46 protein-coding genes (2 of these 46 cut by a window edge) are annotated in these 57,671 nt (G+C 45.5%); 10 read left to right on the top strand and 36 right to left on the bottom strand.

Going from position 1 to position 57,671, the window contains the following annotated elements; genetic code table 11:
• Positions 1-825, bottom strand: the 5' portion of a protein-coding gene (locus R2J37_RS09925; RefSeq protein WP_230105904.1) for a sugar phosphate isomerase/epimerase family protein. 15 nt of this gene lie to the left of the window's left edge; the window shows 825 of its 840 coding nt (coding positions 1-825); the start codon lies at positions 823-825; its stop codon lies beyond the left edge, outside the window.
• A 188-nt stretch (positions 826-1,013) separates the two neighbouring features.
• Between R2J37_RS09925 and R2J37_RS09930 the strand changes: the two genes are divergently transcribed.
• The gene (locus tag R2J37_RS09930) at positions 1,014-1,913 is read left to right on the top strand and encodes a LysR family transcriptional regulator (protein ID WP_316264816.1); all 900 of its coding nucleotides are present in this window, start codon (positions 1,014-1,016) and stop codon (positions 1,911-1,913) included.
• Between the two features lie 162 nt (positions 1,914-2,075).
• Here the strand turns inward: R2J37_RS09930 and R2J37_RS09935 are convergent, their stop codons facing one another.
• Genes R2J37_RS09935 through R2J37_RS09950 form a run of 4 tightly spaced genes read right to left on the bottom strand, consistent with a single transcriptional unit; the run spans position 2,076 to position 6,430 of the window.
• Entirely contained in the window at positions 2,076-3,086 is a 1,011-nt protein-coding gene (locus tag R2J37_RS09935) for an NAD(P)H-dependent glycerol-3-phosphate dehydrogenase (protein WP_316264817.1), read from the bottom strand.
• 46 nt (positions 3,087-3,132) lie between these two features.
• Entirely contained in the window at positions 3,133-3,774 is a 642-nt protein-coding gene (gene plsY, locus R2J37_RS09940; RefSeq protein WP_316264818.1) for a glycerol-3-phosphate 1-O-acyltransferase PlsY, read from the bottom strand.
• Between the two features lie 3 nt (positions 3,775-3,777).
• Positions 3,778-5,106, bottom strand: coding sequence for a ribosome biogenesis GTPase Der (gene der / locus R2J37_RS09945; protein ID WP_230105900.1), 1,329 nt, complete (start codon positions 5,104-5,106; stop codon positions 3,778-3,780).
• 10 nt (positions 5,107-5,116) lie between these two features.
• A complete protein-coding gene (locus R2J37_RS09950) occupies positions 5,117-6,430 on the bottom strand; it encodes a DUF512 domain-containing protein (RefSeq protein WP_331490059.1) in 1,314 nt (437 codons plus the stop codon).
• Between the two features lie 132 nt (positions 6,431-6,562).
• On the opposite strand from R2J37_RS09950, the gene R2J37_RS09955 reads away from it, so the two are divergent.
• On the top strand, positions 6,563-7,753 hold the full coding sequence (locus R2J37_RS09955) for a ribose-phosphate pyrophosphokinase (RefSeq protein WP_256193527.1): 1,191 nt from the start codon (positions 6,563-6,565) through the stop codon (positions 7,751-7,753).
• A gap of 80 nt (positions 7,754-7,833) precedes the next feature.
• On the opposite strand, the gene R2J37_RS09960 is transcribed toward R2J37_RS09955, so the two are convergent.
• The 12 genes from R2J37_RS09960 to R2J37_RS10010 all read right to left on the bottom strand — a co-directional run bounded on the left by R2J37_RS09960 (position 7,834) and on the right by R2J37_RS10010 (position 22,657).
• Complete coding sequence (locus R2J37_RS09960; RefSeq protein ID WP_316264819.1) at positions 7,834-9,303, bottom strand: polysaccharide deacetylase family protein; 1,470 nt, start codon at positions 9,301-9,303, stop codon at positions 7,834-7,836.
• 203 nt (positions 9,304-9,506) lie between these two features.
• Positions 9,507-9,617: a DUF5655 domain-containing protein gene (locus tag R2J37_RS15215; RefSeq protein WP_256193611.1), complete on the bottom strand. Its 111-nt coding sequence runs from the start codon at positions 9,615-9,617 to the stop codon at positions 9,507-9,509.
• Entirely contained in the window at positions 9,565-9,708 is a 144-nt protein-coding gene (locus R2J37_RS09965; RefSeq protein ID WP_256193616.1) for a hypothetical protein, read from the bottom strand. Before R2J37_RS09965 ends, R2J37_RS15215 begins: the two co-directional genes overlap by 53 nt.
• A gap of 27 nt (positions 9,709-9,735) precedes the next feature.
• The gene (locus R2J37_RS09970) at positions 9,736-10,899 is read right to left on the bottom strand and encodes a phosphoglycerate dehydrogenase (RefSeq protein WP_316264820.1); all 1,164 of its coding nucleotides are present in this window, start codon (positions 10,897-10,899) and stop codon (positions 9,736-9,738) included.
• A gap of 2 nt (positions 10,900-10,901) precedes the next feature.
• On the bottom strand, positions 10,902-11,984 hold the full coding sequence (gene serC / locus R2J37_RS09975; RefSeq protein ID WP_316264821.1) for a 3-phosphoserine/phosphohydroxythreonine transaminase: 1,083 nt from the start codon (positions 11,982-11,984) through the stop codon (positions 10,902-10,904).
• A 30-nt stretch (positions 11,985-12,014) separates the two neighbouring features.
• Positions 12,015-13,682, bottom strand: a complete 1,668-nt coding sequence (gene ilvB, locus R2J37_RS09980) for a biosynthetic-type acetolactate synthase large subunit (RefSeq protein WP_230105893.1) — start codon at positions 13,680-13,682, stop codon at positions 12,015-12,017.
• 25 nt (positions 13,683-13,707) lie between these two features.
• Complete coding sequence (gene ilvD, locus R2J37_RS09985) at positions 13,708-15,378, bottom strand: dihydroxy-acid dehydratase (RefSeq protein ID WP_316264822.1); 1,671 nt, start codon at positions 15,376-15,378, stop codon at positions 13,708-13,710.
• Between the two features lie 108 nt (positions 15,379-15,486).
• A complete protein-coding gene (gene leuB, locus R2J37_RS09990; RefSeq protein ID WP_230105891.1) occupies positions 15,487-16,569 on the bottom strand; it encodes a 3-isopropylmalate dehydrogenase in 1,083 nt (360 codons plus the stop codon).
• 261 nt (positions 16,570-16,830) lie between these two features.
• Positions 16,831-19,002 (bottom strand): glucosaminidase domain-containing protein, encoded by a 2,172-nt coding sequence (locus R2J37_RS09995; RefSeq protein WP_316264823.1) that lies wholly within the window; start codon positions 19,000-19,002, stop codon positions 16,831-16,833.
• Between the two features lie 304 nt (positions 19,003-19,306).
• On the bottom strand, positions 19,307-19,615 hold the full coding sequence (gene yajC / locus R2J37_RS10000) for a preprotein translocase subunit YajC (RefSeq protein WP_230105889.1): 309 nt from the start codon (positions 19,613-19,615) through the stop codon (positions 19,307-19,309).
• Positions 19,616-19,706: 91 nt separating this feature from the next.
• Positions 19,707-20,840 carry a tRNA guanosine(34) transglycosylase Tgt gene (tgt, locus tag R2J37_RS10005; protein ID WP_230105888.1) on the bottom strand — a complete coding sequence of 378 codons (1,134 nt, stop codon included), beginning with the start codon at positions 20,838-20,840 and terminating at the stop codon, positions 19,707-19,709.
• A 14-nt stretch (positions 20,841-20,854) separates the two neighbouring features.
• The gene (locus R2J37_RS10010) at positions 20,855-22,657 is read right to left on the bottom strand and encodes a L,D-transpeptidase family protein (protein ID WP_316264824.1); all 1,803 of its coding nucleotides are present in this window, start codon (positions 22,655-22,657) and stop codon (positions 20,855-20,857) included.
• 146 nt (positions 22,658-22,803) lie between these two features.
• On the opposite strand from R2J37_RS10010, the gene aroC reads away from it, so the two are divergent.
• Positions 22,804-23,928: a chorismate synthase gene (aroC, locus tag R2J37_RS10015; protein WP_316264825.1), complete on the top strand. Its 1,125-nt coding sequence runs from the start codon at positions 22,804-22,806 to the stop codon at positions 23,926-23,928.
• An 11-nt stretch (positions 23,929-23,939) separates the two neighbouring features.
• Here aroC and R2J37_RS10020 read toward each other — a convergent pair whose 3' ends face one another.
• From R2J37_RS10020 to R2J37_RS10060, 9 genes are all read right to left on the bottom strand, one after another.
• The gene (locus R2J37_RS10020; RefSeq protein ID WP_316264826.1) at positions 23,940-25,607 is read right to left on the bottom strand and encodes a nucleoside kinase; all 1,668 of its coding nucleotides are present in this window, start codon (positions 25,605-25,607) and stop codon (positions 23,940-23,942) included.
• Positions 25,608-25,624: 17 nt separating this feature from the next.
• Positions 25,625-26,404 carry a Nif3-like dinuclear metal center hexameric protein gene (locus R2J37_RS10025; protein ID WP_316264827.1) on the bottom strand — a complete coding sequence of 260 codons (780 nt, stop codon included), beginning with the start codon at positions 26,402-26,404 and terminating at the stop codon, positions 25,625-25,627.
• 15 nt (positions 26,405-26,419) lie between these two features.
• The gene (locus R2J37_RS10030) at positions 26,420-27,118 is read right to left on the bottom strand and encodes a tRNA (adenine(22)-N(1))-methyltransferase (RefSeq protein ID WP_316264828.1); all 699 of its coding nucleotides are present in this window, start codon (positions 27,116-27,118) and stop codon (positions 26,420-26,422) included.
• Positions 27,119-27,131: 13 nt separating this feature from the next.
• A complete protein-coding gene (gene rpoD / locus R2J37_RS10035) occupies positions 27,132-28,244 on the bottom strand; it encodes an RNA polymerase sigma factor RpoD (protein ID WP_230105882.1) in 1,113 nt (370 codons plus the stop codon).
• A gap of 39 nt (positions 28,245-28,283) precedes the next feature.
• Complete coding sequence (gene dnaG, locus R2J37_RS10040) at positions 28,284-30,056, bottom strand: DNA primase (protein WP_230105881.1); 1,773 nt, start codon at positions 30,054-30,056, stop codon at positions 28,284-28,286.
• Positions 30,057-30,142: 86 nt separating this feature from the next.
• Complete coding sequence (locus R2J37_RS10045) at positions 30,143-31,150, bottom strand: deoxyguanosinetriphosphate triphosphohydrolase (protein WP_230107608.1); 1,008 nt, start codon at positions 31,148-31,150, stop codon at positions 30,143-30,145.
• Positions 31,150-32,676, bottom strand: a complete 1,527-nt coding sequence (gene pap / locus R2J37_RS10050; protein ID WP_230105880.1) for a polyphosphate:AMP phosphotransferase — start codon at positions 32,674-32,676, stop codon at positions 31,150-31,152. Before pap ends, R2J37_RS10045 begins: the two co-directional genes overlap by 1 nt.
• A gap of 157 nt (positions 32,677-32,833) precedes the next feature.
• Complete coding sequence (locus R2J37_RS10055) at positions 32,834-35,353, bottom strand: chemotaxis protein CheB (protein ID WP_316264830.1); 2,520 nt, start codon at positions 35,351-35,353, stop codon at positions 32,834-32,836.
• 19 nt (positions 35,354-35,372) lie between these two features.
• Positions 35,373-38,891, bottom strand: coding sequence for a bifunctional diguanylate cyclase/phosphodiesterase (locus R2J37_RS10060; protein ID WP_316264831.1), 3,519 nt, complete (start codon positions 38,889-38,891; stop codon positions 35,373-35,375).
• 277 nt (positions 38,892-39,168) lie between these two features.
• Between R2J37_RS10060 and R2J37_RS10065 the strand changes: the two genes are divergently transcribed.
• Entirely contained in the window at positions 39,169-39,699 is a 531-nt protein-coding gene (locus R2J37_RS10065) for a nuclear transport factor 2 family protein (RefSeq protein WP_230105877.1), read from the top strand.
• 47 nt (positions 39,700-39,746) lie between these two features.
• On the opposite strand, the gene R2J37_RS10070 is transcribed toward R2J37_RS10065, so the two are convergent.
• The 10 genes from R2J37_RS10070 to R2J37_RS10115 all read right to left on the bottom strand — a co-directional run bounded on the left by R2J37_RS10070 (position 39,747) and on the right by R2J37_RS10115 (position 50,086).
• Positions 39,747-40,814 (bottom strand): sugar-transfer associated ATP-grasp domain-containing protein, encoded by a 1,068-nt coding sequence (locus R2J37_RS10070; RefSeq protein WP_230105876.1) that lies wholly within the window; start codon positions 40,812-40,814, stop codon positions 39,747-39,749.
• Between the two features lie 2 nt (positions 40,815-40,816).
• A complete protein-coding gene (locus tag R2J37_RS10075) occupies positions 40,817-41,800 on the bottom strand; it encodes a sugar-transfer associated ATP-grasp domain-containing protein (RefSeq protein WP_316264832.1) in 984 nt (327 codons plus the stop codon).
• A gap of 11 nt (positions 41,801-41,811) precedes the next feature.
• A complete protein-coding gene (locus R2J37_RS10080) occupies positions 41,812-42,687 on the bottom strand; it encodes an ATP-grasp fold amidoligase family protein (protein ID WP_230105874.1) in 876 nt (291 codons plus the stop codon).
• Positions 42,684-43,565 (bottom strand): glycosyltransferase, encoded by an 882-nt coding sequence (locus R2J37_RS10085; protein WP_230105873.1) that lies wholly within the window; start codon positions 43,563-43,565, stop codon positions 42,684-42,686. Before R2J37_RS10085 ends, R2J37_RS10080 begins: the two co-directional genes overlap by 4 nt.
• Positions 43,562-44,440 (bottom strand): glycosyltransferase family 2 protein, encoded by an 879-nt coding sequence (locus tag R2J37_RS10090; protein ID WP_256195063.1) that lies wholly within the window; start codon positions 44,438-44,440, stop codon positions 43,562-43,564. The genes R2J37_RS10085 and R2J37_RS10090 overlap by 4 nt, the downstream gene beginning before the upstream one ends.
• Before the next feature lie 11 nt (positions 44,441-44,451).
• On the bottom strand, positions 44,452-45,285 hold the full coding sequence (locus R2J37_RS10095; RefSeq protein WP_316264833.1) for a polysaccharide pyruvyl transferase family protein: 834 nt from the start codon (positions 45,283-45,285) through the stop codon (positions 44,452-44,454).
• A gap of 46 nt (positions 45,286-45,331) precedes the next feature.
• On the bottom strand, positions 45,332-46,387 hold the full coding sequence (locus tag R2J37_RS10100) for a sugar-transfer associated ATP-grasp domain-containing protein (RefSeq protein WP_230107607.1): 1,056 nt from the start codon (positions 46,385-46,387) through the stop codon (positions 45,332-45,334).
• A complete protein-coding gene (locus tag R2J37_RS10105) occupies positions 46,371-47,486 on the bottom strand; it encodes a sugar-transfer associated ATP-grasp domain-containing protein (RefSeq protein ID WP_230107606.1) in 1,116 nt (371 codons plus the stop codon). Before R2J37_RS10105 ends, R2J37_RS10100 begins: the two co-directional genes overlap by 17 nt.
• Positions 47,487-47,591: 105 nt before the next feature.
• Positions 47,592-48,140: a nuclear transport factor 2 family protein gene (locus tag R2J37_RS10110; protein WP_230105870.1), complete on the bottom strand. Its 549-nt coding sequence runs from the start codon at positions 48,138-48,140 to the stop codon at positions 47,592-47,594.
• 23 nt (positions 48,141-48,163) lie between these two features.
• The gene (locus tag R2J37_RS10115) at positions 48,164-50,086 is read right to left on the bottom strand and encodes an oxidoreductase (RefSeq protein ID WP_230105869.1); all 1,923 of its coding nucleotides are present in this window, start codon (positions 50,084-50,086) and stop codon (positions 48,164-48,166) included.
• A gap of 452 nt (positions 50,087-50,538) precedes the next feature.
• On the opposite strand from R2J37_RS10115, the gene R2J37_RS10120 reads away from it, so the two are divergent.
• From R2J37_RS10120 to R2J37_RS10145, 6 genes are all read left to right on the top strand, one after another.
• Positions 50,539-52,530, top strand: a complete 1,992-nt coding sequence (locus R2J37_RS10120) for an NAD(P)/FAD-dependent oxidoreductase (RefSeq protein ID WP_230105868.1) — start codon at positions 50,539-50,541, stop codon at positions 52,528-52,530.
• A gap of 222 nt (positions 52,531-52,752) precedes the next feature.
• On the top strand, positions 52,753-54,030 hold the full coding sequence (locus R2J37_RS10125; RefSeq protein WP_316264835.1) for an AraC family transcriptional regulator: 1,278 nt from the start codon (positions 52,753-52,755) through the stop codon (positions 54,028-54,030).
• Positions 54,031-54,035: 5 nt separating this feature from the next.
• On the top strand, positions 54,036-54,626 hold the full coding sequence (locus R2J37_RS10130) for a hypothetical protein (RefSeq protein WP_316264836.1): 591 nt from the start codon (positions 54,036-54,038) through the stop codon (positions 54,624-54,626).
• Between the two features lie 332 nt (positions 54,627-54,958).
• Positions 54,959-55,726, top strand: a complete 768-nt coding sequence (locus R2J37_RS10135; RefSeq protein ID WP_256195051.1) for an SDR family NAD(P)-dependent oxidoreductase — start codon at positions 54,959-54,961, stop codon at positions 55,724-55,726.
• Between the two features lie 122 nt (positions 55,727-55,848).
• Complete coding sequence (gene baiB, locus R2J37_RS10140; RefSeq protein ID WP_230105864.1) at positions 55,849-57,318, top strand: bile acid--CoA ligase BaiB; 1,470 nt, start codon at positions 55,849-55,851, stop codon at positions 57,316-57,318.
• A 4-nt stretch (positions 57,319-57,322) separates the two neighbouring features.
• Positions 57,323-57,671, top strand: the 5' end (the start) of a protein-coding gene (locus tag R2J37_RS10145) for an MFS transporter (protein WP_230105863.1). It continues 926 nt past the right edge of the window; the window shows 349 of its 1,275 coding nt (coding positions 1-349); it begins with the start codon at positions 57,323-57,325; the stop codon falls past the right edge of the window.

Below are 57,671 nucleotides of genomic sequence, written 5' to 3' on the forward strand. Positions count from 1 at the left end.
TTCCGGCCATGCCTCTTTCAATACTTTTTCAGTATTATCGTATGTATAGGCAGCAGCTTCTTTCAGGCCTCTTCCAAGGATTTCATCGGAAATAACTTCCACTCCGATCACCTTCGGATCAATTCCTGCCTCTTTGATCATTTTTACAAATCCTGCTGTGTCCTTAGCACCTGTTCCCGGAGCAAGACGGTCATGCATGGATTCATCCCTTAAAATCGAAGCAGCGTACGGTCTTTCGTATGCATCATTGATCTGGATGGAGATTACCCTTTCAGCCTGCTCTTTTGTCAGAATATCGTACGGCTGGTCTGCTCTTACCCAATGCCATGTATCCAGAATAATGTAGGCATTTTCGGCTCCGGAAGCTTTTACAACTGCCCATGCCTTTTCCAGATTCGGGATACCGCTGTACGGCATCGGCTCTACACCGATAATTCTCTTTCCTGCTCTGTGGCAAAGTTCTTTCAGTTTCTGTGCAGTATGCTCTACAGAATAGTTCTCCATCAGGCCACAGTTAATATGGTTTACTCCAAACAGATCGCACATATGGAAGCACATCTGCTCTTTATATTTCTGCTCATAGGAACGGTTGTCCTCTGCCCACTGTACGATGTATTCTACTTCTGTCACTTTCATTCCGTGTTTGTCAAGGATTGCCAGAATATCCTCATCATAAAGTCCTTCGTTCAGTGCATCCACATATGTCTCTGCACGCAGGCCGATCCCTTCATATCCTGCCTCTTTTGCTGCAATAACACGATCCTCAAATTTGCACTGATCTCCCAGGGTCCATGAGCTGACTGTGATTGGATTTTTCTTTGACATAGTTTCTTCTCCTTCCATTGTTAAAATTGAACATTTTCCTTCTTTTTTTCTGTTCAATCTTGTGATATTTGCTATGATTTAATTATATGCTATTGTTAAATAAAAAACAAATTCGTAATATAATGCAAATTCATAGAATTTGTTTATAGTTTATGCTAAAATAAAAAATCAACAAAGGAGGGTCGCCAATGAATCTATACCATTTACGCTATTTTGTAACACTGGCCCATCTGGAGCATTATACAAAAGCCGCTGAACTCCTCTCCATTACACAGCCAAGCCTAAGCCATGCCATCTCTTCTCTGGAAAAGGAACTGGGGGTCCGTCTCTTTGAAAAGGAAGGCAGAAATGTCGTTCTTACCAAATGCGGGCGTGCTTTTCTGGAAGATGTGGAGCAGTCCCTGGCGCTTTTGGACTCCAGCGTCAACAAACTGCAGCTGACCGGCAGCGGGGAAGGTCAGATCGATGTGGCGGTGCTGAGGGTATTAAGCACAGACCTCGTTCCCCGGCTCGTACGCGGATATCTGGATCAGCATCCCGGTCGGAATATTGATTTCCGTTTTCACAATTCCACCGGGCTTACCCCGGACATGATCGAAGGTCTGAAGACCCGGAAATATGATATTGCCTTTTGTTCCAAAATGGGAAATGAACCTTCCATCGAGTTTATCCCGGTGGCAAAGCAGGATCTGGTACTGATCGTGCCGAACCAGCATCCTCTAAGTACCAGAAATGAAATTGATCTTGCAGACACACTGCCTTATCCTCATGTTGGGTTTTCAAAAAGAAGCGGCATAAGGCCTACCATTGATAAACTTTTCCTTGAATGCGGCGGAATGCCGCAGATGGCATATGAAGTGGAAGAAGATCAGGCCGTGGCCGGACTGGTTGCCGCCGGATTTGGTATTGCAGTTGTGCCGCACATGCCTATTCTGGCTTATATGCCTGTACAGATCATCCGGATTGCCCGCCCTACCTGGGAGCGTATTTTCTATATGTGCACACTGAAGGATGTGTATCAGGCGCCGGTCATCAATGAGTTTAAAAGGTATGTACGACAAAAGGCCAAAATATTGCTAAAAACTTAACAGGGGACGTAACAAAGTTTAAAAGTGTTACGTGTCAAATTAACATTCCATAGAAAAATCAGCGTATCGCTACGTGATACGCTGATTTTTCTTACTTTTTATGCATGTTTCTGTACACTTTTTTCTTTCTTCGTTAAACTTTTTGCATTCGTGATGTCAACATCAATCCCAGGATTTTGCAGTATGCTCTGCTTTTCCTTTCCGCATCATCAGGTCATATACTGCCTCTTTTGCATTTTTCCCTTCAAAGAGGATCGCATTGACCTGCTCAATAATGGGCATGTCCACTTCGTATTTTTTGCCGAGAGCTACAGCTGCTTTGGTAGAATACACTCCTTCTACCACCATTTTCACCTCGTCCATTGCTTCCTGCATAGTCTTGCCCTGTCCGATCAGATAACCGGCTTTACGATTACGGCTGTGAACACTGGCGCATGTTACAATAAGATCACCGATTCCGGTCAGTCCCATAAAACTTTCTTTTGTGCCGCCCATCTTCACGCCCAGCTTTGCAATTTCATGGATTCCTCTTGTAATAAGAGCTGCCTTTGTATTATCTCCATAACCAAGGCCGTCAGCCATGCCTGCCGCCAGCGCAATGACATTTTTCAGGGATCCTCCAAGCTCAATTCCCAGGATATCCGGGCTTGTATACACACGGAAGACCTCATTCATAAACATCTTCTGCAGGTATTCCGCGGTAGCCTTTGTCTTGGCGCCAACCACAACACTTGTAGGAAGCTGTCTTCCCACTTCCTCTGCATGACTTGGACCGGACAGCACTGCCACATCCGCCTGCGGGATCTCCTCCTCAATCTGGTCGGACAGTGTCATAAGGGTGGCCTCTTCAATTCCCTTTGCCACATTAACGAGTATCTGCCCATCTGCCACATAAGGAGCCATTGTTCTTGCAGTGCTTCTCGTAAATGGAGAGGGAACTGCCAGAACCACAAAATCTTTTCCGACTACAGTTTCTTCTACATTTGTGGTAAACTTCATATCCTCCGGAAGCCTTACGCCCGGAAGCTTGCTTTTGTGCTCCCGCTCTTTTGAAAGCATTTCCACCTCGTCTGCATTGATGGACCACACAGTCACATCATGCCCGTTTTTGTGAAGGAGAAGTGAGAGAGCTGTTCCCCAGCTTCCCGCTCCCATAATCCCTACTTTTGCCATATTATTCCTCCTCTCTATGCATATCCGCAAATTATCCTGCGGAAATTTACCTTCCACCGAAGCTTAATTTATTCTCAGTACCTTCTCTGAGCCTTTGTATGTTGGATCTGTGTTTAAAAAATGCTGAAATCACAACCAGTGCGGCAAGAATGTAGATCTCATACAGATAACTGCCTTGCACACCGAATCCCCCCATCTGTCCATATACAACAACACAGAGGAAATATATGATCACCACTGCCAGAGACCCTACAGATACATATTTTGTCCCTGCGACCATGCCCACAAACACCGCAAGACAGATCAGCATGATCCAGATATTCCAGCTGGTAATAATGATCCCTGCAGTAACGGCAATTCCCTTTCCTCCCTTAAACTTCATATAAAAAGGATAGTTATGCCCAAGCACTGCTCCGATCCCTGCGTACATGGACAGCACAGGGAGAATATCACCGTGGCTTCCGCCGTAGATCAGCCGTACCACCAGCACCGCAAATACGCACTTAAGGCAGTCGCCCAGCAGGGTAATAAGCCCCGCCTTTTTTCCCATTGTCCTTAATGCATTGGTGGTCCCGGCATTCCCGCTTCCTTTTGTGCGGATATCAATATGTTTTGTTTTTCCGTACAAATATCCGGTCTGGAACAATCCAAACACATATCCGATCAACAAACAAATGATTCGTTCCATTTCCTACTGCTCCTTTTCCTTTCGCTGACGAATGAAAAATCTTAAAGAAGTTCCTTTAAACCCAAAGGCCTCCCGTATTTTATTTTCCAAATATCGTGTATATGAAAAATGCATCAGCTCTTTATCATTCACAAAAATTACGAAAGTCGGCGGCTTCACCGATACCTGGGTAATATAGTAAAGCTTCAGCCGTTTTCCCTTGTCTGACGGCGGCTGCTGCATAGCAACTGCCTCCATCATGATCTCATTGAGCACTCCTGTAGCCACGCGGAGTGTCTGGTTCTGAATGACCATATCAATCTTTTCAAACAGTTTCGGCAGCCTCTGCCCGGTCAGTGCAGATACATACATAATCTCCGCATAGGGCATAAAGGAAAGAATCTGACGCACACGGCTTTCATATTCTCTCATCGTCTTGTCGTTCTTTTCAATGGCATCCCACTTGTTGACCACAATGATGATCCCTTTTCCTCTTTCGTGAGCAATTCCCGCGATTTTGGCATCCTGCTCCGTCACACCCTCTGCAGCGTCAATGACAACAAGAACCACATCTGCTCTCTCCACAGCAGTTACCGTACGGATGATACTGTAACGCTCCAGTTCTTCTTTAATCTTGTTCTTTCTCCGGAGCCCTGCAGTATCAATAAACACATATTCTTTGCCGTCGTGAACCACCTCTGTATCAATGGCATCCCTGGTAGTTCCCGCTATATCAGACACGATCACTCTCTGCTCGCCCAGCAGGCGGTTGATGATCGAGGATTTCCCTACATTGGGCTTCCCTACAATGGCTACTCTCGGACGCTCGTCCTCCTCTTCCTCTGCAGAATGTTCCGGAAAATGAGCGATCACCGCATCCAGCATATCTCCAAGTCCCAGCTTGGAGGAAGCGGATATAGGCATGGGATCTCCGATTCCAAGATTATAAAATTCATAGACATCTACTGCAAATTTATCAAAATTATCTACTTTATTTACCACTAACACAACTGGCTTCCCGGAACGCCGGAGCATGTCTGCAACCTTTGCATCCGCGTCGATCAGCCCCTGTCGTACATCGGTCAGGAAAATGATAACGTCTGCCGTATCAATGGCAATCTGCGCCTGCTCCCTCATCTGCGAAAGGATAATATCTTTACTCTCCGGTTCAATTCCACCGGTATCGATCAGTGTAAATTCTCTGTCAAGCCAGGACACTTCTGCATAAATACGATCCCGCGTTACACCTGGCGTATCTTTTACAATGGAGATCATCTCTCCTGCAAGTACATTAAAAAGGGTGGATTTTCCAACGTTTGGCCTTCCTACAATGGCCACCACCGGTTTACTCATGGTCTTCCTCCTATCTTTCTTTCAAAACGGCCTCAATAAAATTCTGCCCGCTTGATTTTACAATATCTATGTCAGATTGTAAAGCTTCTTTCAAATCCTCCAAAGTCATGTCATCCAAAAATACCTCTTCTCCGCTCCGAAACATACTGCATGGAAGAAGAAGAACATTTCCCAGCTCTTTTCCCTTAAGCTGTGCTGCAAGATCCGTCCCTGTGATCAAGCCGGCCACGGTAATCTTCTCCCCGAAAAAGTCGTTTCTGATCTCATAGACATGGATCTTTGTCCCGGAATACTTCCCTTCGATCCGATCCGCCATAGCTCTGATAAAGGGAAATGCAAGCTTTCCGGTGGCAATAGACACTTCTCTTGGCTTCTCATCGCCCGGAAACTCCGCAAACGCCTCCTGAAATTCATTTTCAAGAAGCCTTAACATGCCCACTCCGTTTTCCAGCTGCAGGTATCCGTCGTATCTTTCCTCTTCCGGAAGTTCCTGCCCTGCCAGCAGATACCATTCATCTCCTGCATGGATAAAGTGGATCCCCCACTTCTCATATAACTTTTTCTGCCAGCGGTGTATCACTTCCAGTACCTTGATGGCGTCCTCTTTGCCAAAAGGCTCCAATGGATACAGCCCGTCCCGGAATTTTGTAAGTCCCACCGGAACAACTGACACGCTCTGAAGATAGGGAAGATATTCTGACAGATCACGGATACTTCTCTCCAGCTCTTCTCCGTCGTTGACGCCCTTACACAGAACAATCTGTCCGTTCATACAGATCTGACCTGCATACAGACGCTTTACCTTCTCAAGGGCCTCTCCCGCGAAACGGTTGTGCAGCATTTCGCAGCGAAGAACCGGATTTGTCGTATGAAAGGAAATATTAATCGGTTCCAAATGGTACCGGATGATCCGGTCAATGTCATGATCGCTCATATTGGTAAGCGTAATATAATTTCCCTGCAGGAAAGAAAGGCGCGAGTCGTCATCCTTGAAATAGAGAGTATCTCTCATGCCTTCCGGCATTTGATCAATAAAACAGAAAATGCACTTGTTGCGACAGGAACGATACTCATCCATCAGACCTTTTCCAAAATCAATCCCCAAATCCTCTTCATATTCTTTTTCTATTTCAAGTTCCCACTCTTCGCCATTTCTTTTTTCGATCAGAAGCGTCAGCTCCTCATCGTTAACAAAAAAATGGTAATCAAATACGTCTTCAATTTCCTGACTATTGATAGACAGTAGAAAATCTCCCGGTTCGACACCAAGCTCTTCTGCAATACTGCCCGGCTTTACGTCTTTTATTTCATGCTTATGGCTCATAGAATAAACTCCTATTATTAAATTATCAGCGAAATAAGTATAACATATTCTTCCCGATTTAGTTGACCTTTTTATAGGAAAAATGATATAAATAATAAAGAAAAGAAAAAATATAATACACAGGAGGCACTTATGCCAAATTTAGAACTCTTGGAACAGGCTCTGCCTGTCGCCCCTTTAAAGATTGCCGCTCTGGAAAGCTGCAGAGAAATGGGGCAAAAAGTAAATGATTACATCGTACAGTTTCGTCGGGAAACACTGAAGGAAGACTTAAATTCTCCTTTGTTTTCCAACTATCAGACGGACAACTATCTTATAGAATGTCATTGCCCCCGCTTCGGAAGCGGAGAGGCAAAGGGGCTTCTCAAGGAATCTGTCCGCGGAAAAGATCTCTTCATTATGGTCGATGTCTGCAATTACAGCCTGACCTACAGTGTAAATGGACATCTCAACCACATGTCCCCGGACGATCATTACCAGGATTTGAAGCGTATTATCTCTGCGGCCAATGGAAAAGCACACCGCATCAATGTCATGATGCCTTTCCTCTATGAGAGCCGGCAGCATAAACGTACAAAACGTGAGTCCCTGGACTGCGCACTTGCCCTGGAAGAACTGGTAGATATGGGCGTTTCCAATATCCTCACCTTTGACGCCCACGATCCGCGGGTGCAAAATGCGATCCCTCTTCTGGGATTTGACAACTTCAATCCTCCATATCAGTTCATGAAGGCACTGCTTCGTGCCGAACCGGATCTGCAGGTAGACAAAGAACATCTGATGATCGTAAGCCCCGATGAAGGAGCAATGCACCGGGCAGTCTATTTCTCCAATGTCCTTGGAGTAGATATGGGAATGTTCTACAAACGCCGTGATTACTCTACTATTGTAAATGGAAAGAATCCAATCGTAGCCCATGAATTTCTCGGATCTGATGTAAAAGGCAAAAATCTGATCATTGTGGATGATATGATCTCTTCCGGAGAAAGTATGCTGGATGTGGCAAAACAGCTGAAAGACCGCGGAGCCGGACGAGTATTTGTCTGCACTACCTTTGGTCTTTTCACAAATGGCCTGTCTGCCTTTGATGAATACTATGAAAAAGGCTATATCGACCGCGTGATCACTACAAACCTGACGTATCTGCCGCCTGCGGCTCTGGACAAGCCATATTTTGTAACAGCCGATATGAGCAAATTTATTGCTCTTATCATTGAATCCCTGAATCATGATATTTCCATTGGCTCTGTTCTGGATCCCACACAGAAAATCCATGTTCTTCTTGAAAAGCATCGGGCTGCTCTTGCCGCTGGAATAAAATAACGATATGAAATAAGAAAGACTTCCATGATCTGCTGTAAATCGTTGGAAGTCTTTCTTGTTTTTATCATATAAAATATGCTCTATTTATTGAAATCTGTATAGACGCCTCCGCTTTCCATATGTATCCCTCTTGCCTCTGCCATTTCCGATACAGTTACCAGCTGATAGCCTGCATCCACTAGTTTAGGGATCAAAGTAAGCGCTGCATCTACACTGGAACCATGTATATCATGAAGGAGAACAATGTCACCGTCATCTGCAGTCTGAAGCACATTATTGACCACTGCATTCGCATCCTTCGTTTTCCAGTCCAGCGTGTCAATATTCCACAGGATCATAGGCATTCCCACATTTTTCTTTAGCGCATCATTGATCGCCCCATAAGGCGGACGCATCACTGTCGCTGTCTGCCCGCATGCCTTCTCGATCAGATTATTCGTATCACCGATCTGTGCGCGCATATCTGCATCGCTTAATTTAGGCAGTTCCGGGTGATTATAGGAATGATTGCCCAGCTCGCAGCCTGCCTCTACCATTTTGGAAATGACATCTTCATGGCCGGGAATATTGATGCCCTGCATAAAAAACGTGGCGTGGGCATTATATTTTTCCAAAGCAGCAATCAACTCTGCCGTCCGATCTCCCGGTCCATCATCAAATGTAAGAGCCATCATGGGCTGCTCAGGGTCAACCTTACTTTTTTTAGACTCCAGCGCCCCCTCTTCATCAAAGACACATACAGATGAGCCGATCCTTTGCTTTCCTGTTGCCATCTCACCTTCCTGGTTGAAATAGTAGGTCTTCTCATCCAGTTCCATCCACCCTAGTGCTGCTTTTCCATCTGAAAGAAGATAAGCTTTGCTCTCACCTTTCTTTTTCCACTGATCTTTCTGCATGATACCTTTTTCATCAAAGAAATAGTAACTTGCTCCGATCTGCTTCCATCCGCTGACTTTCCGGCCATCTTCTCCAAAATAGTAAGTTCTTTCCTTTACTGTAACAAAATCATTTTCCACATAAGTACCATCCCAGCGCCGGAACTTCTCTTTGTCCCATTCGCCTACTTTATTCAGAACAGTGAGATCTCCGTCCGTCAGCTTTATGGTTACCTTCCCTTTCCACTTCTTGGCAAGCTGCTGCTCTATCTCTTTGGAAAGCTGTAACTGGATCGGAAATTTTCCTTCCTTTGTCCCGTCTGCTTTGCAGGCAATCTCATAGCCTTTCCCCTGCTTCAGATCCTGCATCAGATCCCAGACTGTATATCCACTTTTTTTGTCCAGTTTCTTTTTATGCATCTTTTTTTCTTTCGCCTCACTGGACACTTTTGTCTGAAACGCCGGCATTTCTTCGCCCTGCTTTATTGAAACTGACTTCGCTTCTACTGTGATCAATATATTTCTACTCTTTAGAGCTGCTACCGTAGTCTGAAAAGCAATGATAAGCAGGATAAGCAAAATAAATGCCCCAATTACTCGTTTGACCGTCTTCTCCCGTTTTAACCTCTGTTTTCTGTCCCGCACAGAATGAGCGGATTCTCTTTGCTTTATCATATGTACCTCATTTCACCGGAGTTTTTCCGCTTCTGTCATCATTTTTCAGATATCTGTCTTATAATTATATTACTTTGATATCTGATACCTTATTTAGAATAACATTGCCCTTCTTATGCTTCAACAAAATATCAGGATTGTAATATTAATTATCTTTCATGTAACATTTGTTTAATATATATTTCGACATATATCTTCCAAAATCATCTTTTACCGTCTGAAAAAAGGCTTGCTTCTTCTATCCATCCCATAAGCTCTTTGTCAATCTGTGAAGGATCCGAAATCAGAACATGGTGCGTCCATCTGCCGGTCAAAAAACTGTAAAACAGTATCCTGCATAGTCTTTCCCCCTTCCGTATCTGCACAGGCAAAGAAAAGACCGGAGTCATCTTCAGCCCTGCTCACGCTGCTTTTGTCTCCGGCCCTTTCTCTTTAATTTACGATCCTTACTCTCAGCACCCCGTCAATCTGCCTTAAATCGTCCGCTACCCGTTCCGGGATTTCCGAATCAATATCGATCATCGTATATGCATATCCGCCCTTGCTTTTATTCGCCATATCGGCAATATTCATATTATCATCTGCCAAAATTCTGGTAAACTGACCGATCATATTCGGCTTATTGTAATGGAGAAGAACAATTCTTTTATTCTCGCCCGGCATTCCCATATCACAGTCCGGGTAATTGACAGAATTGCGGATATTTCCATATTCCAGATAATCCATGATCTGACGGACTGCCATTTTAGCACAATTATCTTCAGATTCCTCAGTGGATGCTCCAAGATGTGGAATAACGATAGCACCTTTTACTCCGGCAATAACAGGAGTCGGGAAGTCTGTCACATAATGACGTACCTGACCGCTTTCCAGGGCATCGATCATATCCTCCTCATTTACCAGGACATCTCTGGCAAAATTCAGGACAATTACTCCCTTCTTCATGAGTCCGAGTGCATTTTTATCGATCATGCCTTTTGTACTGTCCATTGCCGGCACATGGATCGTAATATAATCACAGTTTTTATATAATTCATCTACGGTTTTTGCGTGGTGGATATTCCTGGAAAGTCTCCATGCAGAATCCACGGAAACATAAGGATCAAACCCGTACACATCCATTCCAAGATGAGTTGCCGCATTTGCCACGAGCACTCCAATTGCGCCAAGCCCTATCACGCCAAGCTTTTTCCCTTCCAGCTCACATCCTGCAAAGGCTTTTTTCGCTTTTTCTGCGTCTTTGGCAATATTACCGTCCTCTTCATTTTCCTGCACCCAGTTGATTCCTCCAATGATGTCTCTGGATGCCAGAAGCATTCCGGCAATCACCAGCTCTTTCACACCATTTGCATTTGCGCCGGGTGTATTAAATACAACAATCCCCCTCTCCGCACATTTGTCCAGAGGAATATTGTTTACTCCGGCGCCCGCCCTTGCAATCGCCTTCAACTCCGGACTAAACTCCATGTCATGCATGGCAGCGCTCCTTACAAGGATCGCATCTGCTTTCCCCGGGTCACTGACTGGTACATATTGTTCCGTCATACCTTCCATCCCAGCCTCAGAAATTTGGTTTAAGCAATAATAATGATACATGTCTACAGATTCTCCTTCTCAAATTTCTTCATAAAATCTACCAGTGCCTGAACTCCCTCATATGGCATTGCATTGTAAATGCTGGCTCTCATACCGCCCACACTCCGGTGTCCTTTTAAATTTTCCAGTCCTGCCTCTTTTGCCTCTTTCACAAATTTGGCATCCAGTTCTTCATTACCTGTCACAAACGGTACGTTCATAAGAGAGCGGTCCTTCTTTTCGACTGTCCCCTTAAAAAGACAGCTCTCATCCAGATAATCGTAGAGAAGCTTGGCTTTCTTCTCATTTTTCTTCTTTATTTCTTCCAGACCACCCTGCTTTTTCAGCCACTTGAACACCTTGCCGCAGATATAGATCCCGTAAGCCGGCGGAGTATTGTAAAGAGAACCGGCGTCTGCATGTGTCTTATACTGCATCATGGTCGGCGTACCCGGAAGGACATCTTCTGTGATCAGATCCTCTCTGATAATGACGATCACTACTCCGGCAGGGCCGATATTTTTCTGTACACCGCCATAAATCAAACCGTACTTTGTTACATCCACCGGTTCAGATAAAAAGCAGGAGGATACATCCGCCACAAGCGGTTTCCCTTTCGTGTCGGGAAGCTCACGAAATTTTGTCCCGTAAATAGTATTATTTTCACATATGTATACATAATCGGCATCCGGCGACACGGAAAGATCGGAACAGTCCGGTATATAGGAAAATGTTTTATCCTCAGATGAGGCAATCTTATTAACCCGGCCGTATTTCTGCGCTTCCTGATAAGCCTTTTTTGCCCACTGTCCGGTTACGATATAATCTGCCACTTTGTTTTTCATCAGGTTCATAGGAATCATGGCAAACTGCAAAGATACTCCTCCCTGCAGGAAAAGGACTTTATAGTTTTCCGGAATATGCATCAGCTCCCGTATATCTGTTTCCGCTTCATTTAAAATAGAGGCAAAAGCCTGTGAACGATGACTCATTTCCATCACAGACATTCCGGTTCCTCTGTAATCTGTCATTTCCTCCGCCGCCTCTTTCAGAACTTCTTCCGGCAGCATGGCCGGTCCTGCTGAAAAATTATAGACTCTGCTCATAAGCTTCTCCCTCCATTTTCTTTTCTATTTCTACATATCCGCTTCGTCAAAGGCTTCCCGAATCGGCGCTCCCGGCGCCACCATCGGCCATACTTTCTCGTCTTTATCAATCTGACAGTCAATGACAATGGGTTTTCCGAGAGTCAGCGCTCTTGCAAAGGCCTCCTGAAATTCTTCCCGTGTAGTTACCCGAACGCCTTCTGCTCCCATCGCTTCTGCCAGCTTTACAAAATCCACTGCATCATTAAGAACAGTCTGGGAATATCTTTTTCCATAGAACAAATCCTGCCACTGACGTACCATTCCCAGCACATGATTGTTGATCACTACTTGAATCACCGGAATATTGCTTCTTACCGCTGTGGCAATTTCATTCATGTTCATACGGAAACATCCATCCCCGGCAATATTGACTACTGTCTTATCCGGCATTCCGGTCTTTGCCCCAAGCGCGGCGCCAAGCCCGTATCCCATAGTTCCGAGTCCGCCGGAAGTGAGCAAAGTACGCGGTTTTGTGTACTTATAATACTGTGCCGCCCACATCTGATGCTGACCAACCTCTGTTACAATGATCGCTTCTCCTTTTGTCTGACGGTAGATTTCTTCCACTACAAAAGGACCAGTCAACCCTTCACTTGGATAAACGAGAGGATATTTTTCCTTGTAAGCCATAATCTTTTCTTTCCACTCGCTGTGATCCTGCTGTTCCAAAAGCTCATTAATCCTTTTAAGAGTCACCTTCAGATCACCGATCACTCCTTCTGTGATAAGCACATTTTTGTTCATCTCAGCTGCATCTACATCAAACTGAAGGATTTTGGCATGTTTTGCAAACTCCTTCACATTTCCGGTAACACGATCGCTGAAGCGAGCGCCGGCTACGATCAGAAGGTCACATTCATCCACACCGTAATCTGCTGTTTTTGTTCCATGCATTCCTATCATCCCGGTATAAAGTTCATCTGTTCCGGGAAATGCTCCTTTTCCCATAAGAGAGTCTGTCACAGGAGCATCTACTTTCTTTATAAACTCATACAATTCCTTATGAGCACCAGACAAAATCGCACCGCCGCCCACAAAGACGTAGGGTTTTTTGGACTGACGGATCATTTCCAAAGCTGTTTGGATATCTTCCTCGCACACTTCTTCAGAGGGCATTACCGGCTCGATCACTGCCGGCTCATATTCTGTCACTGTGCTGGTAATATCTTTCGGAATATCGATAAGAACCGGCCCCGGACGCCCCTTTTTTGCGATTACGAAGGCTTTGCGGATGGTATCTGCCAGTTTTGTTACATCCTTCACAATATAGTTATGCTTTGTAATAGGCATAGTAATACCTGCAATATCAATTTCCTGGAAACTGTCTTTTCCAAGTAAGGATACTCCTACATTACAGGTAATTGCAACGATTGGAATAGAGTCCATATATGCTGTCGCAATTCCTGTCACAAGATTCGTTGCGCCCGGCCCGCTGGTGGCAAAGCATACCCCTACTCGCCCTGTTGCTCTGGCATAGCCGTCCGCCGCATGGGCTGCTCCCTGTTCGTGGGATGTAAGAATGTGTCTGATTTCATTACTATGCTTATACAGCTCATCATATACATTCAGGATTGCTCCCCCCGGATAGCCGAATACTGTATCAACACCCTGTTCTTTTAAACATTCAATAACAATTTCTGCACCTGTCAACTGCATTTCATCACTCTTTTCCTACTTTTATTTATTTTTTTGGAATTTCCAATACAGCGCCGCGATTTCCCGAAGTAACCATGGAAGCATATCTTGCCAGATATCCTGTTGTAATCTTAGGTTCACGAGGCTGCCAGTTTTTCTTCCTTTCTTCCAATACTTCATCCGGAACATCCAGTTCGATTTTCAGTCCGGGAATATCGATCTTGATTATATCTCCTTCTTCTACAAAAGCAATGGGGCCGCCCACTGCGGCTTCCGGTGAAACATGTCCGATAGACGCTCCTCTGGATGCACCGCTGAAACGTCCGTCTGTGATCAGAGCTACACTGGATCCAAGTCCCATTCCGGCAATAGCAGAGGTTGGATTGAGCATTTCCGGCATTCCGGGACCTCCCTTGGGCCCTACATAGCGGATCACAACCACATCACCTTCTACAATTTTTCCTCCTTTGATCGCTGCGATCGCATCTTCCTCACAGTCAAAGACTCTTGCAGGCCCTTCGTGAACCAGCATTTCATCTACAACTGCAGACCGTTTTACCACGGTTCCGTCAGGAGCCAGGTTGCCTTTCAAAACTGCAAGGCCGCCCGTTTCGCTGTATGGATTGTCGATTGGCCGGATGACGTTATGATTTTTGTTCACCGCTCCTTTGATGTTTTCGCCAACTGTCTTTCCGGTTACAGTCATACACTCCGTATGGAGAAGTCCTTTTTTATTCAGCTCAGACATGACAGCGTAAACGCCGCCCGCCTCATTGAGATCTTCAATATAAGTATGGCCTGCTGGTGCAAGGTGGCAGAGATTCGGAGTCTTCTCACTGATTCCGTTTGCGAAATCGATCTCGAAATCCATACCGATCTCATGAGCGATCGCCGGCAGATGCAGCATACTGTTGGTGGAGCATCCAAGTGCCATATCTACAGTCAGGGCATTGAGGATTGCCTCCTTCGTCATAATATCTCTTGGACAGATATTTTTTCTTACCAATTCCATGATCTGCATTCCGGCATGTTTTGCAAGACGGATACGCTCGGAATAAACTGCCGGAATCGTTCCGTTTCCTGCAAGTCCCATTCCGAGAACCTCTGTCAGACAGTTCATGCTGTTTGCTGTATACATCCCGGAACAGGATCCGCATGTGGGACATGCCTTGTTTTCCATCTCCAGAAGTCCTTCATCGTCCATCTTTCCTGCCGCATGAGCGCCAACTGCTTCAAACATACTGGAAAGACTTGTTTTTTCGCCATGTACGTGTCCGGCCATCATTGGACCGCCGCTGACAAAAATTGTCGGCACATTGATCCGGGCTGCCGCCATCAGAAGCCCAGGCACATTCTTATCACAATTCGGAACCATAACAAGTCCGTCGAACTGATGGGCCATTGCCATCGCTTCCGTAGAATCTGCAATAAGATCACGGGTCACAAGAGAATATTTCATACCAATGTGTCCCATGGCGATTCCGTCACACACTGCAATGGCCGGAAATACAATAGGGGTTCCCCCTGCCATTGCCACACCCATCTTCACTGCATTCACGATCTTATCCAGATTCATGTGTCCTGGAACAATCTCATTGTAGGAGCTGACAATACCGATCAGTGGACGGTCAAGCTCTTCTTTCGTGTATCCTAACGCATTAAATAACGAACGGTGGGGTGCCTGCTGCACGCCCTTTTTTACATTATCACTTCTCATATTCAATCCTCCGTTGCAATTTGGGACGTAACACTTTTAAACTTTACTACGTCCCAAATTGAAAAATACCCTGTGTAAAACTGCAATATACCCTGTGTAAAACTGTATCTAAATATATGCTGCGATCCGATCTCCCATCTCTTTTGTGCCGATCTGCTTCTTGCCCTCCGACATAATATCTATCGTACGATACCCGTCTTTCAGGACTTTCTCTACTGCCGCTTCAATGGCGTCTGCCTCCTGATCCAGGTCAAAACTGAATCTTAGCATCATAGCAGCGGATAAAATGGTTGCGATCGGATTTGCTATTCCTTTTCCGGCAATATCCGGGGCGGAACCTCCGCTTGGCTCATACAGGCCGAATTTTGTTTCATTCAGACTGGCACTTGCCAGCATTCCAATAGATCCGGTCACCATACTGGCTTCGTCAGAGAGAATATCGCCAAACATATTCTCTGTCAAAATCACATCAAACTGACGCGGATCTTTTACCAGCTGCATCGCACAATTGTCTACCAGCATATGTTCCAACTCAACGTTCGGATACTCTTTTGCCACGTCTTCTACAACTTTTCTCCAAAGTCTGGAAGAATCCAGTACATTCGCCTTATCCACACTTGTTACTTTGCATCGTCTCTTTTCCGCAACGTCAAAAGCACGCTTTGCAATCCTTCTGATCTCATTTTCATTATAGGTGAGAGAATCATAGGCTGTCATAACGCCATCTTCCTCTACGGTTTTCCTTTCTCCAAAATACAGACCTCCGGTCAGCTCACGCATGATCATCATATCAAAACCGCCCTCCGTAATGTCTTCTTTCAAAGGACAGGCTCCTTTCAATTCATCATACAAAACTGCAGGCCGCAGATTGGCAAAAAGATTCAGTGCCTTTCTTATTTTCAAAAGTCCGGCCTCCGGTCTTTTATCCGGCTCAAGCTGATACCAGGGTGAAGTTTTTGCATCTCCCCCTATGGATCCCATTAATACTGCATCGCAGGCTTTTGCTTTTTCTATTGTCTCATCGGTCAGAGGGATTCCGTGCACATCAATAGAGGCGCCTCCCAAAAGAAGCTGTTCATAATGGCAGGTATGTCCATATACATTTCCAACTTTATCTAAAACCTTCATGGCCTCTGTGACAATCTCCGGCCCGATACCATCGCCTTTGATCACTCCAATCTTCAGATCCATACACCTCTTCCTTTCTATACAAATTTCATTATTTTTTAATAATATCTCATTTTATGACTTGTTTCAACCCTTTCACAGTGAATTAACACAAAAAATAGAGTGTCCTCGGTTTTTAATTATTTTATAAAATAGAACTGCCGTTGTAGGAATAGGTGTTCCTTCAACGGCAGTTTTCGATTTTCTTATTCAGTTTTTTCCCTTTCTTTTCTTGATTGCATCCACTTATTCATAAGCTACTTGCTCTATCGGCATGGGTTTTATTTATTTCTTTCGCTTTTTAATAACAACTGTGGCTATGATGATGATCACTGCTGCCGCTGCCAACGCTATCCAAATTCCAACAGAAGAAGTATCTCCTGTTCTTGGTGCTGCCTGACGGACGTTTGAATTCTGCCCTTCCTGACTGGCAGTTTCTGCTTTTTTCGTATCTGTTCCATCATTTGCCTCTGATGGAGCCTCTGTCACACTGCCACTGTTGACATCCGCTGAATCATTTGTCCCAGTTCCATTGCTGGTATCCACTGAATCATTTGTTTCGCTTCCGTCACTGGTATCCGACGAATCATTTGTTCCGCTTCCGTCACTGGTATCCGCTGAATCATTTGTTCCGCTTCCATCGCTGGTATCTGCCGAATCATCTGTTCCGTTACCATCGCTGGTATCTGCCGAATCATCTGTTCCGCTTCCATCGTCGGCAGCAGCCTTAACGGTAATGCTTTGCACCGCTGATACAGTCACTTCTCCGGAAGTATACTGAAGCTGTACTTCTGTATCTGCTGTTGTCAACGCTTCCTGACTGTAGGTAATCTCTCCCGATACATCTGTCTCGGTTCCATCACTCCACACTGCCCTTACACTGATTCCGGAAGGATCAAAAGTTTCCCCTTCCGAGTATTCTGTCTTGGATGGCGCTGCTGCAATATAAATAGACTGGAGAGTCTTTGTCACAGGATCTTCTGCAGATACCGTTCCTGTATTCACAACAGTTACATAGTCTGCGGAAATATAAGCATACATGGAATCAAAACTATATTCTCCTGCTGATGCAACAGATGTTCTGTCCGCATTTAGCACGGCGTCACTCTGAATGCGATAAAATCCATTTGTGCTGTTGCTGTCCAAAATCAAAACAGCATAATTTGCGCTGGTTCCAGTCTGATAAAGGACTGTTGAACTTGTATTGCTCTCCTGTCTTACATTTACTGTATTATGGCTGGATGCAAGCGTATCTTTAATACCGATGGTATAGCTTCCGCAATCCTGACTTCCTGCCGCCTGATCCAAATTGTAGGCAATGTTGGCAGCCTTTTCACCCCAGTACGGATCCGACGCATATTTTACATTAAGCCCGCTTCCTTTATTACCAAGGAATCCTCCTGAATATGTAGAGCTGGACGGATCAAGATAACTCTGCGACATCCATCCGCACGCAAAATCTTCAATACATGCCTGAACACTTGAGAATGTATCTGCGCTCTCACCCGGCGAAGCATCAACGGCATTCAGCCCGAATAGATTGTTTTTTCCGGATGCGATCGAACTGGTTCCCCAGGCGCTTTCATTTCCTGCTATACTCACCATCAGAAGCGCATTTACTCCGTAAGCTTCCTGTGCATTAACAAAATCGCTTCCCGTACCGCTCATTTTGGAACTGCCTGACACTTTTGCGGCGATCATGGTGTTTAAACTGTCTCCGCTGTATAATGTCTGGCTTCGCAGCGGAAGATATTGATAATAATTATAATACGGCTGATCCGGATTCACAGAATGGGAGCGTGTATTATTCTGATAATCTGAGATCATAGTTTCGTAATCGGTATAAAAATAATGACCGTCATAACTGTAATATTTTTGTCCGGAAGTCAAGTAAGAAGGAGCCTCTCCATTATCCAGACGGCTTCTGTACCCAGGTGTAGTCATATCATACACAATACAGTGAAGCAGCCTTCCGTCTTCCACTTCATATCCGCTGACTACTTCAACCGCATCCAGGCTTATAACCTGTACTTCCGATTCATCCACCCAGCCAATAACGCCCGACATCATAAATTTGACTTTGCCATTGCTTGTCCCAAGATAAGCCGCATCTGCGCCATAATCTCCGTTAACATAGCCGGCTTTCCCTGTTCCGTCTTCCGTATAACTGGTTGTCTCATTGCTTTTCGTATTAAAATTGACGATCATCGGCGAACTGCTTCTTGCCCGGGCATTGCTTCCTTCGTCTTCAACCACTCCATCTGAATCGCCGACTTCTGTAATATTTCCGTTTTCATCCATAGCAGTAACGGATTCCTGACTCTGTGAATTTTCATCCTGAAGCTCTGAAGATGTCTGCTCCCCCTCGGCATCTTCCGCATTGCTTTTCATAGCAGGGACTGCGGTCAAAACCATGCACATGAAAAGCATTGGTATCAGCAATTTTCCTTTTTTCATTTACCTTTTACCTCCTTACCCTTTATTAATTATTCATATAAAGCCATTTCTAAAGAATCTTGTGTTTCAGACCACATTTTCTTTGCACAATGGCATCACACTGATACAAAAAAATCATAACATAATTCCGATAATTTTTTCAACTTTTTCACATTTTCTCCATAAAATTTACACATTTTCCTTTTTTATATGTAAAAATGATATTCTTCTTTTCCAAGAAAGAACAAAACGTCCCGTAAACAGAAAAGAACCGGAAATACCGGTTCTTTCATCTCTTAAACAATTTTAATTCTAAACAAATGGATTAATCCTGATTTGCCTTTTCCACCTGTGCAATTGCTGCTTTTTGCATTGGAATACGGCAATTTTTGTTGCTTCCAAACTCAACAATTACGTCATCGTCAGTCAGGTCGATCACTACGCCATAAAATCCGCTGGTAGTCAATACTGTATCTCCTACCTCCATGTCAGCGATCATAGCTGCGAGCCTTTTCTGTTCCTTTTTCTGCGGTCTCATAAGAATAAACCAGAAACCACCGATAATGACAACATATATAAGGATAATCCCGATGGGACTATTCAGGAAGCTTCCGGCTGCTAAAGCATAATTCATAAATAAATTCCTCCTACCATTTCTATCTTATGCACTGTTATTATCATACACAATAATACTGTTTTCATCAAGTACTTTTTGTGTCATCTTTCTATTTCCCCTGACTTAGCATGCCTTCCAGAGTCCTTTTCTTAAACTCCTTATAGGTTCCCTGTTCAATCGCCTCCCGAATCTCTTCCATCAGATGATTGTAGAAATAGAGGTTATGAAGCACGCACAGGCGCATTCCCAACATTTCCTTCGCTTTCAGAAGATGACGGATGTAAGCGCGGGAATAAGATCTGCATGCAGGGCATCCGCATCCCTCCTCGATCGGACGGTCATCCAGCTCATATTTTGCATTAAAAAGATTTCTCTTACCCTGTTTTGTATAAACATGACCATGACGTCCGTTTCTGCTTGGGTAAACGCAATCAAAGAAGTCTACCCCTCTGTCCACGGCTTCCAGGATATTAGCCGGCGTACCGACTCCCATCAGATAAATTGGTTTGTCCTGTGGAAGATGAGGCACGACAGCGTCCAGAATCCGATACATATCCTCGTGAGACTCTCCAACAGCAAGGCCTCCGATCGCATAGCCCGAAAGATCCATCTGCCGGATCTCATCTGCATGCCGGATCCGGATATCCTCATAAATTCCTCCCTGGTTGATACCGAAGAGAAGCTGATGGGGATTGATCGTATCCGACAGGCTGTTCAGCCTCTCCATCTCTTCTTTGCATCTTGCCAGCCATCTCGTTGTTCTTGCCACAGACTGCTCGATATAGTCCTTTTTGGCCACACTGGAAGGACACTCGTCAAAAGCCATAGCAATGGTAGACCCGAGATTTGATTGAATCTGCATACTCTCCTCAGGACCCATAAATATTTTGTGTCCGTCAATATGTGACTGGAAGTATACGCCTTCTTCTTTGATTTTTCTAAGACCTGCAAGGGAAAATACCTGAAACCCTCCGGAATCTGTCAAAATAGGCCTGTCCCAGGACATAAACTTGTGAAGTCCGCCCAACTGTCTGACAATCTTATCTCCTGGCCTCACATGAAGATGATAGGTATTAGATAACTCCACCTGTGTTCCGATCTGTCTTAGATCATCTGTAGAAACAGCTCCCTTGATGGCTGCCACAGTACCTACATTCATAAATACAGGGGTCTCAATGACCCCGTGTACTGTATGGAGCCGCCCTCTGCGGGCCTCTCCGTCTTTCTTTAATAATTCATACATATCCGTATCCTCTTTTAATAGTGGCATACAACCGGAGTACCTGCCTCAATATTGGCATATACCGTCGGAGCTACAGAAGGCGGCAGGTTTACACAGCCGTGGGAACCATGGGATAAATACCAGTCCCCTCCAAAAGTTGGCTGCCAGCTTGCATCATGCAATCCGATCCCTCCATTAAACGGCATCCAGTAGGATACCGGCGACTCCCATTCATAAGTGCCGTCCTCATTCTTAGGTCCCCGCAGGGTCGTATCCTGCTGTTTATATGCAATAGAATAAGTTCCCTGAGGAGTTCCGTTTCCCTGATTGGGATTTCCCGTTACACAGTCCGTCTCCACTACACACTGACCATTAACAAATACCCACACATGCTGGTTTGTCAGATCAATCTCCACATAACTTGTACCAAAATCGTTGCCCTCATGAGAAGCAGCCCGTCTTGCATACTGCGGCTCTCTTGTAACGGTTTCCGCTTTTTCGATATTTGCCGTCAAAGCAGTATACTCTGCCTCCTGGTCAATCTGCCATCCATAGCTTCCGCCTTCCACCTGTGCGGTATTTCCCGAACCGGTTGTAATTGTCCTTGTCTTCCCATAAGTATCGTATTTATTGGCAAGATCCTGAATATAAGCGCGTACTGCATCCTGATCAAAGGTAACATTCATGCTGTCATCTACTGTAACCCACTGTGAGATCACAGACGAATCCACCACCTCTGTATAAGGGCTGAAGTCGTATGTAATGTGGGCCCCAAGATAACTGTTCATTTTATCCTTCGCCGCGATCACTTCCTCGGATTCCGATGTAAAGGCCGGCAGAATATAGCATCCCGCCTCTTCCATATCAAGTGTGCTGACAAAGCCTCCGACTGCTGTTTTCACAGCTTCCGTAAACTTCTCTGTATCAATTTCTGATCCCACCACTTCCGGCTGAATCACAAATTCTGTATTTTCGAATACCGGCCGGGCCGACTCGGATTTCACCTGTTCTTCCGGATCCATACAGGTCAGGTTATTCAATACTTCTGTCAGTTTACTTTCATCGAACTCCACCCCTACCGGTGCTGTAATCTCCGGGTGATCCCAGAGCGCAGTGATCCACAGCAGCGGATTTTGCTCCTTCAAAAGCTTATTCAGCTCATCACCTTTTACGTATTCCAGATCAATATCGGTGCCGTCGATCACTTCTGTTCCGCCGTCAATTTCCTCCAGCGTCAGCTCATAGTCTGCAACCTGACCTTCCATATATTTTTCAACCTGCTCCACGGTTTTAGCTGAAAATTCCGTCCCGTTGATCTTCGTAAAAAAATAGAAATGGCTGTTAAAAAACAGCGCCGCTCCAAGATAGGCAAGAATCAGTACTCCTACAATGATCAGGATGATCCTCACCGCAAGTTTCTTGCGGCGAGGACGTACCAGACGCGGATCTTCCTCGAAATCATCTTCCTCATCCGGAAGTTCTGTTTCTTCCGCATCTGATTCTAAGTTTTCTTCGTCTTCTTCCCTGTCTCTAAAATCACTTTCATCGAAAGATATAACGCCGCTGTCATAATCCATCCAATCTTCCGGATTTTCTTCTGCTTCTTCCGCATCTTCCTCATCCGTCTCTTCTTCTGTTTCTGCAGCCGGTTCCTCCATTTCTCCTTTCCGAAGTTCTTCCTGAAGTTCTTCCAGCGCCTCTTCATCTGTATCATGACTATTTACTTCCTCCTTTAGATCGGAGTTGTTAATTTCATCATATATTTCCTTCATTGTCTCCTGGACAATTTCATCTGAAGAGCGCTCCATGGGGTCTACATTTTTTTCTTTGTCACTCATTTATGAATTACTCCTCTTTTTTAACTCAATATGTAGTCATTATAGTGTTCTGCCAATCTCTTGTCAACAAGCCGTCCGCCCTTTATAATAAAACTTAATAACTTTTAACATTTATTTTAAATATGACAAAGGAGATTTTTGTACCTATGGCTGGCTCTACTTATGGCACTTTATTTACAGTAACAACATGGGGAGAATCCCACGGTTCTGCCCTGGGAGCTGTAGTAGACGGATGTCCTTCCGGACTTTCTCTTTGCGAAAATGATATTCAAAAATATCTGGACCGCCGTCGTCCCGGTCAGGGAAAATTTACTACAGCCCGCCGCGAAAAGGATACCGCCGAAATTTTATCCGGCGTATTTGAAGGCCGGACAACCGGAACTCCCATTTCTATTATAATAAGAAACAACGATCAGATTTCCAGGGATTACGATACACTGAAAAACTGCTTTCGCCCCGGACATGCTGATTTTACCTTTGATCAAAAATACGGTTTCCGAGACTACAGAGGCGGAGGGCGCTCCTCCGGACGTGAAACTATCGGAAGAGTGGCCGCCGGTGCAGTTGCCTGCCGTCTTCTCGAAAGCGTGGGCATCCGCATAACTGCATATACAAAGTCCATTGGGCCCATCTCTGTTCCGGACGGAGAATATGATTTCACTCAAATTTCGGAAAATCCGCTGTATATGCCTTCCAGATCTTTCAGCGAAGAAGCTTCCGCCTATCTGGAATCCTGTATCAAAAACCAGGATTCTTCCGGCGGGATCATCGAATGTCAGATCGAAGGGATTCCGGCAGGAATCGGCGAACCTGTCTTTCACAAACTGGACGCCGCTCTTGCACAGGCAGTCATGTCCATCGGCGCGGTGAAGGGAGTAGAGATCGGAGACGGTTTTCGCTCTGCCCTTGCAAAAGGCAGTGACAACAATGATGCTTTTACTTTTGATGGTTCCCGTATCCGGAAAAGGACCAACCACTCCGGCGGCACCCTGGGCGGCTTAAGCGACGGCAGCACCCTGATCTTCCGCGCCGCCGTCAAACCCACACCATCTATTGCACGCCCGCAGCATACCGTAACCTCAGATGGAAAAGAAATAGAACTTTCCATACACGGCAGACACGATCCTGTCATCGTTCCCCGGGCCGTCGTTGTTGTGGAGGCCATGGCTGCCCTGGCACTTGCTGATCTTCTCATGATCAACATGTCCTCCCGCCTGGAAAATTTTACTGCATTTTATTATCCAAAAGACAGCAAAGAACGCCGGCCTTAAACCGGCGCTCTCTATACTTTAAAGCATCCTCCCCCGATAAATTCCCTAAGAAGGGAATTAGCCGGAACAATCTCGCTCCCGATTCCCACAAAATAATCCAGAAATTTCAGAAGTCTTTTGGCCTCCTGATATTCTCTGCAGTCCCGCTCAATACCAAACAACAGGGGCTCTATATACTGTTTCAGGACAGCCAGCTCATAAATCAGGGCAGAATTGAACATAATATCTGCTTCCTCCTGATAAGGAAAGATATTTTTCTCCTCCCCTTTCCGTACAGAAGGCCACATAGAGATCGTTCTTCTGGCCGAGGCTCCCCTGGTTCTTGCATCCCGGACAATCCTGCGTATGAGACGTCCGTCTGTTGTCGGAATACGGTTGTGTTCATCAATATTCAGCTGCGTCAGTGCGCTGATATAGATTTTAAATTTATTCTTATCCGGAAGAGACTGTGTCAGACGAGGATTCAGACAGTGAATCCCTTCTATCACCAGCACATCGCTTGGGCCCAGTCTTTTCGGCGGACCGGAGAAGTCTTTATGCCCTGTTTTAAAATTAAAGACCGGAAGCACAACCTCTCTCCCTTTCAAAAGATCTTCCATCTGGGCGTTGAACAGGGCGGTATCTACTGCTTCCAGACATTCAAAATCATACTCACCCTTGGCGTCCTTTGGCGTATCTTCCCTCTCCACGAAATAATTATCTACTGCAATGGGATGGGGCGTCATGCCTATTGCCCGAAGCTGAATAGACAGCCGGTGTGAAAATGTTGTCTTTCCTGAAGAGGATGGGCCAGCGATCAATACAATTTTTCTTTCCGGCTTTTTGGCGATCATACCGGCAATTTCCGCGATCCTTTTCTCCTGCATGGCTTCCTGCACAAGAACCACTTCTCTCATATCGCTTTTTGTAATTTTGTCATTCAGTGCGCCAACAGTCTCTATACCCAGCATATCTCCCCAGCCTGTTGACTCCTTCAGCACATGAAACAGTTTACTTTGAGGCACAAACGGTTCCAGTGTTCTGGGCGACTCCATCGTAGGCATCTGTATCACAAATCCCTCATCGTAAAGATAGAGCGCAAAATATTTCAGATATCCCGCACTTGGCACCATATATCCATAATAGTAGTCTTCAAATTCATTCATACTGTAAATATTGACCCTGGACACACGGCGGTAGGCAAAAAGCCGCTCTTTATCGTACATACCGTGCTTGCGGAAAAGCTCAATGGCTTCATCTGTATGAACCGTCCGTTTACGAATGGGCATATCTTCTGCCACCATCTCATTCATCCGGTCTGTGACACGCTGCAAAAATTCTCTGTCCAGAGTCACTTTCCCCTCAATGGTACAGTAATATCCCTGGCTTACTGAATAGTGGATCCTCACCTTGTCTACCAGACGGTGCTCTGTCACGTCATAGATTGCCTTGACAAGCATAAAACACATGCTTCTTTTGTATGTCTTATGTCCGATCTCATCCCCGGTAGTGACAAATTTAATCTCTGTATCGCACTGCAACGTTTTATGCAGCTCCTGAAGTTTCCCATTGGCAAACACAAGGACAATGTCGTTTTTATAATCTTTCTGAAAATCGCGGACAATCTCTCCGTAACTTGTTCCTGCCGGATATTCTCTTAAATTTCCCGATGTCTTAACCTGATATGTTTTTTCTTCCATATATTTAAGTCCCTCTTCTATACAATCTGGAAGGGATGGCAGACCGGAGCGGCTGCTGCCTCTATGCCAGGCAGCTTTTCCTCCAGATATATTCTGACATCCTCAATAAAAATATGTTCGATTCCATAATGTCCTGCATCAATGACAGCAAGCCCCTGGGCAACCGCATCAATTCCTGTATGATGGTCAATATCACCGGTGATCAGCACATCTGCCTTTTTATCAAGAGCCGCTTTTATCATACTCTTCCCGGCTCCGGGGGAGATGGCCGGCCTTTTGATCTTTTGATCCGTGTCCCCGAACACCTTCACGGCACCCAGATGGAATTTATCCTTTACAAGCCAGCAAAGCTCTTTCAGAGTCATGGGCGTTTTCAGGTCAGCTACTCTTCCGATCCCTTCATCCCTTTCTTCCCGGGATGTCACTTCCAGGACTTCTGTCTCTCCGAAATCCATCTTCCTGCCGGAAAGCTCTGCCATTCCAAGCACATCATAGTTTGTGTGCATAGCATAATAGGAGATATCATTCTGGATCAATTTTAAAATTCTGGCTCCGACAAAGTCAAGATTATTGATCCTTTTTAATCCTGTAAAGATCATGGGATGGTGAGTGATAAGCATATCCGCTCTCCAGTCTGCTGCCTGTTCGATCACATCATCTGTAGCATCCAGCGCCACATAAATGCGCCGCACTTCTTTGTCATCTCTTCCCACAAGCAATCCCACATTATCCCAGTCCATTGCATAGCTTCGCGGATAAGCCGCTTCAATCACATCGATAACTTCTTTGCACAACATCTTTTCCCAGCTCCTTTACTTTTCGTATCTTTGCAGTGCTCTTTCTATTATTTTCAGCTCATGTTCCAGCTCTTTCTCCCGGATCCTCGCCCTCTCATTTTCCACTTTCTTTAACTCCCCAAGGATCCCTTCCCGGATCTGTCTCTCACGAAAGAGATACTTCTTAAGAACCGGATGCTTTCTTTTCAAAAGTTCCCTTCCATAAAGAAGTTCCTCTTCTTCATAGGGTTTCTCTTCCTTCCCATGAACCGCTTTCATCATGGGATAATATTTTCCGTCCTCTTCCACCATATCCTCACAAACAATCCGGTAGCCGCTCTCCTCCAGATAAAACCGGACTTTTGAGATTTCTGACTGCGGCTGCAAAATAAACTCCCGGATCTTAGCAGTCACGGAAGGATCCTTTTCCATAATGTGTATGACAAGACCTCCTCCCATTCCCGCTGCGATCATTGTATGTACTTCTCCCGGCTTTAATGCTGAAAGTCCGTCTGAAAGCCTTGTCTCAATCTTTTCCTCCAGGCCATATTCCCGGATATGCTCCTTTGCCCGCTCGAGAGGACCGGAATTGATATCCATGGCGATCCATTTTCCCTCTTTGCATTTCCGGGCCAGGTAGATCGGAATATAACCGTGATCCGTGCCAATATCTGCAACAGAGGCGCCCTCTGTCACAAGACCTGCCACGGCAGACAGTCTTTTTGATAGTTCCATAGGCGCCTCTTCCTTAATCCAGATAATCTCTTAATTTTCTGCTGCGGCTTGGATGGCGCAGCTTTCTGAGCGCTTTAGCCTCAATCTGGCGGATACGCTCTCTTGTAACATCAAATTCTTTGCCTACCTCCTCCAGAGTGCGGGCACGGCCATCGTTCATACCGAACCGGAGCCTCAATACCTTCTGCTCCCTCTCTGTCAGGGTGTCAAGCACCTCATCCAGCTGTTCTTTCAGAAGCGTTGCCGCTGCTGCCTCTGCCGGAACCGGCACATTGTCGTCCTGTATGAAGTCGCCAAGATGGCTGTCCTCTTCTTCTCCGATCGGAGTCTCCAAAGACACCGGCTCCTGGGAAATCTTCAGAATTTCCCGCACACGCTCCACCGGCATGTCCAACTCTTCGGCAATTTCCTCCGGCGTGGGTTCACGCCCCAGTTCCTGCAGCAATTGTCTGGACACACGGATCAATTTATTGATGGTCTCTACCATATGAACCGGAATACGGATCGTTCTTGCCTGGTCGGCAATAGCCCTTGTAATCGCCTGGCGGATCCACCATGTAGCATAGGTGCTGAATTTAAAGCCCTTCTCATAATCAAATTTTTCTACGGCCTTGATCAGTCCTAAGTTGCCTTCCTGGATCAGATCCAGGAAAAGCATCCCTCTTCCCACATAACGTTTCGCAATGCTGACTACCAGCCTTAAGTTAGCTTCTGCAAGACGCTTCTTCGCATCCTCGTCTCCTTCTGCCATGCGCTTTGCAAGCTCCACTTCTTCCTCTGCTGAAAGAAGCGGCACCTTTCCGATTTCCTTTAAGTACATACGCACAGGATCTTCAATACTGATTCCGTCCGGAACAGACAGATCGATCTTTTCAATATCTACCTCGTCCTCGTCCGAAAGCATGATCTCCACATCATCGTCCGCATCATCGTCTGCACTGATCCGGAGCACATCAATATTGTTTGCTTCCAAATAATCAAATACCTTCTCCATCTGCTCAGAGTTGAGCTCCATATCTGAGAAAAAATCATTGATCTCCTGGATTTCCAGAATACTCTTTTTCTTCTTTCCAAGGGCAAGAAGATCCTTCAGCTTTTCCTCAAATTTTACAATGTTCTCTTCCATGCAGTGTCCATCCTCTCATTGCTTGTTTATATTTTATCCTTAATTAATAGAAATATGCAGTTTTTCAGGTGTCTGAAGCATCCGCTTCTCCTCCATCAGCTTCTGAAGTCCCGCCATATCTGCGGGGTCCAGATTGCGGGCCGCTTTCTCGATGCTGTATTCTTTCACCCGCAGGATCGTTTCCTTTAGAGCCTTCTCCTGTTCTCTTACTGTGGAAAGTTCCCGTATCCTTGTATGAAACAGGGCTGCCACCTGACGGTGTTCTTCCTCGTCTGTAAAATGATTCATGATCTGGGCAGGATTTACGGCTCCTTCGTCATACTGCCGGTATAAAAGCTCTGCCACCTGACGATACAGCTCTTCCGTAAAATCCTCCGGTGACACATACTTCCTGATCTGCCGGAAAATTTCCTCTCCCTCCAGCATCCAGGTAAGAAGGATCCTCTGGGATTTCAGATGGCCATCCTCCTTTTCTTCCTGCTTTCTTGTGGAACGCGGTTTTTCCGCCGGCTTGGCAAGCCCGTCCCGGATCGCTGTCTTTGTCACCAGCTTTCTCAAGTCGTCTGCATTCACCCCGTAAGTCTTTGCCACCGCCTCTATGTAATTGCTGCGCTCAATTTCTTCCTCAAAAAGAGTCAGTTTCTTCGCTGCCTCCTTCAGAAAATCTGTCTTCCCTTCCGGCGATCCCATATCATAGTTTTTCTCCGCCATCTCCAGGCTGAACATAAAACCGTTCCGGGCTTTATGAATCCTTTCCTCAAAGGCCTCCGCTCCCAGATTCTTAATAAATTCATCGGGATCCTTATAAGGGTCCATGCGGATCACTCTGGCGGTGATCCCTGCCTCCTTCAGAATGGGAACTGCCCTCAGAGCGGCCTTGGTTCCCGCCTCATCGCTGTCATAAGTAAGATATACTTCATTGACATACCGCTTGATCAAGGAAGCATGTCCCGGCGTAAGCGCTGTTCCAAGAGACGCTACCGCGCTGGTAAATCCTGCCTGGTGGAGCGAGATCACATCCATATACCCCTCACACAGAAGAAAATAGGGTTTTCTGGATGTACGTGCCCTGTGAAGTCCATACAGATTGCGACTCTTATCAAAAACAGGCGTCTCCGGCGAATTGAGATACTTTGGCTTCGCATCCCCCATCACCCGTCCGCCGAATCCGATCACCCGGTTATTGGCGTCCATAATGGGAAACATAACACGGTTCCAGAATTTATCATAGGGTCCATGTCTTTCGTCAAAGGAAATCAGTCCTGCTTTAAAAAGAATGTCGTCTGTATACCCTTTCGTTTTCAGATACCGGTACAGATCGTCGCTGTACTTGTTGGAATACCCTAGTCCAAATGCGGTGATGGTATCATCTCCCAGCTGCCTTCCCTTCAGATACTCGTAAGCCGTTTTCCCCTGGGGAGCCTTAAGCTGCGCATAATAATATTTTGCCGCCAGCTTATTGATCTCAAGCAGGACAGCTTTCTCATCTGCCCGCCTTTTGGCTTCTTTGGAGTACTCCTGCTCCGGCAGTTCCACTCCGGCACGTTCCGCCAGAAATTTCAGAGCTTCCACGAAAGAATAGTTCTCGTATTCCATAATGAATGTAAAGACATTTCCTCCCGCTCCGCAGCCAAAACAATAGTACATCTGCTTATCTCTGCTGACGGAAAAAGAAGGGGACTTTTCATTATGGAAAGGGCAAAGCCCGAAATAAGAGCTTCCCTTTTTCTGAAGTTTTACATACCCGGAGACCACATCTACAATATCATTTTTCAGTCTAACCTCTTCTACCACTTCATCCGGATAATACATGTGCTGACATCATCCTTTTCTATACATAAATCCAGAGGGAAAAAAAGCCCTCATTATTAATATTCGACAAAACTTCTTTATTTCCTTTAATTTTTCCAAGATTCCGGAATAAAATATTCCTGAAATTTTTTTACCGCATAGGAATCGGTCATTCCCGCTATATAATCACATACAACTCTCTCCTTTGTTTCCCCTTTTTCTGTTATCATTACCAGGTACTGTTCCGGGAGAAGTTCAATATGATCCATATAATATCCGTACAGATTAATAATCATATTGACCGCCTTTGTCTCTTCCCCTTTTGCCGCCGGATTCTGATAAACATGTTCAAACAGGAACTTTCGAAGGCCCATCGTCGCCTCCCGTATTTCATCAGACATGACGATCCGCGGCTGTCCCATACTGTGGCTCACCACATCATGGATCATGGTATTCAGACGCATTCTGGTCGTATGCCCCAACACATCCGTATATTCTGCCGGAAGATCCTCTTCCTTCAAAATTCCGCCTCGTACCGCATCATCAATATCGTGATTGATATAGGCGATCTTATCGGAGAGTCTCACGATCTCCCCTTCCAGTGTATGAGGCGTTCCGCTGGACTTATGGTTCAAAATACCATCCACTACTTCCCAGGTAAGGTTCAGTCCTCTCCCCTGCTTTTCCAGGATTTCCACTACGCGGACACTCTGCTCATTATGCCGGAATCCATCCGGGCACATCTGATTGAGCGCCCGCTCTCCTGCATGACCAAAAGGAGTATGACCCAGATCATGTCCCAGGGCAATGGCTTCTACCAGTTCCTCATTGAGCCGGAGCGCTTTTGCGATCGTCCTGGCATTCTGAGATACTTCCAGCGTATGCGTCATTCTTGTCCGGTAATGATCCCCCTTCGGCAGAAGAAAAACCTGCGTTTTTTGTTTCAGTCTCCGAAAGGACTTGCAGTGAAGGATCCGATCCCGGTCTCTCTGGAATACCGGCCGGATATCGCACTCCGGTTCCGGTCTTTTCCTCCCCTTTGATTTCCGGCTTAAAGATGCATAGGGACTTAAATATTCCTTTTCCCGCTCTTCCAGCTCTTCCCTGATATTCATCATGCTTTCCCGCCCCCTGTTTCCATCCGTTCTTCTATGGCCTTTACAACAGTTTCCAGTACTTTGATCCTTGCATAGTATTTATCATTCCCCTCTACCACGATCCAAGGTGCCTCTGCAGTAGAAGTACGTACAAGCATCTCGTTCACTGCCGTTTCATACTGGTCCCATTTTTCCCGGTTCCGCCAGTCCTCATCCGTAATTTTCCACTGCTTTTCCGGATTTTCCTGACGCTGCCGGAAGCGTCTTTCCTGTTCATCCTTATCAATCTGCATCCAGAATTTCAGGATCAACACACCCTCCTTCGTCAGATTTCTCTCCATGTCATTGATTTCTTTATATGCCCGCCGCCATTCCTCTTCGGTGCAGAATCCCTCGATCCGCTCTACCATAACCCTTCCGTACCATGTTCTGTCAAAGACAGCGATATGGCCCGCCTTGGGCATGGAGCGCCAAAACCGCCACAGATAATGGTACTGCCTCTCCACCGCGTTTGGTGATGCTGTAGGATGGACCACATAACCTCTGGGATCCATTTTTGCTGTCAGGCGCTTAATGGCTCCTCCTTTTCCGCCGGCATCCCACCCCTCAAAGGCCAGCACGACAGGAATCCTCTTTCTGTACAGCTCTCCGTGAAGCTCTTCGATCCTTTTCTGAAGTTTCTTCAGCTTCTTTTCATACTCTTCCTTCGTATAGGAAAGAGAGAGATCCGCCTTTGCCAAAATAGACTCTGTCAGCTTCATCTCCTCTTTACCGTTGTCTTTTGGTTCCTTCTCCTCTTCTGCCCTATCCCGGCTGTGCTCACTCTTTTTCTCCACTGCCTCTATCTGTCTCTCCAGGGTCTCTGCTGCAATGGAATAGATCTTTACTGTAGCGAACCGGCGGTCTACTGCCTCCACGATGTGCCATGGCGCATTTTCACTGTCTGTGCGGGAGAGCATCTCCTCATTCATTGCCTCGTACTTTTCAAACTTTTCATTTCTCTTTCTGTCGCCTTCACTCACTCTCCATGCTGTATCTTTAGAAGACAGAAGCTTATCAAACCGCTTTTTCTGCTCTTTTTTGTCAATGGCAAGAAAAATCTTAATGATTACCATGCCGTCATCTGTCAGCTGTTTTTCAAAAGAACGGATGGCTTCATATGCATCAAAAAGTTCTGATTTTTTTATCTTTTTATCAAAACGATCGATCAGCACTCTTCTGTACCAGCTGGTATCATAAATCGCAATTCTTCCCTTGGGAGGGAGCTTTGTCCAAAAACGCCACAAAAAGGGATGCATTTTCTCCTCTTCCGTCTCGCCTTTTACGGCATATACCTGAAACCCTCTCGGATCGAGCGCCTGTATCAGTTTACTGATCTGAACTCCCTTTCCGGCAGCTCCATATCCCTCGAAGGCGATCATCACCGGAATATTCAAATCTTTACATTTTCTCTGAAGCTTTCCCAGTCTTGGAATCAGTTTTTCCATTTCTGATCTGTAAATTTCTTTTTCCATCTTCTTTGACAAATCCAGTTTTTCGAGCATAAGCGGACCCTCCCTTCAATTTTCTCGATTTTTTCTTCTATTATACAATATTTTACAGAATTTATTGCACTTTTCTGCAAAAAAGAGCAAAAAGAAAAAATCTGTGGCGGGGCATGGAAAAATACCCCTTCCTCAGATTTTTTCTCGATTTCTTCTGCTATTTTTGTGCTCCCAGACTGTCAATAATTGTAATAACGAGACCGCGGATATTGTTCTCCGTTGTCCGGTAAGGTGCGATCCTCAAGGTATAGAACCGCCCGTTCATTCCTGTCACCTCACGGTCTATAGGCACCAGGTTTTTCAAGACCTCCCCGGCATCCTTGATGATATCTTCCGCCGGGAAACTGTGTGCAAAAATCTGGAGGGAGCGTCCTACATCGTGATCCATCAGCTGAAACTCCCGGCCTACATATTCCGTAAATTTACGGATATTCAAATTGCTGTCCACAAAAAGGATTCCTATCATAGTGGAAGAAAGGAAATTGGACAGGTCATTCGTAAGCATTGTCAGCTCATCCAGTTTCTGCTGGTATTCCGTGTTTACAGTATAGAGTTCCTCATTGACGGACTGCAGTTCCTCATTAGAACTTTGCAGCTCTTCATTCGCTGTCAAAAGCTCCTCATTGGCCGCCTGCAATTCTTCATTGACAGTTTCCAGTTCTCCGATCGTAGATTTCAGGTCATTTTGGGATTCGTGAAGTTCCTGTTCCAGATCTGCAATCCGGCGGGCTGACGTCTTATCCACATCGTACTTTTCTGTCACGCCTTCCATTTCTATCTTTTCATCCTTCATAAAAAGGATTGCGATCAGTCCGGTATCTGCCTTATTCTTCCCGTAAATCGGGCTGACAGTCAGATTAATATTCTCCCTTCCATTTACACAGTCTACTGTGATTCCGGTATAAGTAACTGCAATTTTTTCTGATCTGCAGCGATTTAAAGCCGTAGAAGCCACAAGACTTAGGTCTTCATTGATCATGCTGAAAAAATTGAAAGTGGCTTTTCCCGGTGCAATGGACATATAATCCTGATAATTTCCAAAGAAATGGATCACATTATTTGCTTCATTCAAAATGACAGAAGCCGGAAGGAAGTTTTCCATAAAATGAATATACGTATTTTCAAAAGCATATTCTGCTCCCTCCCTGTCTACAGAGCTGGCAATCCGGGGAGAAATCGTATTCACATTAGGGATATTAAAAGACGGAGGCGTAAATTCATCCACCTTTCCTTCTCCTTTATGCAGATAGATTTTCTCCGCCCCGCACACAGGTTTGAACACACTGCTGTATTCGCCTGCCGTCTCGCTCTTTCCAAGGAAAAGATACCCTCCGCTTTTCAGCGCGGAATGAAAAATGGAAAACAGAGACTTCTGCAGTACCGGCTGGAAGTAGATCATTACATTTCTGCAGCTTATCAGATCCAGTTTCCCAAAGGGCGGGTCAGAAAGCATATTGTGCGGTGCAAAAATGATCATCCTTCGGATTTCCTTTGAGATCACATACTGGTCATTTTTCTTTGTAAAATATTTCGCAAGACGTTCCCCTGACACGTCTTCCAATATACTCTCTGTGAAAACTCCTTTTCCAGCCTGTTCGATTGCCTTGGCATCCACATCTGTGGCGAAAATCTTCACATCCCTTTGAATGTTCATCTCTTCCAGCACTTCCCGGAACAAAATAGCAATAGAATAGGCTTCCTCCCCGGTAGAACAACCGGCGCTCCACACCCGGATCGGCTCATTTATATCAGCTCTCTCTACAATATCATATATGACATGATATTTCAGCTTTTCAAAAAAGGCAGCGTCCCGGAAAAAATTTGTAACACCGATCAAAATCTCCTTCGCCAGTATATTGCCTTCCTCCAGGTTTTCGCCCAGCATTTTTACATAATCCGACAGGCTGACCCTGTGGGTAATGACCATTCTTCTTTCAATACGGCGCATAACAGTTGTCCGTTTATAATTAGTAAAATCAATGCCGCTGGCCTTTTTTAAAATCGCATAAATCTGAGAGAATGTCTCCTCATCCGAAAGAAATACCTCATGGTCTTCAAACCGGATCAGATCGGGATAATTAGAAAAATTCAGGATCTCATCCACAATCTCATCCGGTGAAAGAATAAAATCCGCAAGTCCCGTATTTATCACGCTGCGGGGCATTCCGTCAAACTTCGCCGTTCCCGGAGACTGTACGATCACCAGTCCTCCATGCTCTTTCACTGTCTTTATACCGCTTGTCCCGTCTGAACCGGTGCCTGAAAGCACGACTGCAATCGCCTTTCCTCCCTTTTCTTCCGCCAGAGAAGCAAAGAACACATCGATCGGATGATTCAGTGTCCCATGTATATATTCTGTCAACATCAGCTTTCCGTTTTTCAGTGTCAGATTCTTCTTGGGAGGGATCAGATAAACTGTGTTCGGCTCAACTGCCATTTCATTTTCTGCCTGTCTGACGTCCATCTCCGTATATTTCCCCAGAATATCTGCCATCAGGCTTTTATAATCAGGAGAAAGATGCTGGATCACAACAAAGCTCAGACCGCTGTTGGCAGGCATCTGCTGAAAAAACTGCTGCAGGGCTTCCAGCCCTCCTGCCGATGCCCCCAGGCCAACTATGAATGAAGCTTTCGCATCTTTCTTCTGTATGGTATCCATACTTCTTTTCTTTGCCATCTTAGATTTCCTCCATCTGTTACTGACTTAAATAAATCTCTTCAAATTTTTGAGGCGGTAACGGTTTGTTATAGTAATAGCCCTGTCCGTAAACACATCCCGCTTTTAACAATGCCTCTTCCTGCCGATGCGTTTCCACTCCTTCCGCCACACAGCGCATCCCTACATTCCGGCAGATTTTGATGATATTTTCCACCAACATACAGCTGATCTCATTGTCCGGCAGATCAGCTACCAGACTCCGGTCCAGCTTCACCGTATCAAATTTAATATTGCTGAAAACGGTCATATTGGCATAATGCGATCCAAAATCATCCAATTCGAACCGGATACCATATTCTCCGAAATTATTTACGATGCCGGACAGGGGCGCCGTTTCCACATCGCCTGCCGTTTCTGTAATTTCCAGCTCGATCTGATCTGCTGCAATTTCCGGATAATGACTCTGTATCGCAAGTACGGAAGCAAGTATCGTGGGGTTAAACAGCGTAACGCGGGACATATTCACCGAGACACGGACAGGCTCCAGCCCCTTCTTCTTCCATTCGCTCATCTGGTGAAGGACACTTTCCAGCATAAACAGATCCAGATCCCGGATCTTTCCGCTATTTTCCAGCTCCTCAATAAACTGCCCCGGAGCAATAATGTTTCCTTCTGCATCCACTCCGCGCACCAGTGCCTCGGCGCCGGCCAGTTTTCCGTTTCTCATATCGATTTTCGGCTGGAAATAGGGGATATATCTTCTTTGCATCTCACCGGTCCGCTCTTCCTGCTCCCCAAAGAAATCTCTTCCGTCTCCCCCTGCATTCTCAACCGTTTCGCATCTCATGATGGACCGTGCCTCGCGCACCAGATTTTTTGCTGTAAAAGCCCCGTCTGACCAGGTATATCCGATACGGATCTCGCCCGGATAGCGCCGCTGGACACGGGATCTAAGCCTGCTGCATCTTCCCACAAAAACTTCCAGGATCGTATTGGGATACAGGATAACAAACTCTGCATCCCAGGTACGAAAGATAAAACACTGCCCGAATACGCCTATCAAAGCCTCCACGATATAGGCCAGCATCTCCCTTCCGTAATGGAATCCCAGACTGTTGTTTATATCAGATATATTCGGGATATCGATTGCCAGAGCCCCCATGGAGCTGTAATTTGCAGAATCAATACTGTTGATCATCTCTTTGCAGGCCCGAAGATTAGGAAGACCTGAAACCATATCCTGTACTGCCCCGCTTCTGATCTGTGGACGGAACCGGAACCGGCTTTCCTCTTTTTTCAGATACGGCACCACTTCTTTCAGTAAGGAGGACTGGCGCGAATGTCTCTTGGGATTCTCCACACAAAGGAAGCCTGTTATTTTTTGTCTTTCTTCTGTAGGGAATACGATAAAATTCCAGGAGTCCTCTTCGTCCCTTTCTTTACTCAGCGAGAGCTTATGCTTTGAGAATACCGGCCGGTTTTCCTCAAGACATTTCTTAAGCAGGGGGATCTTCTCTACCTGAACCCCTGACATCACATGACGGATACTGGGCTTCCCGGGCTTCTTCCACTCATACTGGATCGTTACCGTCTGCCTGTCTTCCGCCAGTGCAAGGATATAAACTCTGGCTGCCCGGTAGTAATCGCCAATACAGCTCATGGAGCTTTTGACAGACTGCTCCAGCGAATCCGCCCGCAGCATGGAAGTATAACAGCGCAGAGCCGCCTTCTGCTCTTTGACGGACAATTCCTCTTCTGCCTCTTCTGTCTGAAATTCTTCCTCTTCTTTTCCATTTCCTCCCACCCAGGACCAGTTTTCTGCTCCTGTAGGCAAAGCCACTGTATCTATCGCTGAGTTTTTCCACATTTCGCACAGATACTGGGCATGAAGGACCATTACGTCGTAATCCGCCTGTTCTGTTGTTTCCGTGACGACTCCCGCCACCAAACGCATGGCGTCTATTCCGCTTATGCTGCTCATAGCTGCCCGGATATAAGCAAAAGCGTCCTCCAGCCGCGTTTTAATCTCATACCTGGACCCGACGTCCGGATAAAATACAAGGATAGAGTCTTGATTATACTGCCCAATGATACAGTCGGTTCCGATCGCCAGTGACAGAACAACAAAAATGAAATGCCTCTCCCGTTCTTCCTGTTTTTTCACTTCCTCCTGGTTTCCGCCGGAACTGCCGTTAATCTGGATCAAAGCCATGGCGCAGACTGCCTTTTTTCTCTCCTTTATCAGCATTTCTGCCAAAAGGCGGGCTGTCTTCATATTATAAAATCCATTTTCTATGTCATGCTCTATATCCTGTTCCAGCTGCTGTTCCCACTCATATCTCTGCTGAATGTCGCTGAAACAGGCAAACATGTAAATTTCATCTGTTCTCTTGTCGCGGACGAGATTTACCATGTCCGTCATCCAGCGGATCTGTCCCCCGTTTGCCACTCTGTGATATTCCCTGGAAGACCATAGCTGACTGTTCTCATATGCTTTCAACAGGTTTTTCCGGCTGAACCTTTCCTGGAACTCCCGCCCCTCCCCTTTTATAAAAGGAAGAAGATCATCCCCCTCTATCATTTCCGAATAAGATCTCCCCTTGTGAGCTGAAGTCTGATCAATTCCTTTCAGCCATACCTCTTCCACCTGGTCCGTTGTAAGATTTACCCGGATCCTGGCCACAAGATGGTGACGCAGCACTTCCGGAAGCGGACGCCTCTCGAATTCTGTATTATAGCCGAAAATATCCGGGAATTTTTCCTGCACGCCTACAGCCTTTACCGGGAATCCATCTGTATCATAAATCATCCTGTAGGATAAAGTAAACCATCCGTAACATCCCATCTTTGGATCTTTCAGGATAAAATTCCCCGATCCGGCTTCATTTCCGCCTAAAATCCCCTTTGCAAATTCGCGGAACTGGCGGAAGGAATCCGGATGCACAACCCCATCTTCGATCATAGATTCCGGAAAATTGGAAATACATGTATCTTTCCGCACAGATTGCGTGCTGATATCATAAATACCGTATTCTTTTCGTTCAATATTTACTTCCCACAGAACCTGGGGCGTCTGTCCATAAGCCACCTTGAGACGTTCGCTGCATTCTTTGAGCTTTTCCCCTTTTTCCATAAGTTCTGTAATATCTGTAGAAAATTCCAGCATAACGGGATTCCCATTCTCTGTATGTCCTACTTTGACTGCCCGCACATGGATCCAGCGCCACCTCTTCCCGTCCGCCGAAATCCGGTGGATATTTTCTGCTGCCGCTTTCCCTTCTGCCGCATGTCTTAAAGACATACCGTAATCCGCCTCATAATCCAGCTGCAGGCCGATCTCCTTCAGAGTACAGGGAAAAAGCCAACTGTCCTTTTCTATTCCCAGAATACGATACAACCCCGGATTTGCATAAATTATCCTGATTTTTTCCCCGATTTCCAAAAGAGTGACTCCGCCCTCCACATGCTGTAAAAGCAGCTCTGATGGAATATTTTCCGATCCATGCTGAAGTCCCTCATATTTCACCAGCACAATATCCTCTTCCTTTCTTTCCATAATTTCCGTTCAATTGCACCCACTTATATCTATTATACTACAATTTTCGCCAACATCAAAATATTTTTTCATTTTTCTTTCACCCCCCCCCTATATTTTTCTGACATTTTCCCTTCTGCTTTTTAACAACAAGCCAAAAAGTTTATTTTCACCTACATTTTTCCGGAAATTGTCAAACATTCCACTACATTTCCAAACTATTCAGTCAATATTCTTGGATTTTCACGGAGAACGAGGTATAATTTTCAATCATAAATATCTAAGAGGAGGAACAGTTATGGACGATAAGGCATTGGAAGTATTACTTGCAAAGGAGGCGATCCGGGACCAGATCTATACATACTGCCGCGCTCTGGATCGTATCGACAATGAACTTGGCTACAGCGTATTTGCGGAAGACAGTAAAGTAAATTACGGCCCCACTTTTCCATCCGGAACCGGGCGCCAGTTTATCGACAATATGCTGAAGCAGCACCGCCATATGATCTCAACCCACCATATGATGACAAATATTCTCATCAAAGTAAACGGAAATAAAGCTGCCAGCGAAACATATATGTATGCGGCATGTAAATTTCCAAAGAAAAACAAGGACGGTTCCAAAGGCAGCTTTACGGTAGAGGCAAGATGCAGGGACGTTGATCTCTGGGAATGCCGTGACGGCAAATGGCTGATCGTAGAACGGACGGTAGCCGGAGACAATACTATGAGTCTTGTGCCAAACCATGATTTTGAAAATTATAATACGGAACGGAACAACCGCAAGGATGTATCCTATAAAGTATTTGAGCAGATCGAAAACCTTTAATTTCCCCAACAATAACAGCCAGGCCTTTCAACAGACCTGGCTGTTATCTATGCAGATTGCTTTGTCACATATTGATCCGGTTCACCATAATAATCAAGGAGCATGGAAGAAAACCTTTCATAGACGCCATGCTTTGCAGGTGCCTGCACAATATTCATTCCCGGGCTGTGATTTCCCTCGATCAGTTCCAAAGTACCATCCTCCAGAATCGCCACATCCCAGCCGACCACACGAAGACAGGGAAGCTCTTTGGAGGCCTCCTTGCACAGCTCTACCACTTCCTTCCAGCGGGGGATCTGCATCCCTTTGAAAGGCACTCCGGTCATAGGATGGGTAACATAGCTGTTGGAATATTCATCCAGTCCATCGGTGATGATCTTCCCGCTTTCCGGATCGATCTCGCAGAAAATTCCTCCTCCATGGGCATTGTCTACGCAAAGGCCGTTATTTCCCACTCGCAGACCGCCGCCGAAGACTTCAAAACGGTCCCCGTTCCTGAAAGTGATCACACGCAGCGTATTCAAAGACGACGGATGAAATGCCGCCAGCTCCTTGCAGGATTGTACAAATTCTTCCGCAAGATATCTTCCCTCGCATAATTTCTGATAAAATTCTTTCGGATCCTCTTTTGAAGCGAACTCTTCCTCCGTCAGTTTGAAAAAACCGATTCCCCAGCTGGAATACTGCGGCTTAAGGGCAATAGTACGATATTTATGGAGAAAATCACAAAATTCTTCATAACTTGCCTTTGGCACATAAAGCCATCCCCGGTGAATAAAACGTGTAAAATTTTTCAGAAACGTAGCTTTGCTTTTCAGATACGGTTCTGAATCATTATTATAAGGCCGCATCAGACGAGTGGCCTCCACATCCGTAAGGTACTTTTTCTGCTCGCCTGTACTTAAATTATAAAATCCGAATATCATATACTCGCTCTGGGATACTCTCTTTTCCGGATTATTTCTTCTGACTTTCAGATAGTCGTGAAACAACTTGTTTTCACGAAACCCTTCCGGAAGATTTTTCACTCCCTTCATGTAAGCCATAAATTTTTCCCGCAGGACCGGATAGGCCCTTACGTTTTTTACAATATAGTTTTCTGTCAAAATACTCATTTTCACTCTACTCCTTCCAAGCATTCTTGTATCAGAGGATACTTTCCTATCCCATCCAGCTGAATGATATTTCCACCCGGCCAATGGCAGTTTCCTTCGATCATCTCCGGTCCTTCCGGAGTAACTGCAATGTCCCATCCTATATACCCGACCTTGGGCATATGTTCCATAGCCTGTGTGACACATGCAATGACAGCATCCCAGCAGGGCACTGTAAATCCGGGCATATAGACCAGGGATCCCGGATGCCGCTCATAGTCCCGGATTTCTTTGTTATTCCTCCCCGGCCCTGCGACAGTGCCTGTCTTAAGATCCAAAGGATAAGCGATACCGCCTGAATGAAAGTTGTCTGCGGCCGCCTCTTCTGCCCCGCATTTCAGACAGGCTCCGATCAGCCGGATCTTTCCTTTACTGTCTCTGGCGGCGTTAATACGAATGGAATTTACACAGGAACTGATCTTCTCCAGTTCTTCATGCTGTCGGATTTTTTCTTCTATCAAAAGTCCGCCGTCCCGACATCTCTCATAGAGTTCTTTTTTATCCTCTATTTCCTTTGTCTGTACTTTCTCAATCCCATGCCCCATAAGCCCCCGGTCCGGTTTCAGCACAACAGTTTCGTGAGCCTCAAGAAAGTTCAGAAATTCTGTCAGAGAAACCTCCGGCACATACAGACTTTCCCGCCGTACAAAATCAGAAAAATGCCGGTAAAACAAATGTTTGCTGGCCAGTATCTGATTGTTCTTTTTTGTCATAAACCGATTCAATCTGCGATCTGCCATAGAGGACCGCCCGGAAGTCAGGTAAGTCCCCCTCTCCCTTTCATCCAGTTCATAGAAACGGAGCACAAAATAATTCTCCGGCGAAGCCTGATGGCGGTATCCGCATCTTAAGGCATCCATAAGGTAGACCGCCGTAAAACCGCCTCTTTGCCGGCGCAGGCTTTTTGCCATCTGATAAGTTTTTTTCCCGGTATTCCATCGCGACATAGCTGCTCCTCCTACACCATACTTCCAAAGAGCAGATCTGTCTCCGGAAGGCGTTTATTATCCAAGGCAGCGGACGGCGTAAATGTCATCTCGCCAAAGCGTACGCCCCGCTCTGTCAAATACAGATCCACCCGCACAAAAGGGAACCCCCAGCTTAATCGGTCCGCTATCTCAAAAGCCTCCTCAACCCTCTGGGGTTTGGGAAGAGAAAAATCATCCGGCGCTTCTTTCCCGTCGTGGTTGATGCGCATAAGCTGAAATTTCCTGTCAAAAAAGTAGAATCTGGGCCATCCTTCCTCTCTTCCGGCACACACCATAACACAGTGGGCATGTCCATGAAAACAGTAAAATTTATAATCCTCCGGAGGCAGCCCTTCCGGGCTTCCGATATATTCTTCTACAATGATCTTCTTGTCAACACCTCTGTACTGGAGTTCTGAATAATATGCCCAAAAAGGCTCTCTCCCCCACTTTTCCATCTGCCTTTTGGCTGCTTTTTTATCCAATTGATCCTTGGAACGGCAGATAATATTATAACTGCATCCAAAGTTCCATTTCATTGCAAAACTGTGGGGAAGCGCATCCCAGTCAATATCCTCTGCCCTGTCATAAACCGCCTCAATAGCATTCAGGCAGCTTTCAAGTCCTCTCTCCCGGACATATTCCCGCACCCGGTATTTATCCGCGCATTTTCTGACAAGTTCACTGTCTCTGTATTCTTCCAGCTTTAATTTCAGCAGTTTTTCATTGAGCGTGACAGGGTTTTTAAGATCCGGCAAACGTCCGAATTTCTTAAAAAATAACAGTTCTGTATTGATACGCGGGGAGAAAAAAGAAAGTAACGCAAAAAAATTTCTCTCCGCTTTGCTGATCTTTTTTTTCTTCATACCCTTTCCTCCCCGCCTGTCTCAAGGATCAGCTCTTCTGCTGCCGTCAGCGAATCCAGAAGGCAGTCCATCACAAATTTCGATCTTCTGATAATGGACTTCAGTTCCTGCCTGGACGCCTCATGCTGATAATGCAATGCGCAAATGGACGGATCATATCGCACAACGCTTCCTTCCCGCCTGCACATCCATTCCAAAATTTCCATTTCATAATACATATATGTTTTGGGATAGAAAGGTTCCGGATGCGATTTCAGGTAACGCTCGGAAAAAATCACACAGGAACCATGCAAAACTACGTTTTTTGCCGGAACCGATACATCAATACACTGTTTCGCTCTTCGGCGCCGCTGTACATGTTTCCAGAGCAGAGGACTGTTTTTCTCTCCACTGCTTAAAAGAAGCAGGATAGGATGCGTGCTCCGTTTTACATTTGCCCGCTTTTTCCTCACCGAATCCAGCGTACATCCTTTCAGACTCTTGGGATTTTGATGAATACCGGAAAATACCGACACAATATCCGGTCCCAGGATATCAAAGGGATCCTCTTTATAAATTTCCTCTGTCCTGACAATAAAATCTTTCTGCCGGATTTCTACATCGTTATTGAGCACAACGGTAAACTGTGCCGGAAGATGGGTGCACACCCATCGTATCCCAAGGTTATTTCCTCTTGCAAACCCGGCATTCTCTTCATTCAGAAGAACGGTAACGTTATCCTGTCCGGCATATTCCTCCTTAAGGATACGCCCTGTCCCGTTGGGAGACGCATTATCCACGATCACAATATGTTTGCTGCCATCCAGCGCCTGGATCCGTTCCACACATGTCCTTGTCATCTCCACCGCGCGGTAATGCAGTATTACAAATGCTGTCATCCTTCCCTCTTCCTCCCTCTTTCCTTCATTGCTGACCTTATCCGATCTGCCGTCCAATAGCCCAGATCATAGAAGCTATGGCTTAGGGCAAAACTTTTTCTGAAATGCTCCGCTGCCAAAGCAGGATCTGCAGCATGCACCCTCTTCCCCAGCCGCCGGTTCATCACTGCATCGCTGGCCGGATACTGGCGGTACAAAAGCGCATGCTTATCGTACAGCCTTCGCAGATGGGGATAGGAAGTCACTCTGGCAGATATACTGTCTTCTCCCACCTTAGATTCCACCAGGGCTTCCGGCAGATAGCAAAGTGCAAACTGCTTTGCCGCGCGAATGCCAAAGTCCCAGTCCTGGTAGCGTTTTATCGTCTCATCAAACTGCAGCCTTTCCCACACATGCCTGTACATCAGCATAGTCTGTGTTCCCGCTCTGTTTTCTGCAAGAAAGGCCTCCAATTCATGGCCGGCCCTGAAAGGATGTACCGGAAAATAGAACCGGCTACCTTTCTCTGATATCCGGTTCATCCCGCAGAAACACAGATCGGCTTTGTTGGAAAGCAGCCATGCATACTGTTTCTCCAGCTTCTTAGGATGCCACAGATCGTCACTGTCCTGAAAGGCCAGCAATTCCCCTTTTGCCAGGGCAGCTCCGCAGTTTCTGGCGTAACAGGCTCCTCTGTTGGTTTCATAACGTATGTATCGGAGACGGGGATCTGTTTTTCTCTGAAAAAGTTCTTCTGTTCCGTCCGTAGAAGCATCATCCACTACCAGCACTTCAATATGTTCGTAAGTCTGCTCAAGGATGCTGCTGATGCATTCCAGAAGCTTTTTCTTCCTATTATAAGTCGGAATGATCACTGTGATCAGTTTTTTCTCCATAAGGCAACTCCTTACTTTACCGGAAAAGGAAATACTTCCCGTAAAGCTTTCTTTTTTGCTTCCACCGCTTCCGGACGGATCCTGTACTGTTCTTGGATCCAGGCAAGCTCCGGAAGGGGCTCTGTACGCATATCATAGGGCTTATGTGTCAACCCGTAAGCGGAATAATAATCGTCGAATTTGTATCCATCCCCCAACAGTCTGTCTCCAAATTCCACGTGCAGATTGGGAATCCCCATACTGTCTGCTATAATAAGCCCGTGAAGACTGCTGGAAAGAATAAAACGGCATTCTGCAATCTGCCGGATCACCTCCAGCGGCTCCTCCTTCACACTGATGAAGCGGGCATTTTCATACTCCTGATGAAGATTTGCCGCCCTGGGATCCTGAAGATCACAAAGATGGGGGATGACACCTACGTCATAGCGCTTTGAAGGAAGGCTCTCCAGCACTTCTGCCGCCAAAATCCCGGCGTCTGCCGTGGGAATATCCAGCCTTTTCTTCCTCATCTTTTCCACTGCTTTTCTTGTAAGTTCTCCCCGAACCGCGCAGAAATTCATATCTCTTTTAAAAAAGCTGCCTTCACAGTCTGTATAATTGATAAAACCAGTTCCCCAGATGGACACATGGGGCTTTTGGATCCCGTTGATCCTTTGCTGTATCCGCATAGGCACGCTGCCGTGCAAGGTATACATTCCAAGGCAGCTTCCGATGGCACACATCTCTCCCTCCAGAAAAGAACAGCGTACCGTCTCATAGCCAAAGCACTTCTCAATGATCAGTTTATTCAGCTGATCTCCCATATTGTGAATTTTACTGTAATATACCCTGATCTTATCTGCCATCTTGCAAACTCCTCTTTGTATTCGGCGATATCCCGCCTCCTTTGCACTATTCCAGCTTCAGGACCACTCTCTCATAACGTCCGTCGTCTTCAAAGGATTTGCCATGCACCGCATCAAAGAGAGGCTGGTAACCGTATCCGTCTGTGATCCATCCGAATCCTGCATACTGTGCCGTCATAAAACCCGGTATTGTATTGGCCTCCACCAGGATCGGTCCTTCTTTTGTAAGAGCCACATCCCATCCGATGTTGGATATTTTTCTTCCAAGAGGCAGCGCCCGTCGCATCATTTGGATCGTCTTATCCCAATTATTCAGCTTCAATCCCTTGAATGCCATTCCGGTGGACGGATGTGCCTGATAGATCTCCCCACTGTTCTGGTCTACTGCATCAGTCAGCACTTCTCCCGTCCGGATATCCACCATTGCAGTCAGTGCATCCTTGCAGCCGTTGGAAATTTTATTCTTATGCGCCACTGTAAGCACCGGAGCAAAGAGAAATTCGCCTTCCGGAGAACTGGCAGAATAAAACCGGATCACACTGACGGCATTGGGATTCAGCGAGGTTAACAGATCATCCTGGCAGATATACTCCTCCACAATCCCGCCGCCGCTTTTTTGAATATATTGCAGAGCTTCCTTTGCCTCTTCCTCTGTCCTGGCAGAAAGAACGCGGATTCCCTGCCCCATTCCTTTGCAATTAGGTTTGTAAACAACACGGCCGCTCTCTTTTGCCATTTCTCTTAAGCTTTTGGCATCTGCTTCAGACGCACGCATGCACCATCGGCCATAAAAATCCCCAAACACTTTTGAAAAGATATACTTATTCATAAGCATTCCGATGTAACGTCTGTCTGTAAATTGCTTCCGAAATTCCATCCGTGTCCAAAGAGTAGAGATTGTCTTCTTCTGTTCCGGAGTCAGGTGATAATACCCCGTCCATTCATATTCTGCAAATGAAATGTGGTTCCTCTTCTTAGCCTGCAGGATATCCCGCTCCACATCTTTTGGATCCTCTCCGGATTTTTCTGCATACTCACCTGCAAATTGCCGTATATGCTTCCTTGCGTTCAGATATCTTTTGACTTCATCTAACTGCTTCATCACAATCCCTCTTCTCCTGCATCTGTGTGATCAGATCCTCCAGCTCATGCCTGCGTCCTTTTTTTTCCACCATCTGCATAGCTCCCATCTGCGCCGTACAGTTTGCTTCAACCATGCACCAGCCTCTGTCCCTGGCAAAAGCCAGATCCCATCCGCAGTAATGGTTGTCCGGGATCATCATCGCTGCTTCCTTTACCATTGCTACAGCTTCCTCCCACCGGGGAATCCCGAACCCCTTAAACTTCACTTTACTGTCCGGGTGGCACTCATAACTGTGACCTTTTTTATCAGCGCCGTCCGTATAGATCACTCCGCTGTCCGGATCGATCAGTGCGCTGATCCCGCCGGCGCTGAAATTATCTACAAAGCTGCCCTCCCTTCCCATTCTAAGAGAAGGATGAAACAACCTGATCTCCGGCTCGTTTTTTTCGTTTCGGATAATAACAGTAGGAATGCGGAGTGTATTGACGGACCCTTCGTGTATGCGGGCCATCTCCCATCCCTGTTCGATTTTTTCTTCTATAACAGCGCCATATTTCCGGTAATGCTCGTGGGCGTCTTCTACCGAATCGTACATGGCGATATTTTCAATTCTCACTGCCTTCCCAAATGCTGCATATACCGGTTTCACTACATACTCACCATGACGGCCGGCAAATTCCTGCAGCTTTTTCAAATTTTCCTGGGTCGGATCTTCATTTTTTCTGATGCGGATGACTTCCCGCTTGTACATATTCTCAAATTTCTTATACGTCCTGTATTTATTTTCCAAAATGTCGGTGTTTTTTCGTTTATTCATCCGGGGATAAAAACTCATTCGTATTCCTTCTGTAATGAAAGACGCCCGGTATTCCGGATCTTTCCCTTCATAATCATAGAGAAAGTATTCGCTGTAGTAAGAACCATATTTAAAAAGACTCCGGATCATATCCCTCTTCAGCCTGCGAAGATACCGACGGTCCTCAAAGGCTTCCGGGCCTTTGTACTTCTCAATGATCTCATCCATCTTATCCCGTTTGCGCCAATAATAATTACCTTTGCGGTACCATGTCTCAAAACGGATTTTTTTGTAAATTTTTCTGCGATATTCCCGCAGCATCTTTCCCACCTCTTCTCTTCCCGTCTTGTCTGTTCAAATCGCCGTTTTTGCAAATATACCGCTATACCAAAACAGGCACAGCGGCATATTTGCTGTTTTTCTTTCTTATTTTGTTGTTTTTCTTTTTGCGATTTTCTTTTTCTTTGTAGCAGGGCGGAACATACTGATACGAACACGGTGTGTCGCATCTCTTTGGGATGACTCCTCAAAAATACGGAGATATCCGGTATCCTGGATCAGCCACTGTCCGTCAATCTTTACATATTTATCTGTGTAAATAGCAGACCCCCTGATCTCCAGGCCTTCATAAGTATCGCCCTTATCAAAAAGCAGATCATCCTGCAGATACCATTTTCCATAGGCAACTGTATCGCTCTCAAACCAGATCTGCGGATTATGTCCCTGATGCAGAGTGATTTCTGTTTTCGGCATCGTTTCTGCCAGATAATTTGTAATCTCTTTCGGACCGTGGAATACCAGTTTACCATCAGAGTATGATGTCTCAATATCCGGCGCCATAGTGGCTTCCATCGCTTCCCAGTCCTTTGTATCCATTGCGCAGAAATATCTGCTCTTCAGTTCTTTAATTGCCTGTACATCCTTCAGCTGCTGCACTTCTTTTTCCAATGCCTCAAGACGTTCTTCAATTGTCATAATATCCTGTCCTTTCCTTAGTATTATACGCTCATTCCAACTGCGTATGCGTCGGCTGTCGCATCAATACCCATTCCTACTTTCTTCGCGTCACCAATTACATCATAAGCGATTCCCAATTCTTCACATTTTGCTTTCAGATCCTCTGTCTTCCGGGATGTCGTTCCTACAGAAATTACAAGAGTGTCAAAATGGCGGGTTTTCTCGCTTGTCTTTTTGAATTTATCTGTAAACTTATATGTAATCTCATGGTCGCCGATGCTTGTGATATTGCTTCGGTTGCTCTTCTGGATCGTCTTGCCCGGATACTCGATATCAAGGAACATCGTACGCAGCATACCCATCTTGTTTCCGACACGCTTTTTATCCATAATACGGACATCCTTCACGCCTTTGTTGATCAGATACTGGGCTGTCTCGCAGCCGATCAGACCACCGCCCAGGATCAGCACTTCTCCTTTGGCCTCTGCTTTATCTGTCAGAATATCTTCTGCAGAAACAACGTCTGCTCCATCAATTCCCGGAATATCCGGTTTTACATATTCAGAGCCGGTTGCTATGATGACATGGTCCGGCTTTACTTCTTCAATCAGCTCAGGTGTTACTTTTGTACCAGTCTTGATCTCAATACCTTTCTTCCTGCACTGCTCAATTTCCCATTCTACAGCGGCAGCAAATTCTTGCTTCTTAGGTGCTTTTCCTGCCAGCACAAATCTTCCTCCCGGATTTTCCGCTGCTTCGTAGATCGTTGGATTGTGTCCCCGCGCTTTCAGAAATTCTGCTGTAACCAGACCGCCGATACCTCCGCCGATCACCATAACATTCTTTGGCGTTTCAGCTTTTGGAAGTCCTTTGTATTCCAGACAAAGCATAGGATTTCTCGTACAGGTAATATGTTTCGCATTCGGATCGATAACCTTGTCATAACATCCTTCTGTACATCCGATACAGCGGCGGATATCCTCCTCGCGGCCTTCTTTTGCCTTATTGCACCACTGTGGATCAGCCAGCTGTCCTCTTCCAACCGCGATCATATCGATCTTTCCTTCGCGGATCAGTTCATCTGCAAGTCCCGGCATATTGACACGTCCCACTCCGATAACAGGAATGTGAATACCTTTTTTTATTGCTGCAATATTATCCATATTAAATCCCGGCTCCAAATTATAAGGAGGAACCTCATAAACAGTTGCAAGACTGCGGGCATTCCCTCTGGAAAGATCCATGGCATCCACGCCGGCTTCTTCTGCCCAGTTGATAAACTGGATGGTTTCTTCTACTGTTGTAACCTTTGGAAGCATCTCATCAATGGCGTCGATACGCATGATCAAAGGCATATCATCCGGCATATTTGCACGCATTTCCCGGATTACCTCCAGACTGAAGCGGCAGCGGTTTTCCAGGCTCTGATTGCCGTACTCATCTGTTCTCTGATTCAAAGAAGGATTCATAAATTCATGAGGCAGATAAGTGTGCGCTCCGTGAAATTCCAGCGCATCAAATCCGGCTTCCACGGCAAATTTTGCCGCCTGCCCGTACTGTTTGATAATTTCATGAATACGCTCTACTGTAAGATTGTCCGGTGTTTCCAGCTTATTCGTTTTATCAAAAAACTCCTGGGGAACAAATCCTCCATGCCAGATCTGCACAGCAGCCTTTCCACCGTTTTCATGGATCGCATCTACAATCTTCTTCAGCTCATCTCTGTGGTGCTCATTATAAAGGCCAAGATACAGATAGGCGTGACATTCCGGACAGATTGTAGCAATCTCCACAATATTCAGTCCGCAGCCTCCTGCTGCGATCGCTCCATGATATCCTGTCAGGTCTTCCGCTACATCATGTTTGTTTTTGGCCATCTTTGTATTCATCCCCGGGAGAACTACTCTGTTTTTCAGCTCCAGTCCTCTCAGTTTAATCGGTGAAAACAATGCGTCATAACTCATTTTCCAAACCATCCTCTCTTTTCTTAATACAGATCTTTCATCTGTATCCTCCTTCTGGCAGATACGGGAATTACCTGTCAGAAAATGTTTGAATATAATTCATAGTATTTCATTTCAGTATTTAGTTTTATAATGGTGATGAACAGATTACATAGCTGTAATCCTTAAAAGTTGTTTAAATTTTAACACTATCTTTACATTCCTGCAGGAGCAAAAATTTGATTATTATATACAAACAATGTACAAAATTTCGATTTTTAATATCACTATTGTCTAATTGCCAAGAGTTCTCTCTGAATTTTGTAGTGATTTTTAAATAAATGTCCTGTTTTACAGAAATACTTTCTCACGATTTTTTTTGAAAATGTAGCTTGATTGACAAAAAAATGTGCATTCTCCCTCTTTCAGTTCGTTTATTATTTTATTAAAACAAACGTTCAGGAGGAAGTTTTATGATAACAGATATGAAAAATTCAAAGCTTTTCAGTCCTATTCAGATTGGAAGAACCACTCTGAAGAACAGAGTGGCAATGGCTCCTATGAGTATGGATTATGAAGCAGCAGACGGATCCGTCCCGAAAAAGCTGGCGGATATTTTTGTACGGCGCGCCGAGGGCGGCACCGGCTATATTGTAATCGACGCTGTAACTGTCGACAGCAAATATCCTTATATGGGAAACACGACATCTCTGGATAAAGACAGTCTTGTTCCACAGTTTAAACAGTTTGCAGAACGCGTCAGGGAGGCAGGCAGTGTTCTGATTCCTCAAATCATCCATGCAGGTCCCGAATCTATTTGCGGATACCGTAAGATCGCACCTCTCGGACCTTCTGCCAATGTAAACGCCAACTGTCATGTCAGCCGTCCTGTTACGGTAAAAGAAATCCAAAAGATCGTAAAACAGTACGGTCAGGCTGCACGCCGGGCGGAAGAAGCCGGATGCGGCGGCGTCAGTCTTCACTGCGCTCACGCCTATATGCTTCCCGGTTCTTTCCTGTCTCCTCTCCGCAACAAACGAATGGATGAATACGGCGGAGGTCTGGACAACCGCGCAAGATTTATTCTGGAAGTCATTGAAGAAGTCCGGAAAAATGTAAGCCGGGATTTTCCGATCTTCCTGCGTATTTCCGGCGACGAACGTATGATCGGAGGCAACTCTCTCGAAGATATGTTGTACCTGGCTCCCAAATTTGAAGCGGCCGGAGTCGATATGCTTGAAGTTTCCGGCGGTACCCAGTATGAAGGACTGGAGCATATCATCCCCTGCCAGAACAAGAGCATCGGTGTAAATGTATATGAAGCATCTGAAATCAAAAAAGTAGTAAATATCCCTGTTTTTGTTGTTGGAAAGATCAATGATATCCGCTATGCAGCAGATATTGTAGAGCGCGGTCTAGTAGACGGTGTATCTATGGGACGTCCGCTTCTTGCAGATCCTGATCTGTGCAAAAAAGCCTATGAAAACCGGTTTGATGATATCACGCCATGCGCAAGCTGCGGCGGAAGCTGTATCACCCGCAGCGAGGCAAGTCCACAGTGCAGATGCCATATCAATCCGAGAGTCGGAAGAGAATATGATTTTCCGGAAGTTCCGGCTGAAAAATCCAAGAAGGTACTGGTGGTGGGCGCCGGTCCCGGAGGTATGATGGCTGCTGTCACAGCTGCAGAAAGAGGACACCAGGTTACTGTCTGGGAAGCTGATAAAAAAATCGGCGGACAGCTGAATCTGGCTGTTGTTGCCCCCGGCAAACAGGAAATGACCAAATGGATGGTGCACTTAAACTATCGCGCTAAAAAAGCCGGTGTAACTTTTGAGTTTGGCAAAACGGGCACTGTAGAAGCAGTTCGGGAATTTGCTCCTGACGCCGTGATCGTAGCTACCGGCGCAAGACCTTTGATCCCGCCGATCAAAGGAACACAGGATTATCCGGTCCGTACAGCTCACGATTTCTTACGCGGCAAGATTGTCATTCCGCGAGGACGTGTCTGCGTATTGGGAGGCGGCGCCGTTGCCTGTGAGACTGCAGAAGTTCTTCTCGAAAATGCACGTCCTAATTCCTTTACCAGGGGATTTGAAGCCAGCATCGGTGATGTGGAAGTCACAATGGTGGAGATGCTGCCCCAGCTTCTCACCAATGTCTGCGCGCCGAACCGTACTCCAATGGTACGGAAGCTCAAGAGCAAAGGTGTGGATATTAACGTAAATTCCAAAATCCTGGAAGTAACAGATCACGACGTAAAAGTACAAAGAGCAGACGGCACGGAGGAATGGCTCCGCGGATTTGATTATGTACTTTTCGGCCTCGGTTCCCGAAATTACGATCCGCTTTCCGAAGAACTGAAGACATTTATTCCTGAAGTATATGCAATCGGCGACGCGGTGAGAGCCCGCCAGGCAAGCTTCGCTATGTGGGAAGGTTTTGAGGCCGCTTACAAATTGTAAATAATATAGACTGTAAAAGACATTCTACTCCTGGAAAAACTGCAGATGCCATGTAGTATCTGCAGTTTTTTCTATTTTTACCTTTCTTCGTTTCAAAATCTGAAAATCCAAAAAATTTATGTGCCTCATTGATTTTTCTTTTTCAATATGCTATCCTTTTCGCATACTTGGAGTGTCATATTTCGACATTTGCCACAGAAATCAGAGAGGTGACGTATTATTGTGAACAAAAAGATCTATCCCTTATGCGAACCACCAAGAAACGGCATATTCTGCGGTCCTGACAAGTATCTGAAACTTCAGGAATATACCGTCAGTACTGAAATGTGTCCGATCATGGAGTTTGACAGCTATTTTATTCTTGTAAAAAAGGGGCGTGGCATTTTTATTATAAATGGGGAAAAATTTGCAGTGGAGCCCGGCTGCATATCATGGATCCAATGCTCGCAAGTTCTTACAATCTGTCCGGATTTTAATGAACAACTTCAGCTATGGGTCTGTTCTTATGATTATCAGCTTTTAAACTATTATTCTTTCAGCAGAATATCTTTTAATGAAGAACAGGAAATTGTCAACAGTCTTCCTGTAATCGGTCCGGCTGGCTCCGAGGTGGAACAGATCATCCACTTATTCGATCAGTTCCAGAAACTAGGTAAGAAGAAATCTTACGGATCAGCTATCCTGCGCAGCTCTTTTCTCCGTAAGATCGAACTACTCTATAACCGTGTGGCACAGAGCGCAAAGGCGAGCTACCAGTTTGAGTCTTTCCCCTTGAGCCGGAAGATCAGCCTGTATATCGCTACCCACAGTAATGCGCCCCTGACTGTATCGGACGTAGTCGATAATGTATGCCCTTCTTCAAGTGAAGCGTCTCTTAATCATACGCTTCTTGTCGTTACCGGGCTGAATTTCGGCCAGTATCTGAACTGGATGCGGCTGGCGCATGCAATGGCATATTTTCTTTATGATAATCTGCCTTTTAACTACATATCTTCGATTTCCGGTTTTAATAAAGAGATTTCATTTTTCCGTCATTTCAAAGCCATAACAGATATGACGCCCCTGGCTTACCGGGAACAGATGCTAAGCAACGGTAAAGACGGACGGATCTATCGGGGAACGATAATCAGTGAACCTCTTCTGTCTGCCATCACTTATCTATATGACAATATGACTGAACCTATTGATGCAAATATTATGACCCGGGATCTTTACACTACAAAAAATATCCTGCGCAGTCAGTTTAAAGAAAAACTGAATGCCAGCTACAAAGACATTCTGCTTCAGTTCCGGGTGCGCTATGCAGAATCTTTGCTGGCTACTACTAACCTGCCCATTCTGGATATTGCTATTGAATCCGGTTTTGGTTCCGACCGCACGATGACGCGGGTATTTTTCAATATTAACGGCCTTTCCCCTGGCGAATTCAGAAAACGGCAGCGTCGGGGGGAACAGGACGAAAAAAGCATCCCGCCTAAAACCATAAAAGAAAGCAGATGATGACTATGCAAAAGGATTCCACATCAAAAAGTACACAGAATAAACAAAAATCTTCCCCCAGAAATAATTCTACGTTTTCCGGTGCACATGATTATTTTTCCAACAACGTGCTTCCACAGGATATTCATGCGCGCACACGGCATATTAAAGCTCCGACATCTTACATTAACAATCAGGAGCAAACTTTTCTTCTGGTTCGTTCGGGAACAGGAACGATATATGTAAACGGAATGGGGTACAAACTGAAGCCGAACACTTTAATTTATTTAAATCCCTTTCACCGCTACCGCCTGCTTCCCTCCAGCCAGGAGGAACTTACCATTGCAGAGGCGCGCATCAACAGCAGTACCTACGTATATATGATCGCGAATCCATATCTGAAATATGAGCATATGGTTGTTCCATCGCAGCCGCCGATCGCCTGTCTCGAAGGGCTGCCGGCCCAGATTGCCAATGATTCCATGGATGCCCTCTTAAGCGAAACAGAAAACCATTCCAAAGACAGTATCCATTTTTGCTTCTGTTATATTATGGACTTTTTTGGCTTGATCACTGATTGTATTCCTAAAAGTTATCTGTTCCCTTCAGAAAAATAATATAAAGGGAGCAAAACAGAATCACTATCACCAGAAAATTATGAAAAGAGTCATTGTTAAAAATATATTTTTAACAATGACTCTTTTGCATTTTCACCGGTTTCCCCTTCTTCAAGTTCTATACGTCTGTCAAATTGACTATAAATTCTTACTTTTTGTCTCTTTGTTTTAGCATAAAGCCACAACTTTCCAACCGTTGCATGATCAAAAATATGTTAAAATATCGACAGTCATTGGATGACACATTGGTGATGGACTTTCGAGGTGACGGGAAAGCTTCGAAAACAAAAAGAAATTCACACATATTTACATTCAGGAAAGGGGATCAAACAATGTTTGAAAACGAATTTGAAGGAAAAGTTGTACTGGTTACTGGTGGTACCACAGGCATTGGATATGCCACTGTAAAATCTTATCTGAAAGCAGGAGCAAAAGTTTATTTCCTCGGCAAAGAAGGAGAAGATGTAAGCGCACAGCTTGAGGAACTCAAATCCATCAATCCAAATTATGAATTTAAACACAAAGCAATCAACCTGTGCGATTACAAAGCTGCACAGGAACTGTATGCTGAAATTGAAGAAATGTGGGGAAAACTGGATATTTTAGTAAACAACGCCGGTGTTGACAGCAGCCTTCCTATCCACAAAATGAAACAGGCGCAGTGGGATTATGTTATGGATACCAATATTAAAAGTATGTTCAACATGACAAAATATGCCATCAAAATGCTGAAAAAGACAAAGGGCTGTATCGTAAATACTGCTTCTGTAGCAGGTATTTATGGTTCCGGATGCGGATGCCCATATCCGGTATCCAAAGGCGGTGTTATCGCTTTCACACAGTCTATGGCATGGGAGCAGGCTTATGCCGGAATCCGCTGCAACGCTGTTGCACCGGGTGTTATCAACACAAAGCTTCTTGACACTGTTCCGCCATTTGCTAAGAAAAACCTTGCACAGGGTATCCCTCTTCGCTATATTGGCGAACCTCAGGTTATCGCTGATGCGATTCTTTTCCTGTCTTCCAGCGCCGCTTCCTATATCACAGGCGTTACCCTGCCTGTAGACGGCGGATACAGACCGGCAAATGTCGCTAATTAAGCGATATACATATAGAAAAAACTCGAATCTGGGAGAGAAATGAGAGGTTAAATACTGTGTGTACATCACGCTTCAATATTTTTAATCATAGCAACAATAGTTTTTTTACTCCTGGAACTCAGTTGGCTAATATCGCAAAAGCAAAACCAGATGATCCTGCGATCGTATACATTTCCCCTAAGAATACAGAGTCCGTCATGACCTGGCGGGCTCTGGAGGAATTATCCAATCGAATTGCATGGTATCTTATGGATCAGGGAATCCGATCAGGTAAAAGTGTAGTTGTAGCGCTCCCTAACATTCCCACACATATTGCTCTTGCATTTGGCATTTGGAAAGCAGGTGCATGCTATGTTCCTGTATCCGACAGGCTTCCCAGAAGGAATCTTCTTGAAATTTGCGGATGTGTCTCACCTTCTCTTGTTGTGACTAACCGCTGGAAGCCCAGCAAATATTTCAGTCTGAGTTCAACCAAATTAAAAGAAGTATGTCAGGAATATCCGGCTGAAATGCCGCCCGATACTCTTGCTGTACCCAATCTTGCAAACTGTACCGGCGGAACGTCAGGAAAAACCAAGGTTGTCCTTCAAAATATGCCCGCCGGAGGAAGTGATGAAGGGCTTCGGGCATGGTTTGCCATGACCGGTATGAGATTTGAAATGCGTCAGCTTCTGGCTGGGCCACTCTTTCACGGTGCCCCTCACTCTGTCGCCTTTAATGGGCTTTTTTGCGGAAATACATTGTATATGCCCTCCTGTTTCGACCAGAGAGCAATCGTAGCTTTAATCAAAAAACACCAGATCGAGTACGTACAGTTGGTTCCAACGCTTATGCAGCGCATTATCAAGATGCCGGATTTTAATCCGGAGGATCTTGGCAGCCTGAAAGTTTTATGCCATACCGGAGGAGTCTGTTCTCCAGATCTTAAGAAGGAATGGTTCCGCATTCTTTCACCGGAGAAAATATATGAAATCTATTCCATGACAGAATGTGTGGGGATCACCTCTATCCGTGGGGATGAATGGCTGATCCATGAAGGCAGCGTTGGAAAAATGCCTTGCGGAAGTATTGCGATCCGTGACGACAACGGGCAGGATCTTCCTGTCGGTCAGGCCGGTAATATCTATATGTCCTGGACAGAAAATGCACCGGAAATCGGATTTTTAAATTCTCCTCCGCCGGAAATCTCCAAAGACGGTTTTCGGAGTGTGGGCGACATCGGATATATCGATAACGATGGTTATCTGTATTTTGTCGACAGGCGCAGCGATATGATCGTAACCGGAGGAGAGAATGTATTTGCCAATGAGGTAGAAACTGTATTAAAAAAATCAAAAAAAGTTTTAGATGTGGTTGTTGTCGGTATTCCCGACAAGGAATGGGGGCATCGCATCCACGCTATCGTTGAGACCAAGGAGCCTGTAAGCGATAAAAGCCTGATACGGCTTGCCCTTGATTATCTGCCCCCTTATAAGATTCCAAAATCTTTTGAATTTGTGGATGAAATTCCACGAAACGCAAACGGTAAAGTCGTACGCAGTACGCTTGTAGAGCAGTATATTAAAAACAATTCAGATTCAAATGGAGACTAAAACTATGGAGACTAAAAAATTTAAAGGCTGGGGAGTACTCGTTGCAGCGTTCATCCTGTCATTTATACCCACAGCCATTATGAGCAACTGCTTTTCCCTGTTCATGGCGCCGGTTTGTGCTGATCTCGGCTTCAGTACAACAAGCTGGTCAATGGTAAGTCTGATCTCCTCTTTTGCAAGTGCGATCGGAGCTATGATCATTGCAGGAATGTACCAGAAGAAAAATATGAAACTCATCATGATGATCGTAACGATCGGAACAAGTCTATGCTGGGTAGTTGCAACCTTTTGTACTGCTATCTGGCAGTTCTACCTGATATTCGGCCTGTCAAATATTTTTATGGCCGGTCTGA

The sequence above is a fragment of the Claveliimonas bilis genome (assembly GCF_030296775.1).
GTDB lineage: Bacteria > Bacillota > Clostridia > Lachnospirales > Lachnospiraceae > Claveliimonas > Claveliimonas bilis.

Excerpts from the sequence above, each read along its gene's own strand:
- R2J37_RS10045 (WP_230107608.1), bottom strand. The coding sequence starts at position 31,150 with ATGAATATCAGGGAAGAGCTGGAAGAGCGGGAAAAGGAATATTTAAGT.
- R2J37_RS10110 (WP_230105870.1), bottom strand. The coding sequence starts at position 48,140 with ATGACAATTGAAGAACGTCTTGAGGCATTGGAAAAAGAAGTGCAGCAG.
- aroC (WP_316264825.1), top strand. The coding sequence starts at position 22,804 with ATGGCTGGCTCTACTTATGGCACTTTATTTACAGTAACAACATGGGGA.
- R2J37_RS10060 (WP_316264831.1), bottom strand. The coding sequence starts at position 38,891 with ATGGAAAGAAAGGAAGAGGATATTGTGCTGGTGAAATATGAGGGACTT.
- R2J37_RS10080 (WP_230105874.1), bottom strand. The coding sequence starts at position 42,687 with ATGAAGAAAAAAAAGATCAGCAAAGCGGAGAGAAATTTTTTTGCGTTA.
- R2J37_RS09935 (WP_316264817.1), bottom strand. The coding sequence starts at position 3,086 with ATGGCAAAAGTAGGGATTATGGGAGCGGGAAGCTGGGGAACAGCTCTC.
- pap (WP_230105880.1), bottom strand. The coding sequence starts at position 32,676 with ATGCTCGAAAAACTGGATTTGTCAAAGAAGATGGAAAAAGAAATTTAC.
- R2J37_RS10020 (WP_316264826.1), bottom strand. The coding sequence starts at position 25,607 with ATGGAAGAAAAAACATATCAGGTTAAGACATCGGGAAATTTAAGAGAA.
- R2J37_RS10075 (WP_316264832.1), bottom strand. The coding sequence starts at position 41,800 with ATGTCGCGATGGAATACCGGGAAAAAAACTTATCAGATGGCAAAAAGC.
- R2J37_RS09960 (WP_316264819.1), bottom strand. The coding sequence starts at position 9,303 with ATGATAAAGCAAAGAGAATCCGCTCATTCTGTGCGGGACAGAAAACAG.
- R2J37_RS09995 (WP_316264823.1), bottom strand. The coding sequence starts at position 19,002 with ATGAAAAAAGGAAAATTGCTGATACCAATGCTTTTCATGTGCATGGTT.
- ilvD (WP_316264822.1), bottom strand. The coding sequence starts at position 15,378 with ATGAGAAGTGATAATGTAAAAAAGGGCGTGCAGCAGGCACCCCACCGT.
- R2J37_RS10010 (WP_316264824.1), bottom strand. The coding sequence starts at position 22,657 with ATGAGTGACAAAGAAAAAAATGTAGACCCCATGGAGCGCTCTTCAGAT.
- R2J37_RS10130 (WP_316264836.1), top strand. The coding sequence starts at position 54,036 with ATGCAAAAGGATTCCACATCAAAAAGTACACAGAATAAACAAAAATCT.
- R2J37_RS10085 (WP_230105873.1), bottom strand. The coding sequence starts at position 43,565 with ATGACAGCATTTGTAATACTGCATTACCGCGCGGTGGAGATGACAAGG.
- R2J37_RS10120 (WP_230105868.1), top strand. The coding sequence starts at position 50,539 with ATGATAACAGATATGAAAAATTCAAAGCTTTTCAGTCCTATTCAGATT.
- yajC (WP_230105889.1), bottom strand. The coding sequence starts at position 19,615 with ATGAATTATGCTTTAGCAGCCGGAAGCTTCCTGAATAGTCCCATCGGG.
- ilvB (WP_230105893.1), bottom strand. The coding sequence starts at position 13,682 with ATGCAGTTGACAGGTGCAGAAATTGTTATTGAATGTTTAAAAGAACAG.
- R2J37_RS10070 (WP_230105876.1), bottom strand. The coding sequence starts at position 40,814 with ATGAGTATTTTGACAGAAAACTATATTGTAAAAAACGTAAGGGCCTAT.
- R2J37_RS09955 (WP_256193527.1), top strand. The coding sequence starts at position 6,563 with ATGCCAAATTTAGAACTCTTGGAACAGGCTCTGCCTGTCGCCCCTTTA.
- R2J37_RS10135 (WP_256195051.1), top strand. The coding sequence starts at position 54,959 with ATGTTTGAAAACGAATTTGAAGGAAAAGTTGTACTGGTTACTGGTGGT.
- R2J37_RS10095 (WP_316264833.1), bottom strand. The coding sequence starts at position 45,285 with ATGGCAGATAAGATCAGGGTATATTACAGTAAAATTCACAATATGGGA.
- R2J37_RS10030 (WP_316264828.1), bottom strand. The coding sequence starts at position 27,118 with ATGGAACTATCAAAAAGACTGTCTGCCGTGGCAGGTCTTGTGACAGAG.
- R2J37_RS09930 (WP_316264816.1), top strand. The coding sequence starts at position 1,014 with ATGAATCTATACCATTTACGCTATTTTGTAACACTGGCCCATCTGGAG.
- R2J37_RS09970 (WP_316264820.1), bottom strand. The coding sequence starts at position 10,899 with ATGTATCATTATTATTGCTTAAACCAAATTTCTGAGGCTGGGATGGAA.
- tgt (WP_230105888.1), bottom strand. The coding sequence starts at position 20,840 with ATGTATGAATTATTAAAGAAAGACGGAGAGGCCCGCAGAGGGCGGCTC.
- dnaG (WP_230105881.1), bottom strand. The coding sequence starts at position 30,056 with ATGTATTATCCGGATGAAGTGGTAGAAGAGGTTAGACTGAAAAATGAT.
- R2J37_RS09950 (WP_331490059.1), bottom strand. The coding sequence starts at position 6,430 with ATGAGCCATAAGCATGAAATAAAAGACGTAAAGCCGGGCAGTATTGCA.
- R2J37_RS10115 (WP_230105869.1), bottom strand. The coding sequence starts at position 50,086 with ATGAGTTATGACGCATTGTTTTCACCGATTAAACTGAGAGGACTGGAG.
- R2J37_RS10055 (WP_316264830.1), bottom strand. The coding sequence starts at position 35,353 with ATGGCAAAGAAAAGAAGTATGGATACCATACAGAAGAAAGATGCGAAA.
- leuB (WP_230105891.1), bottom strand. The coding sequence starts at position 16,569 with ATGGATCTGAAGATTGGAGTGATCAAAGGCGATGGTATCGGGCCGGAG.
- rpoD (WP_230105882.1), bottom strand. The coding sequence starts at position 28,244 with ATGGAAGAGAACATTGTAAAATTTGAGGAAAAGCTGAAGGATCTTCTT.
- der (WP_230105900.1), bottom strand. The coding sequence starts at position 5,106 with ATGAGTAAACCGGTGGTGGCCATTGTAGGAAGGCCAAACGTTGGAAAA.
- serC (WP_316264821.1), bottom strand. The coding sequence starts at position 11,984 with ATGAGCAGAGTCTATAATTTTTCAGCAGGACCGGCCATGCTGCCGGAA.
- R2J37_RS10105 (WP_230107606.1), bottom strand. The coding sequence starts at position 47,486 with ATGCTGCGGGAATATCGCAGAAAAATTTACAAAAAAATCCGTTTTGAG.
- R2J37_RS10100 (WP_230107607.1), bottom strand. The coding sequence starts at position 46,387 with ATGAAGCAGTTAGATGAAGTCAAAAGATATCTGAACGCAAGGAAGCAT.
- R2J37_RS10025 (WP_316264827.1), bottom strand. The coding sequence starts at position 26,404 with ATGTTGTGCAAAGAAGTTATCGATGTGATTGAAGCGGCTTATCCGCGA.
- plsY (WP_316264818.1), bottom strand. The coding sequence starts at position 3,774 with ATGGAACGAATCATTTGTTTGTTGATCGGATATGTGTTTGGATTGTTC.
- R2J37_RS10065 (WP_230105877.1), top strand. The coding sequence starts at position 39,169 with ATGGACGATAAGGCATTGGAAGTATTACTTGCAAAGGAGGCGATCCGG.
- R2J37_RS10090 (WP_256195063.1), bottom strand. The coding sequence starts at position 44,440 with ATGGAGAAAAAACTGATCACAGTGATCATTCCGACTTATAATAGGAAG.